Genomic DNA, 57671 nt, shown 5'->3' with positions numbered 1-57671 from the left:
CGCCCCTCGACGGCACACGTGCACGTCCCCTCTCCACCCTCACCCGTCAATCCCACGCGTACGGATCCCTCGTACGCCGCGCACGCACGCTTCACCCGCACACCCCGTCGGCCCGCAGGCGCACGTCTCACGCGCGCCTTCGCCGTCGGCGGCTCAGCCACACCCGAACGGCTCCATCCGAACGGCTCACAGCTCAGTGCAGGAGAAACAGATGCCACTGCTCGACTCCGGGGCGAACAGCTCCGCCGCCCCCTCCCCGGCCGCGTACTGGCGATCCCAGTTGGCCTCGCTCACCCAGACGCCCGGCTTCCTTCCCGACCTGCGTCCGCACCGCACCGAGGACTCCCCGGCGCGGCCGGAGCACGGCACCCACGCCGTGCGCCTCGGCACCACGCTCACGCAGCGGCTCGACCGGATCAGCCGCGACCAGCCCGAGATGCTCTCCGTCGTCCTCACCGCCGTCCTCGCCGCCCTGGTCGCGAGGTACACCGGTGAGCAGGACGTGACGGTGTCCCAGCCGACCCGGGGCGCCGATCCCGAGTTCGCGGGCGGCCCGCTGCCGCTGCGCATCACGGCCGGCGGCACCCTGAAGGAACTCCTGGGCCGGGTGGCGACCGCCGTCCGCGCGGCGGAGCACCACCAGAACCACGCGGTGGCCGACCTCGCCGCCGAACTGGGCCACGGCGACGCCTTCGCCGTCGCGGTGACCCTCGACGGGTACCACGACGCACCGGACACCTCCGGCGACGGCGTCCGCCTCACCGCCGCCCGCGACGGCGCGGAGCTGGTCGTGACCGTCTCCTACGACACCACCCGCCACACCATCGCCTCCGTCGAGCGGATCGGCGCGCACTACGCCCTGCTTCTGGAGAAGGCCGCGGACGCCCCGGACGCCGACCTCGCGGGCATCGACCTGTACACCGCCGACGACGAGGCGGTGATCGCGGCGAGCAACGAAACCGGACGCCCCTTCGACGCGGACGCCACCCTGCACGGGCTGTTCGCCGCACAGGCCGCACGGACCCCCGACGCGCCCGCCCTGCTCACCGACGAGCTGACCCTCTCGTACGCCGAACTCGACGCCCGCTCGCAGCAGTTGGCCCGCACCCTGCGTGAACGGGGCGTCGGCCGGGACACGATCGTGGCCCTGGTCGCCGAGCGCTCCCCGGAAATGATCACGGCGGTCCTGGCCGTGCTCAAGGCAGGCGGCGCCTACCTGCCCGTCGACCCGTCGTACCCCCAGGCCCGCATCGACTACCTGCTCTCCGACAGCTCCGCCCGCCTCGTCCTGCACCAGGCCCGCTTCGCCGACCTGCTCGGTGACACGCCCGGACTCGACCTGGACGACGAGGCGTCGTACGCGGCCGACTCCTCGGCCCCCGAACCGGACGCCGGGGCGGACTCCGGCCCCACGGACACCGCCTACGTCATCTACACCTCGGGCTCGACCGGCCGCCCCAAGGGCGTCCTGGTGGAGCACCGCAGCGCGGTCAACCGGCTCACCTGGATGCAGCGCGCCTACCCGATCGGCCCCGAGGACGTGATCCTCCAGAAGACGTCGATCTCCTTCGACGTATCGGTGTGGGAGCTGTTCTGGTGGTCGTTCACCGGAGCGGCGCTCGCCCTGCCCGCACCCGGCGCGGAGAAGGACCCGGCCGCCCTCGTCGCCGCCCTGGACCGGCACAAGGTCACCACCACGCACTTCGTGCCGTCGATGCTCACCATGTTCCTCGGGCACCTCGCCCGCTTCGGCGACGGCACGGCCCCCGGCGCACTGCGCCAGGTCTTCGCCAGCGGCGAGGCCCTGGGCACCGCGCAGGCCGCCAGGTTCGCCCAACTCCTGCCGCAGACATGCCTGATCAACCTGTACGGGCCGACCGAGGCGACCGTCGACGTCACCCACCAGCCCGTCGAGGGCCTCGACGCCGTGGCCCGCCTGCCCATCGGCCGGCCGATCGACAACATCCGGCTGTACGTCCTGGACGCGGCCGGACGCCAGACGCCCGTCGGCATGCCGGGCGAGCTCCACGTCGCGGGCGTGGGCGTGGCCCGGGGCTACCTGGGCCGCCCCGAACTGACCGAGGAGAAGTTCGTCTCCGGCGACGCGGTGCGCGAAGCGACCGGCGAGGAGCGCCTGTACCGCACCGGCGACCGGGCGCGCTGGCTGCCCGACGGCACCCTCGACTACCTGGGCCGGGTCGACCTCCAGGTCAAGGTGCGCGGCTTCCGGGTGGAGCCGGGCGAGATCGAGGAGCGGCTGCGCGCCCACGACGCCGTACAGGAGGCCGCGGTCGTCGCCGTGGACGACGGCTGGCAGACCTCGCTGCGCGGATTCGTCGTCCTGGACGGCGAGGCGACCGAGGCACAGCTCAAGGACCACGTACGGGCCGCGCTGCCCGAGTACACGGTGCCGGGCCGGGTGGTGTCCGTGGCCGAGCTGCCGCTCACCCCGAACGGCAAGCTGGACCGGGCCGCCCTGCGCCGCCCCGAGGCGCTGCGCAAGCAGGCCCCCGCGCACGTCGCCCCGCGCAACGAGCGCGAGGAGACCCTGGCGGAGATCTGGAAGGCCGTGCTGGGCCGCGAGAAGGTCGGCGTCCACGACAACTTCTTCGCCCTGGGCGGCAACTCCATCCACTTCGTGTCGGTGCTCGCCAAGTCCCGTGCGGCGGGCCTGGACTTCACCTTCCAGCAGCTCTTCAAGCACCAGACGATCGCGCTCCTCGCGGACTCGATCGCGGCGGAGCAGCAGACCGCGACCGTCGCCGAGGACGTCGCCTCGCGCGGCGCGTTCCAGCCGTTCGAGCTGATCGGCGACGCCGACCGGGCACTGCTTCCCGAGGACGCGGAGGACGCCTACCCGCTGTCGATGCTCCAGGCGGGACTGATCTTCCAGACGGAGATCACCGGCGGACTCGGCCAGTACCACGACGTGCTCAGCTACTCGATCACCGGCGGCTTCGACACGGAGGCGTTCACCGAGGCGGTGCGGCTGCTGACGCTGCGCCACCCGATCCTGCGGACCACCTACCACCTGACCGGCTACAGCGAGTTCCTGCAGATCGTGCACGACGAGGTGCCCACCCCGTTGACCGTCGCCGACCTGCGCCACCTCGACGCGGACGGCCAGGAGGCGTGGCACGAGGACTGGCTGACGCGCGAGAAGGCCCGCCGCTTCGTGTGGGAGGAGGGCGGCCTGGTCACCCTGCACGTGCAGGTGCTCAGCGACGAGCTGTACCGGTACACCGTCAGCCAGCACAACTCGGCGCTCGACGGCTGGTCGATCTCGCTGCTGCACACGCAGCTCTTCGAGCTGTACCACCAGGTGCGCGAGGGCCGCGACACCGCGCGCCCCGTGGTCGACAACCACCTGCGCAACTTCGTCGGACTGGAGACCGAGGCGCTGCGCTCGCCCGCCTCCCGGGAGTTCTGGCTGGACGTGCTGGAGGACGCGAGCCCGGCCGACGTGCCGCCGAAGCCCGGCGCGGTGGCCACCGACGACTTCAAGGTCGTCCTGCGCGACGTACCGCTCCCGGCCGGGCTGACCGAGCGCGTGCTGGCGACGGCCGACGCCCTGTCGGTGCCGTTCAAGGACGTGCTGCTGGCCGCACACATGAAGGTGCTGGGACTGGTCTGTGGCCAGGACCGGGTGATGACCGGCTACGAGCACAGCGGCCGCCCCGAGCTGCCGGGCGCGGAGACGACACTGGGCCTGCACCTCAACTCCGTGCCGTTCCAGATCGACCTGAGCGGCGGCAGCTGGGCGGACCTCATCCGCCGGGTCTACCGCGCCGAGCTGGACCTCCTGCCGCACCGCCGCTACCCGATGGCGAAGATGAAGCAGGACCTCGCCACCCAGCGCACCCTGTTCGAGACGACGTTCAACTTCACGCACTTCTACCTGCTGAAGGACCTCCAGGAACTGCCCGAGTTCTCGCTGCTGGACATGCGGGTCGACTCCGAGACGGAGTTCCCCTTCCGTACGGAGTTCTCCCGGCACTTCTTCGACGACGAGGTGCAGCTGTGCCTGCACTACCACACGCACCTCTACGACGAGGAGCAGATCGACCGCATCGGCGGCTACTTCGTGCGCGTACTGGAGCTGATGGCGAGCGAACCCGACGCCCCGCACCAGGCCCGGCAGTTGCTGGCCGACGAGGACCTGGCGCTGCTCGGCCGTACCAGGCAGGACGAGCCCGCGACGGTCGTGACGGGCACTGCGGGCGCGGCCTCCGAGGCCACCGTCTCCCGGATCCGTACGGCCTGGCAGGGCGTGCTCGGCCTCACCGCCCAGGACATCGGCGTGGACGACGACTTCTTCGCGCTCGGCGGCAACTCGCTGTCCGCACTGCGGGTCGTCCTGGAACTGGACGGCCTGGTCACCCTCTCCGACCTCACCCGCGTCTCCCGGCTCGCCGAACTCGCGGCGCTCGTCGAGGCACGCGGTCAGGAGGAGGCACCGGAGGAACTGCTGCACCTGCTCAGCTCGAAGGCCGAGGGTGCCAGGGCGGCCGTGGTGTGCGTGCCCTACCCCTGTGGGCACCCGGTGAACTTCAAGCCGCTCGCCGAGCAGATCGAGAAGCTGGACCCGTCGCTGGTCGTGTACGGCCTGGAGCCCCCCGGGCACGACCCGAGCAGCCCCGGCGAGTTCACCGACGTGCTGGAGACGGCGGCACGCACCGCCGACGAGATCGAGCACAAGGCCGACCTGCCGCTGATCCTGTGGGGACACTGCGGCGGCGCGGCCGTCACCGTGGAGCTGGCCCGCGTCCTGGAGGACCGGGGCTTCGACCTGCGGCACGTGTTCATCGGGTCCAAGCTGCTGCCGCCCGCCCAGGACATGCAGGAGTCGATCGACATGATCGAGACCTGGTCCGACGACCAGATCATCTCCTACATGGTCGAGGAGACCGGGTACGGCGAACTGGACGGCCTGGACCACCGCTACACCGCGTTCATGGGCCGCCTCTTCCGGCACGACGTGTGCGGCGGCTACCGGTACTTCATCAACGTGACCGAGGAAGAGCCCGACTGGCGGATACAGGCACCCGTCACGGCCGTCGTCGCCGACGACGACAAGGGCCTCACGCACGCCAAGGACGAGTTCCGCAGCTGGGAGCGCGTCGCCGCGCACGTGAACTTCCTCGAACTGGCCGGTGGCGGCCACTACTTCGTGCGCGGCAACCCCGCCGGCACCGGAGAACTGATCGTGCGGGCGTGGGCGTCCGCCGCCGAGTTGGAGGGCTGACATGCAGATCCCCGTCCTGTGCTTCCCGTTCGCCGGAGCCGGAGCCTCCGCGTTCCGCCGCTGCCAGGAGTACGGCAGCGACACCGTCCAGATCGTCCCCGTACAACTCCCGGGACGTGAGGAGCGGTTCGGCGAGCCCCTCTACACCGACGTCGTCACCGCCGTCGACGACCTGCTGCCCACCGTCCTCGACCAGGTGGCGGGCAGCCCCTCCGTCGCCCTGTTCGGACACAGCCTCGGCGCGGTCATGGCGTACGAGATGGCCCACCGGATCAGCGCGCTCGGCGGACCCGAGGTCCTGAAGCTGTTCGTCAGCGGCTCGCCGGGCCCCTGGACGCAGCGCGAGACGCGGGCCAGCGGACTGTCCGACGAGGCGTTCCTCCAGCAGGTCAAGGAGTTCGCGGGCTACACGCACCCCGCGCTGGAACACCCCGACCTGCGGGAGATGCTGCTGCCCCCGCTGCGCGCCGACGTCGAGATGCACGAGGCGTACCGCGCGCCGTCCGAGCTGCCCCTGAGCGTCCCGGTCGTCTCCATCCGGGGCGAGGTCGACGAACTGGTCGACCGCGCCCAGGCCCGGGAGTGGGACGCGGCGACCACCGGCGGCTGCCGCCAGGTGGAGCTGCCCGGCGGGCACATGTACCTCGTCGACTCGCCCGCCGAACTGGTCCGCCTCCTCGACCAGGAGCTGGCCGCCCGGGAGGTGGTCCGATGAGCACCCTGCTCAGCGCCGCCCCGTACGGTGCCGGTCCCTTCGCCGCCGCGCCCCTCGCGGGCAAGACGGCACTCGTCACGGGGGCTGCCCGTGGCGTCGGCCGGGCGTGCGCCCTCGCGTACGCCCGGGCCGGGGCCGACCTGGTGCTGACCGACATCGGTGAGGACCTGGACGGCGTTCCCTACCCGCTGGGCACGGCCGGGCAACTGGAGTACACCGCCCGGCTGTGCCGGGAGGAGGGCGACGGATCCGTCGCGACGGCCACGGCGGACGTCCGCGACCTGGACGCGGTACGCGCCGTGGTGGACGGCGCGCTCGACCGGTTCGGCCGCGTCGACGTGCTGCTCAACAACGCCGGGATCGCCGCGCCCTCCGGCAAGACTGTCCACGACATCACGCCCGACGAGTGGGACCTGATGCTCGACGTGGACGTCTCCGGCGCCTGGCGGATGATCCGTGCCGTGGGCGCGGCGATGACCGCCCAGCGCGCGGGCAGCATCATCAACGTGGCGTCCACGGCCGGCCTGGTCGGCTACCGGCACTTCGCCGGGTACGTCACCGCCAAGCACGCCCTGGTCGGCCTGACCAAGGCGGCGGCCCTGGACCTGGCGCCCTTCGGAGTGCGGGTGAACGCGCTGTGTCCCGGCTCGGTCCGCGACGACGACGCCGCCGAGGGCCGGATGCTCACGGAGATCGCCCGGTCCCTGGAGGTGCCGGTCGAGGAGCACGAGGAGACCTTCGTCGCCGCCCAGCCCATGAACCGGCTGATCGAGCCGGAGGACGTCGCGGGAGCCGCGGTGTGGCTCGCCTCGGACACTTCCCGCCAGGTGACGGGCTCCACCGTCACCGTCGACGGAGGGTTCACGAGCCGGTGAACGCCCGATCACACGAGGGGAAGACGATGACCGACACGGGAAGGCTGTGCCAGGCGCTCGCACTGCGGGTGCACACCGGCGCGGACCCCGAACGGCTGCGGCGCAACCTGGCCCTCTCCGCCGACGGCGCACGCCTGTGGGTGGAGGACGTGCCCGGCGGCGCCGACTCCGAGACGGCCGCACGCCGCCGCGAGCGGGAGCTGACGCGGATCGCCGACCCGCGCACGGGCCCCGGCCTGCGCACGGTGCTGCTGCGGTACGAGGACGGGGCGGCGGACCTGGTGGTGGTGGCACACCGCGCGGTCCTGGCCGACCCGTACGACCTGGTGCAGGCCCTGCTGGTGGAACCGGCACGGCTCGCCCCCGTACCGGAAGGGCTCGGTGAGCGGCTGGCTTCCGCGCTCACCGCCCTCGACCGCGCCGACGCCCCCGAGTGGGGGCTCGGCACCCCGGGCGCCACGACGTCCGGCCAACGCCGCTTCTCGCTGCCGGCGGTCGGCGGCGCGCCCGCGGCGCTCACGCTCAGGGCGGCGCTCGGCCTGGTCCTCGCACGCTGCACGGGCAGCGCGGACGTGGGCGTCGGGGTGGACGCGGAGACCACGCTGACCTTCACGGTCGACCCGTCGGCGACGGTGGCGCACTACCTGGAGCAGGTGGAGCACGCCGTGCCCGCGACCGGCCGGGTTCCGCTCGCGGGCCTGGTCACCACCCAGGCGCCCGAGGCGCTGACGGGGGAGGGGCTGAAGGCCGAACCGCTGGCGCACCTGCCGTTCCTGGGTCCGGTGCACGCCCTGTCGGTGCACGTGGCCGACGACGGCTCCACGGTGCTGGAGGGGACAATCCACCACCGGCACGCCGCGTTCGGCGACGACGCGGTCGCCTGGCTGACCGGAATGCTTATCACCGCACACCGGGCACTGACCGCCGCGGAGCCGGGGACCCCGGTCGGCGACCTCCCTCTGTTCGACGAGGAGCAGTCGCGCGCACTGGCCGTGCTGGGCGGCCTCGGGCGGGCGCCCGAGGTGCCGGACGAACGCATCGAGCAGGTGGTACGGGACCGGGCCGACCGGACACCGGACGCCCCGGCCGTCTCGTACGACGGCGAAGAGCTGACCTACCGTCAACTCGTGGACAGGGCCGACCAGTACGCGGCGGCGCTCGGCGACCTGGGAGTCGCCCCCGGCGACCGGGTCGGCGTGTGCCTGGAGCGGTCGCTGGACCTGGTGGTGGTGCTCCTCGCGGTCCTCACCGCCGGAGGCACCTACGTGCCGATGGACCCGGCGTATCCGGCCGAACGCCTCGCGTACACCAGCGAGGACGCCGAACTCACCCTCGTGGTCACCGCGTCGGAGGACTTCCCGCAGCGCGAGGGCGTACGGACGGTACGCCCCGACGCCCTCGCAGCAGGGGAGCACGCCCCCTTCACCCCGGCCGACCTGCCGTCCGACGCGGCGGCGTACGTCATCTACACCTCCGGCTCCACCGGGCGCCCCAAGGGCGTCGTCGTCCCGCACCGCAACGTGGGCGCCCTGCTCCGGGCGACGCGCGACGACTTCGGGCTGGGCGGCGACGACACCTGGACGCTCTTCCACTCCAGCGCCTTCGACTTCTCGGTGTGGGAGATCTGGGGCTGCCTGATGACCGGCGGACGCCTGGTCGTCGTCCCCTACTGGGCCTCGCGCGACCCGGCCGAGTTCGCGGCACTGCTCGCCGCCGAACGGGTCACCGTCCTCAGCCAGACCCCGAGCGCGTTCGCCCAACTGGTCGCCGTCGACCGGGAGAATCGGGTCTCGGACTCGGTGCGGCTGGTCGTCTTCGGCGGGGAGCCGCTGGACACGAGGCCGCTGCGGTTCTGGCTCGACCGGCACCCCGAATCCGCCTGCCGCCTGGTCAACATGTTCGGGATCACCGAGACGACCGTGCACGTCACCGCGCAGACCGTCACCCGCCGCGAGGCACTGGAGGGCTCGCGCTCGGTGGGCGCCGCGCTGCCCGGCTGGCATCTGTACGTCCTGGACCCCGAGGGCCGCGAGGTGCCCCCGGGGGTGGCGGGCGAGATCTACGTCGGCGGCCTCGGAGTCGCAGGACAGTACCTCAACCGCCCCGAACTCACCGCCCAGCGCTTCCTGTCCGACCCGCACGCGGCAGGACCGATGTACCGCAGCGGCGACCGCGGGCGGCTGCTGCCCGACGGGCGACTGGAGCACCTCGGACGTCTCGACAGCCAGGTCAAGCTGCGCGGCTTCCGCATCGAACTGGACGAGATCAGGGCCCGTCTGCTGGACGCGCCGGGGGTGGGGGCGGCCGCGGTCGTCCTGCGCCCGAGCGCCGACACCGGCGACACGGCGGGAGCCCGCCTGGACGGGTACGTCGTGTTCGGTGACGTGTCGGGCGGCGACACCGAGGAGGTGCGGCGGCACGCCGCCCGCTTCCTGCCCGAGCACATGCTGCCCGCCACCCTCACGGCGCTGCCCGCGCTCCCCCTGACGCCCAACGGCAAGGTGGACGCGGCACGCCTGCCGCAGCCGCTCACCCGCGCCGCCGACGTGGAAGACCTGCCCGTCGGCGACGACACCGAGTCACGGCTGCGCGCCGTGTGGGAGAAGGTGTTCGGCTTCCGGATCGCCGCGGACGACGACTTCTTCACCCTGGGCGGCAACTCACTGCTGAGCGTACGGCTGCTGGCCGCGATCAGGACGGCGGGCCTGCCCCCGTTCCCGCTGCCGCAGCTCTACCTGCACCGCACCGTGCGCGCGCTCGCCGCGCACATGGACACCTTGGGGGCCCGGTCATGACGCTGGTGCTGGTCGGCGCGGGCTCGCAGGCGTACCGCGAATACCTGTTGCGTTCCGTCGCCTCGGAGTACGGGATACACCTCCTGGCGGACCGGGCACCCCTGTGGGAGACGCCCTACGTCAGCGGGCACACCGTCCTCGACACCACGGACGTCGCCGCCATGGCCGAAGCGGTCCGCGGCCTGTCCTGCGAGGGGGTGATGACCTGGGACGACACCCGGGTGGTGCACACCGCCGAACTGGCCCGGCTGCTGGGTCTGCCGGGCAGCGACCCGCAGGCGATGCTGCGCTGCCGCGACAAACGGGCCACCCGCGAGGCGCTGCGCGAGGCCGGAGTGCCGCAGGCCCGCTCCGAACTGGTCACCTCGCTTCCCCAGGCGCGGGCGGCGGCGGCCCTGATCGGCTACCCGCTGGTCCTCAAACCCCGGGCGCTGAACGCCAGTACGGGCGTGGTGAAGGTGGAGACGCCCGACCGGCTCTCCGCAGGGTTCCGGCTGGCCCGGGGAGCGAAGGCGCCCGGCGCGGTGGAGGTGGCACCGGGCGACGTCCTGGTCGAGGAGTACCTGGACGGGCCGGAGATCAGCTTCGACGCCGCCTGGCACGAGGGCCGGATGCACCCGGCGTTCGTCGCCCGCAAGGAGTGCGGCTTCGCCCCGTACTTCGAGGAGACGGGACACGTCGTCGACGCGGGCGACCCGCTGCTCACCGACCCGGCCGTCCTGGACGTGGTGGCCGCCGCGCACGCGGCGGTCGGCTTCACCACGGGCTGGACGCACACCGAACTGCGCCTGACGGCGCAGGGACCCAAGGTCGTCGAGATCAACGCGAGGATCGGCGGGGACCGCATCCCCGACATCGGACGCCTCGCCCTGGGCATCGACGCGGCCCTGGTCGCGGCCCGGGTGGCGTGCGGCGCGGCACCGGACCTCACCCCGGACCGCCACCGGGTGGCCGGGGTGCGCTTCCACTACCCGCAGGCGGACTGCATCGCCCGCGAGGTCGTGATCGACACCCCGGCGCTGCCCGCCCCGGTGGACACGGCCCTGGCCATCGCCCTGCCGGGCCAGGAACTGCGCCTCCCGCCGAACGGCCACGTCTCCAGCCGGTACGCGCTGGTCACGTCGGTCGCCGCGACGGAGGCGGAGTGCCGGGCGGCGCTGGACAAGGCGTCGGGGGCGGTGCGGCTGGAGGTGCTGAAGGAACTCTGAGGCGACTTCGGGGCGCGCCCCACGACGCGTCCCTTCCCGACACGTCCCTCCCCATGAGTCCCTCAGACGCCGCGCCCGGCGGGGAAGCCCACCCGGCTTCCCTGCCGGGCGCGTGCGGCTCGGCCACCACTGCCCGGAGGCGGATCGAGGCGGGTAACCTGTCCCGGCAGCCGAGCGAAGCAGCCGAGGAGCACCCCTTGCCCGAGCAGACTCCGGGGTCCGGTACGGCCCGCCCCACCCTGGAGGCGGTCGCGGCCCGGGCCGGAGTCTCCCGGGCCACCGTCTCCCGCGTGGTCAACGGCGGCGCCGGGGTCCGGGAGCCCGTGGCGGAGAAGGTGCGCCGGGCGGTGGAGGAGCTGGGCTACGTTCCCAACCACGCGGCCCGCACCCTGGTCACCCGGCGCAGCGGCGCGATCGCCGTGATCATCGCCGAACCGGAGTTCAGGATCTTCTCCGACCCCTTCTTCGCCCAGCAGATCCGCGGCATCAGCCGTGAGCTGACGGCGCACGACTCCCAACTCGTCCTGCTGTGGGTGGAAGGTCCGGGAGACTACGAGCGCATCGCCCGCTACCTGGGAGGCGGGCACGTCGACGGAGCGCTCGCCCTGTCGCTGCACGACGACGGCGAACTCCCCGCGATCGTCGCCCGGACCAAGCTGCCGTCCGTGTTCGGCGGCCGACCGGTCACTGCCGGACCGGAGGGGCCTCCCGCCGCTCCCGCCGTGCCGTACGTCGACTGCGACAACCGGGGCGGAGCACGGGCAGCGGTACGGCACCTGGTCTCGCTCGGACGGAAGAACATCGCGCACATAGCGGGCCCGCGCGACCAGACGTCCGCGCTGGACCGCGCCGACGGCTACCGCGAGGCACTGCCGGACGCCGGGTCCGAGCTGATCGCCGAGGGGGCCTTCACCGAGGAGAGCGGCGCGCGGGCGATGGCCGACCTGCTGGATCGTCGGCCGGACCTGGACGCGGTGTTCGCCGCCAACGACCTGATGGCGGCCGGGGCGTTGGCGACACTGCGCGCGAGGGGGCTGCGGGTTCCGCGGGACGTCGCCGTGGTCGGGTTCGACGACATGGCCTCGGTGGTGGACAGGATCGATCCCCCGTTGACGACGGTCCGTCAGGACGTGGAGGAAATGGGCCGGTTGATGGTGCGGCTGCTGATGCGCATGCTGAGCGAGCGGGACTCGGGCGCCCCGGTTCCCGAGCCGGTGATCACCCCCACGGTGCTGGTGCGGCGCGCGTCGGCGTAGGTGCCGCCGGAGCCCGAGAGCCCCGACGGCACCCGCCTGCGAGCGGCGGCTTCCTTACCCGGCGGTACCGGTCAGGCGAACGGGATCGTCAGCACCGAATCCGCCGTCCCGGTCCTCAGCTTCGCCGGGGCGTTCCCGATCGCCGACCACACCTCCAGGCGTACCGTCCCGCCCTTCAGGTTCCCGAGCGTTCCGGTCGCCGACTTCGGGCCGCTGCCCTCGCCGTACGTCTCCCAGCCGGTCACCGGGTCGGTCGCGAAGTACCGGTAGGTCTCCGTCCGTTCGAAGGTGCCGTCACCCGTGAGGTCGTAGGTCGTGCGCAGCGTGCGGGTGCCGTCCGACCAGTACGGGGTGACGGTCCAGTCCGACCAGGAGTCGGCCTTCGTGTCGGGGGAGTCGAGGCCGGTGAGGCCGAGGGTGAGGTCGCGCTGGTGCGCGTACTCGTACTGACGGCCCTCGCCGACGACCGCCGGGGTGGTGGGGTACCCGATCTCCAGGCCGCCCGAGGTGGCCCGGTAGGTGAGCGGGTGCCCGTACATCGGGGTGGAGTGCGGATTGTCGCCGTACCGCTGGAAGGCCAGGGAGGACCACCAGTCGTTGGTGGGTACGGGCCTGCCCTTGGCCGCCGGGGTGACCTTGGGGGTGACGGGGCTACCGGTGTTGGTCGTGGGGCCCGAGGTTCCCGCAGGGCGGGAGTCGGAGTAGCTGCCGGAACCGACCGGAACGGTGGCTGCCGCCGCCGGGGAAACGGTCGGCCCGAGGCCGACGGCGGCCAGGGCGGCGACCAGCACCAGAGCGGCTGCCGGTCTGCTGCGGGGGAGGGGGCGTGAGCGGGGGTCTGGCATGGACGGCACCTCGAAGTCTCGACGGGACTTGACGGGAAGGGCCTGGCGAGAGCGCTCTCAGACGTCAAGAAACGTAGGACTCCGCAAACGAAAGTGTCAATGGGGCGCGCCTGTACAGGAGTTGACAACCCCATCAGCGCATCGCGCCTTCGAGCCTTGTCGGGATGTGGGCGGGTGCGTCGATCAGGCCGCTCGGCCCCACTGATGTGTGCCGGGCCGGCCCGCCCGGCGGCCGTTCACGGACGGTGTGGCGGCGTGGGCGAGGGTGGCGAACCGTGCGCGCCCCGAGTGCTTGCCGTCGTACATCGCGGCGTCGGCGGCCCTTTGCAGTGCGGACAGGTCGCGGGTGCCCATCGTGTCCGGGGTCGCGGCGCCGACGGAGGCCGTGACGTCGACCGTGCGCCCGTCGTCCAGGCGCACCGGCACGCACAGCATGCGCATCAACTGCTCCAGCCGCTGCTGCCGACGGGCGGCGGTCAGCGGAAGGACGACGGCGAACTCGTCGCCCCCGAGCCTGCCTGCCGAGGCGTGCGGGCCCGCCCACGCGGTGAGCCGGGCCCCGAAGGCGGCGAGGACGGTGTCCCCGGCCGCGTGTCCGAACCGGTCGTTGATGGTCTTGAAGTGGTCTGCGTCGACCAGGACCACCGCGGTGTCCTCTCCGTGACGGCGCAGGACCCGGTGGGCGCGGGTGGTGTAGGCGTCGCGGCGCAGCAACCCGGTGAGAGGGTCGCGTCGGCTGGAGGCGAGTCGCTTGTGCAGCACGACGGCGTGCACGGTCCATCCGGTCAACGGCACGGCTGCGGTGGTCAGCAGGAGAGCGCGCTGCCCAAGTGTGCTTGCCGTGCGGTGTGTTGAGACCATGGTGATTCTCCGTTCCGTTTCGTACGGGATGGCTGCCCGGATCGGCCGACGGTTCTCAGGCCGGGGGCGGCGAACTCGGAGCCCCGGGCTCTCGTGCCCGTACTCCTTCCGTCCGAGGGCCTCGGAAAGGCATGGCTGCCGCCTCGTGAGGACGGGAGGGTCCCGTGCGTCGGCGGGACACCGCAGGCGTTGACCTGGTCGTACCGGAGACGGCCCCAGAGGTCCAGCTCGGCGGGCCGGACGGTCACCGGACGGGCCGGGGTGAGCCGCGACTCACCCCGGCCCCTCGTCACCGGGGCCCGACGCCGCCGGTCACGACCTGGTCGCCGTCGGGTACGTCTTCGGCGGTGACCGACGCCAGGGGAACGCCGAGTTCGCGGGCCACCTCCCGGGCGAGCCCCTCGACGTCCGGGCCGGACGGAACCGGCACCTGCTCACCCTCGCCGTAGCTCTCGATCGCCTTCGTGAAGTAGCTCGGGTGCCAGGCTCCCACGGCCCCCCTGACCTGGACGGAGGCCACGGCCCTGGCGCCCACCGCGGCGTCCAGTGCGGGCAGGATCGCGTCGGAGCGCAACTCCCCCGGCACCTGGAAGAGGCTGGCGTGCGCACCGACCAGCCCGCCGTCACCGAGCCGCACGGTGATCGTGAGGCAGCTGGTGACACTGGGGTACGTCAGCACGCCTCCGGGAGCGACCTCCCGCACCTGGCCCTCCGTCACCGTCGCGCGGTCGGGTGCCGTGGAGCGGGCCGCCGGGTGCGCGCCGGCGGAGGCGGGCTCGTACGCCTGGGCGGTCGTGCCGAGCCCGAGGTTCAGCGCGAGCAGGGCGGCGGGGAGGACCACGACGCGGGCGGCGCGCCTGCGTACGGCGGCGTGGACGGCCCGGCGGGCGGGGTGGAGCGGTGGCTGTGGGGCGGGCATGCTTCTCTCCTGCGGGGGATGCGGTGGGGCATCCGAAAGCCTACGGACCCGCAGGTGCGCTGCTCACATCCGGTGGGAGCACTCGTCCGTCCCCCGGCCTGACCCGCTGGATGGCACGACGCCGCCGCCACTTCTTGATCATGTGTCCGCCCCCGCTACCCGTTCGGCTCCGCCGCGCAGGCGAGGTCCCGCGCCGGGTGCTGTCCGTTGGTCAGGAACGCCGTCACGGTGTTGTTCGCGCACGTGTTGCGGCCGAACGGGTAGACACCGTGCCCGCCCTGGTCGACGGTCACCATCGTGGCCCGGTCGCCGAACGCCCGCCGCAGCTTCATGGCGCCCGCCAGAGGGGTCCCCGGGTCGCGTTCGTTCTGCACCATCAGCACGTTCGACGGGCCTCGGTCGCCGATCCGGACCGGCGGTTCGACGCGGTGGTCCGGCCAGTAGGCGCAGGGCTTGATGTTTCCGGTGGTTCCGCCCAGCATCGGGTACGTGCGCCGGTCGATCGCGGCGTGGCGCTGGTAGTCCCGGACCCTGCCGGGCCAGCGAGAGTCACCGCAGGTCACGTAGAAGTGGCCGGCCAGGAAGTTCTCCGCGACCGGCGGCGGAGGCGGCAGCGGTTCGCCCGTGTCCAGCGCCTGCCACTCCTTGGCCAGCTGGGGCATGAGCCCGTCGACGTAGAGGCGATCGAAGGTCACCCCACGGAACAGCGTGCCGTCGATGCCGCCGACCGGTTGGGCGTCCAGCCGTTTCGCGAGGCGGAAGAACGTGGCGGTCACCTGCTTCGGTGTGGTGCCCAGACCGTACTCGGGGTGCGCGGCGGCGTAGGCGGCGAAGTCCGGGAACCGGTCCTCCATGCCGCGGCCGAGCAGGCGGAAGCTCGCCAGGTCGTAGCCGCCGGGGCCCATGTTGCTGTCGAGGACGATCCGGTCGCTGCGCGCGGGGAACATCGTGGTGTACACCGCGCCGAGGTAGCTGCCGTAGGAGGTGCCGAAGTAGGAGGCCCTCGGCTCGCCCAGCGCCGCCCGGATCCGGTCCATGTCGCGGGCGGTGTTCGCGGTGGTGGTGTGCGGCAGCATCCACGCGGTGCGCGACGTGGCGCACTGTTCGGCGACGGTGCGCGCGTACGGGGCTTCCTTGGTGACGTCGGCCGAGGTGTGCGCGTACGGCGGGAAGTTGCCGCGGGCCTGCTGCTGGGGTGTCAGGTCGCAGGTGACCGGCGTGCTGCGGCCGACGCCACGCGGGTCGAAGCCGATCACGTCGTAGGAATCGAGGACGTCCTGGGGCAGCCCGGCCCCGGCGAGGAGGGCGGGGTAGTCGAGCCCGGAGCCACCGGGCCCGCCCGGGTTGGTCAGCAGTACACCGCGACGCTTCGCGGGGTCCTTGCTCGCCAGGCGGGAGAGGGCGATCTCGATCTGCCTGCCGTCCGGATCGCGGTAGTCCAGCGGGACGTCGAGCGTCGCGCACTCAAGCCGGGGCGCGTCGGTGCTCTTCGATCCGGCCTTCTGCGGGCACGGCCCCCACTGCGGGGAGCCCGGCGCGGCCGTCACCGTGTCCGCGGTCGCCGACGCGGGCGCTCCCGGAAACGTGACCGCCGCGACCGCGGTGGCGGCGAGGGCGAGGGACAGGGCTGTGCGCATCTGGTGTCCTCCTGAGGGGTTCACGGGGTCGTGCGCCGGAACGGCCGGGCAACGGATACGAGTCTGTTCGCCCGGCGGAACGATCACATCGGCCGGACGGCTCGACCCGCCTTCGACCTCAGTCGAGTCGGTGCTACGACTCCGGGAGTGGTCCCGGGGCCGCACCGGCCGCGGGGGACTGGCGACAATGACCGGATGAACGAGGACGTCGTGCCACGGCTCGCGGGGTGGCAGCAGACATGGCGGCTGGTGGCGGCTGCGGCACTGGGCGTTCCCTTCTGGCTCTCCACCGCCGTGGTGCTGCCGCGAGGGTGCGCGACCGACTCGTGTTCCTGGTTGGTCACCGGTGATCCGCTGGTGGCTCTCGGCTGCCTGGCGGTTCTCCTGTGGCGGCGACGGTTCCCGCTGGCCGTCGCCCTGGTCGTCGCCGTCGCCTCGGGCGCGTCGACGCTCGCCGTCGGTGCCGCGCTGCTGGCTCTGTGCTCGATGTCGGCGCGCCGCCGTCCGGTGGAGATCGGAGTTGTCGCGTGCGTCTATGTGGCCGCGTCGCAACTCGCCCTCATGCTCTACCCGGTCACGAGCCCGTCCGGCCCGATGTGGCTCCAACTCGCACTCCCGGCACTGAGCGCGGGCATCGCGGTTGCCATGGGCGTGGCCGTCGGCGCACGGCGCGTCGAGGTGCTGTCCCTGCGGCAGCGGGCAGAGAGCGCGGAACGGGAACAGACCGCACGGGAAGCGCAGGCCCGGGCCCTGGAACGGAACCGTATCGCCCGGGAGATGCACGACGTGCTCGCGCACCGGATCTCCCTGGTCGCCCTGCAGGCCGGAGTGCTGGATCACCGCCGCACCCTCACCACTGAGGAGAACCGCACGTTGATCCGTGGCATCGCCGACGGTTCGCATCAGGCACTGGAAGAGCTACGAGACGTCCTCGGTGTCCTCCGCGCCGACCCGGACGGCCCGGAACCGCCACAGCCCTCCCTCGACCGGATCCCGGAGCTGGTGGCCGACGCCCGCACGTCCGGACTGGACGTCTCGCTCACCACCACGGTGACGGGAGAACCGTCCGACGTCGTGGGACGGACCTGCTACCGGGTCCTCCAGGAAGCACTGACCAACGCGGCCAAACACGCCCCGGGCGCCCCCGTGCACATCACGGTCGCGGGAACCGCCGGCGATGAACTGCACGTCAGCGTCCACAACTCCCCGGCCACCACGCCGACCGACCGACCGCCGACATCGGGATTCGGACTGCTCGGCCTCGCCGAACGCGTCGCCCTCACCGGCGGAGAACTCTCCCACCACTCCACACACGACGGCGGCTACCTCCTCACCGCCCACCTACCCTGGCCGGACCACGACCACGGAGAGAGGAGCTGAGTGAACAGCGAGCGGGACCCGGTGCGCATCGTCATCGTCGACGACGACCAACTGGTGCGCCTTGCACTACGGCTCGTCATCGACGGCGAACCAGACCTGACCGTCGTCGCGGAGGCAGCCGACGGAGACACCGCGATCACCGTGGTGGACGAACAGCGCCCCGACGTCGTGCTGATGGACATCCGGATGCCCGGCCGTGACGGTCTCAGTACGACCCGGGAACTCCTCACCCGGGCGGCGCCGCCCCGTGTGCTCATGCTGACCACCTTCGACTCCGACGACCTGGTGCTCGGCGCGCTGCGCGCCGGAGCCCTCGGGTTCGTCCTGAAGGACACCCCACCGGCGCGGATTCTCGACGCGGTGCGGACCGTCGCCGAAGGGAACCCCGTGCTGTCCCCGGCGGCCACGGCACGGGTGATCGCCGCAGCCACCGGGCCGCACTCTGCCGAGGCCCGCCGTTCGTCCCGCGAAGCCGCGCGGAAACAGCTGTCCGCGCTGACCGATCGAGAACTCGACACCGCCCGGGCCATCGCCGACGGTCTGGGCAACCAGGAGATCGCCGAACGGCTCCACATCCGTATCGCGACCGTCAAGGCGCACACGGGCAACCTGTTCGCCAAGCTGATGATGGAGAACCGGGTGCAGATCGCCCTCCTGGTCCGCGACGCGGAGGAGTGACCGGCCGCACGGCACGGAGAAGTCGGACTCGTTGAGCCCGTCGGCCAGGGTGACGGCCCGGGCGCGCACCCCTGGGACGCCGGGAAGCGCACCCCTGGGGCGCCGGGAAGTGCACCCCTGGGACGCCGGGCGCGCACCCCTGGGGCGCCGGGAAAAGGAGCCCGCGCGGTGCGCGCTGCCGCAGCGTCCAGGGTGTCCGCTATGGGATATTTTGCGCTGTTCATGACCCTGCAAGAGGGAAGGCACGTCATGGCGCTGAACAGCGGCAGCTACCCCGAGGACACCCCGGAGCCGGGCGACGGCTGGCTCCGCGTTCTCCTGTACGTGGCGTTTCTCCTGCTGCTGGGCGCGGTGCTCACCCGCTTCCTGCTCCGGCACACGGGCGGACACCTCGCCCCCTGGGTCATCGCCCTGAGTGCCGCCCTCGCCGTGCTCTACCTGCTCGAACCTGCCCTGGGCGTCCGGCCGTCGCCGCGCCGCTACCTCTGGCTCGGCACCGTCGTCGCCGTCTGGATCACCTTGGTGATGCTGGCGCCCAGCTTCGGCTGGTGTGCGGTCCCGCTCTTCTTCATCACCCTGCGTACCCTCCGGCCACCGGCCGCGATCGCCCTGATCATCCTGGTCAGCGTCGTCGCCGTGAGCGCCCACCTGCGGCTCTCCGGACGCCTCGACGTCGATGTGATCCTCGGGCCGCCGGCCGTCGCGGCCATCGCCATCGCCGTCTTCGTACAGCTGGACCGTCAGGCCAGGCGTCAGCGCGAACTGATCGACGACCTCATCCGCACCCGGCGCGAACTCGCCGCCACCGAACACCGCGAGGGCATCCTCGCCGAGCGCCAGCGGCTCTCGATGGAGATCCACGACAGCCTCGCGCAGGGCCTGTCCAGCCAGCAGATGCTCCTCCAGGCCGCCGACCGCGTCTGGAGCAGCGACCCGGCCGCCGCCCGTACCCACGTACGTACCGCCACCGCGGTCGCCGAGCGCAACCTCACCGAGGCGCGCCGCTTCGTCCACGACCTGGCCCCCGCCGACCTGGCCGACGGCGACGGCCTCGACCAGGCGCTGCGCACCCTCGCCGCCCGCGAGTCCTCCGAGCGGATCTCCGTGCGCTGCCACATCGACGGAGCCCCCGCGGGCCCGCTCCCCGAACGGGTCCAGTCCGCGCTGCTCCGCATCGCCCAGGGTGCCCTCGCCAACGTCCGCGAGCACTCCGGCGCCACCGCCGCGGCTCTCACCCTGAGCTATCTCGGCGATCAGGTCGTCCTCGACGTCGCTGACAACGGCCACGGCTTCGACCCCGACGCCCCGTCCGTAGGTGCCGCGACGGGAGCGCGCGGACACGGGCTCCCCGCCATCAGGACCCGCACCCGGCAGCTCGGCGGCACCCTCACCGTCGAGTCGGCCCCCGGCGAGGGCGCCGTCCTCTCGGTGGCGGTCCCGCTCCCTCCGGAACTGCCCTGAGCTTGGAGGTTCCGAGCCGAGGGGCGTTCGGTGGAGCTGCGGGGCGGGTGACGCTCAGCGCGTGAAGGCGGCGAGGGCCAGGCGCTGGGCTATCGCGGGGGCCCGGTCGTCGGCCGAGGAGGTGCCCACCGCGTACACGGCACGGCGGTTCAGGTCCGGGGCGGCGAAGACACCGGCCTTGTAGCCCATGTCGCTCCCCGTCTTGCCCCACAGGAGAGTGCCGTCGGGGAGCGGGAAGTACATCTGGACGGCGCTGTAGCAGGCAGTGCCCTTTGCGGGGCCCTGGTTGCAGTTGGAGGAGCCCGCGTAGGGCAGGGGCTTGCCGTCGGTGCCGCGCGGGACGGTGAAGAGTTCGGCCTGCTGGGCCGGGCGCAGGAGACGGCCGGTGAAGAGGCCGGTGATGAAGCGGTCGAGGTCGGCGGCGGTCGACGTCATGCTGGCGGGCAGGCCGCCCTGTCTGTTGACGTCGACGAGGTCGCCGGTACTGCGCGGCAGGTAGCCCGGGAGGTACGGGCGAGGCACGGACGTGGCGCGGCCCGGTACCGAGGTGGCCGTGTCGCGCATCCCGAGCGGCTTGAGGACGCGCCGTGTCACCTCGTCGTGGAAGGAGTGACCGGTGAGGGTTTCGATGAGTTTGCCCGCGACGCGGTAGCCGAAGGAGTTGTACTCCTGCACAGTGCCGGGCCCAAAGCGCGGACCGGGCCCCGGACGCCCCTCGGGGTGCAGCGTCTGCTGGATGCTCTGGTCAAAACTGACGGAGTCGAAGCGGCCGTCGATCGCCGCGTCCTGGGAGACCGGTGATGCGCCGTCGAGATCCTGGGGCAGCCCGCTGGTGTGGTTGAGCAACTGCCGTACGGTGACGGGCGTCTTGAACCTGTCCTCGGGCAGCAGCCCGGGCAGGTAGTGCTGGACGCTCTGATCCAGATCGACGCGGCCCTCGGCGGAGAGCTGCAGGAGTATCACCGCTTCCATCGGCTTGCCGATGCTGCCGATCCGGAAGTGCGCCCCGGAGTTCACCCGCTTCCCGGTGACGGCGTCACCGGACGTACCCCGCCACGTATCGCCGTCGCGGTGGACCCCGGCGACGATACCGGCCGCGCCGTCGTCCGAGCGCAGGGCTATCGCCTCGCGCAGGGCGGCACGGTCCAGGCCGGGGGAAGCACCTGTGGCCGCCTGGGCCGGAACACCCACGGCGCACAGTGCGACGACGGTCGTGAGAACGGCCAGAGAAACGGCCGACGGACGGCGCAAGGACATGGAGACTCCGCTCGGTAGGGCTGGGAACTGGTGTTCCTCGTGCCGTCAAGTCTTCCTCCCCGAACACCCCGCTCCATACGGGATGCCCCTGACCCGTCCCTGAGTCCCCCTGACGATCACCCTGACCACGACGATGTCTCCGTAAAGCCCGCGAAGCAGTGACATCCAGCTCAACTAGCTTGTACATCAAGCCATTTCGTGTACGCAGGGCAGAACTCCCCGGGTGCGCCGTCAGATGCTCCTGCTGATACCGGTGCCGCCCGATCGGCGGGCGCCGTTTCAGCAGACATCCGACGTACGGGGGGAAGCACGATGAGACGTGGACGTCGTCCGGCCGCAGTGGCCGTGATGGGGGCCGTCGCCGCGGCGGTACTGGGAGCGACGCCCGCCGGGGCGGTGGGCGTTCCGAGCGCCGTCGCCCAGATGCCGGGCTTCTTGGATCCGTCGGACATGCCGCCGGACCCCTTCTCCGACTGGTACGGGTCATCCGGTCCCTCTGACGGACCGTACTCACCGCTCTGCGCGGAAACGGTCTCCCTGCCCCAGGAGAACGTCTGGAACGCCACCTACAGCACCCCGGAGACGGCCGGAGGCTCGCAGGTGACCGTCGTACTGCCGACGGAGGCCGAGGCCGTCGCCTTCGGCGCGCAGGTCGAGGCCGCCGTCGCGGGCTGCGAGGCCCGCATGGAGCAGGACCAGCCGAACCGGCCCGTGTCCTTCTGGGACCACGGGCAGCTCAGTGTCGAAGAAGGCGCCCATGTCTACGGCATCGGGTTCCAGGGCGGTTGGGGCTACCAGAACCAGCTGGTCTCGGTCGGTCGCGACGGCAATACCGTGACGGTCGTCAGCTGGGAGAGCAACTGGGGCGATCCGCCGGTCGATGCCTTCAAGGCGACCACCGTCACGGCCGTGAACAAGCTCCACTGACCTCTGCCGGATCGTCACCGTACGGCCGGTCCACCCGCGCGATCACGCTCCTGTCGACACTCGTACGGGTCGCGACCGGCAGTGCGGCGACGCCGCCTCCGGGATTCCCCCGAGGGGCCGGCCCACCGCGTGCAGCCGCACCGGGAAGTCACAGGTGGGGCGTCATCAGCGCGTCAGGGATGTGCCGGGGTTCTTGCCCGGAGAGCTGACGGGCCGGTTTCATGAGGACATGAACAGCGCGTGGCTCCTTCTCGATCGGCCTCCCCATCAGGGGTACGGCCGGTCGCCCCGCTGTCCGTAGGTGAGAACACCGCGCCCGCACCAGGTCGGCGCGCTGTCGCTCCCTCGCACGCCCAGGGATGCCGTGAAGAGCTCCGGCATCCCTGTGGCGGGTGTTTTCTCCTGATATCGCCCTCTCGCCTCTTCTCGCAGTCCCCCCGTTCCTCGACAACCTCTGGATCCGTCATGACTGAGGCCACCTTCGCCTCCCGTACCGTTCTCGTCACCGGTGCCACCTCCGGCATCGGTCTGGAATCCGCCCGACAGCTCGCCGAACGCGGAGCCGTGGTGCTGCTGCACGGCCGTACGGCCGAAGAGGCACGTGCCGCCGTCGCCCATCTCCTCGCTACTTCGGCAGAGGTGCAGGGGGCTCAACTCCGCCCCGTGGCAGCCGACTTCACCCGACTTGACGAGGTTGCCGAGTTGGCGCGGCAGGTGGTCGCGGAGTACCCGCGTCTCGACGTCCTCGTCAACAACGCCGCGACGGCTGCCCCGGAGCGGCGCACCCTCACCGGTGACGGCAACGAGATCGCCCTCCAGGTCAACTTCCTCGCCCACTACCTGCTGACCTGTCACCTTGAACCGGTCCTCACCGCAGCCCCGGACGGCGGGCGGGTCGTCAACGTCTCTTCCTCCCTCCACCGCACCGCCGCCATCCAGTGGTCGGACCCCCACCGGACCCGCCGCTACTCCCGCCTCGCCGCGTACGCCCAGTCGCAGCTGGCGCTGACGGTGTTCGCCGCCGACCCGCGCGTCACCGCCGTCTCCGTCCACCCGGGCGTCTGCGCAACGGATTTGCTGCCGCTGTACGCCCACGACGGGGGAAGCGCGGCGGACGGCGCCGCCCACGTGGTGCGGCTCTGCGACCCCGCGACCGAGATCGTCAACGGGGCCTACTACGACCGTGCCGAGCGCATCCAGCCCGCCGTCATGGCCACGGAGGAGCGCACCGTCAAGCGGCTCAACAAGCTCGCGGACCGCCTGGTCGGCGCCACGGTACGGGAGGCACGGCAGGATGCTTGAGCTGGAGACGCACCAACTGCCCGTGCTCACCCCCTGGTTGCCCACCGCCATGCCCGGCCCCACCAGCATCGGCGAACACGCCCTCGCCACCGGAAAGGGACGGTGGTGGGCGGACCGGTCGACGGACCCGCAGGCTCTGGCGGTGTCCGTCGCGGGACACGTCCTGCTCCGGGGGAATCCCGGAGCCCTGACCCCGGACGACCTGGCACCGTTCTCCGGCGCGTACGTCGACGCGCCGGCCCGCTTCCTGCCGTTGCTCGGCACGGCCTTCCCCCGGCTGTGCCCGTGGGAGCGGATGGTGTGGACGCAGCAGACCGCGCCTGCCCCCGCCGTGCTCCCGCGCGGGGTAAGGGTGCGCAGGCTGGAGACGGCCGACACCGACGCGCTGGCCGCGCTCGGTGCACGTTCCGCGTGGATCCACGCCAGTTGGGGAGGCGCGCTGGGGCTGTGCGCCTCCGGACGGGGCTGGGCGGCGGTCGACCGGGACGGCACGGTGCTGACCGTGGCCTGCTCGTACTTCGGCGGAAAGCGGTACGAGGACGTCGCCGCCCTCACCACCCCGGACTACCGTCGCCACCGCCTGGCCCTGGCCTGTGTCACCGCGGTGTGTGCCGACATCAGAACGCGTGGGCGCACCCCCGCCTGGAACTGCTCGACCCTCAACAAGCCGAGCCGCCTGCTGGCCTGGAGCGCGGGATTCCGACTGGTTCACGAGTACGTCCACTACGCGACCGGGGCGTTCGCCCCCGCCGCGGTGCTCCAGTTCGGCCCCGGGCACTGACCCGGGTGTCCGCCGAGGATCAGCTCGTCTCCTGCCAGGTGCCGCGCAGTGCCGCGGTGGAGAACCCGGGCCCGAACGCGGCCATGATGCCGGCTGATCCGTCGGCGGGCGGTTCGTCGTGGGTGCGGCGCAGCACGTCGAGGACGGCGTTGCCGCCGAGGTTGCCGTTCTCGGCGAGCGAGGTGCGGGAGCGGCGGGTGTCTTCGTGGTCGAGGCCGAATCCGGTGGCGATGTCGGTGATGATGCGGGGGCTGCCGGGGTGGATGACCGCCCAGTCGAGGACGTCGCGGGGGCCGACCCAGTCGAGGAGGCGGGGCAGGACGTCGCCCGCCGCTTTCGTCGCGGCCTTCGTGGAGTCGAAGTGCAGGCCGGTGTGGTCGAGACGCCCGTAGTAACGGTCGGTGGACTCGGGGAGGGTGTACTCCCACGTGTCATCAATGCGCAGGCCGCGGCCGAGGGGGCTGCTGGTGACCAGGGCCGCGCCCGCGGAGTCGCCGAACAGGGCCCGGTAGATGATCGCCTCGATGGAGGTGTCGTGCGGGTTGGCGCACACGCTGGATATCACCTCGGTGACGACGACGAGGACGGTGCTGCCGGGGCGGGCGGCGACCATGTCGGCCGCACGGATGAGGGCCTGGGCTCCTCCGGCGCACGCGAGGGTCGTCATCGCGAGGTGCCGTACGTCGGGACGCAGCCCCAGGGCGTTGGTGAGGCGGACGTCCATGTTGGGGATACCCCAGCTGGTGGTGTGGCTGGTGATGATCGCGTCGATGTCGCCCGGCCCGAGGCCGTGGGCGTCAAGGACCTCGCGGGCCGCGTTCTCCGCCATGGTGAGGGCGTCGCCGAAGGCGATGGTGGTCCGCTCCGTGACGGTGGCCCCGGCGCTGAGACTGTGGTGGTCCAACGGGCGGGTGAGGTAGCGGGTGTCGACCCCGCAGTTCGCGACGACGCGCTCGAACGCCTTGAGGCGGGGGTGGTCGGCGTGCCGGGTGCGGAGGTCCTCAAGGAGGCTCTCGGTGGTGATCAGGTGGTCGGCCAGGACGACGGCGGGCCGGCTGACGAAGGCGCCGGACATGAGCATCTCCCACTGCTGGAAAGGGACGGATGGGCCGTGGGGGTGGCCACAACCTACGTGAGAGATGCCCAGTGTTCCCGAGCTGGGGGATGTTGTTCGCAGGTGAGCGCGTTCTGTGAGGTGTTGTCCGCCGGGTGGAGAGGGCAACCGTCCCGTGGACGGCGGGGCGGGCGCGCTCGGGCGGGTCAGGCACGGAGCATGGGAGCGCGTCCGCCGTGGTCGCCGCCCGGCTGGTAGATCAGGACGATCAGCCGGGCGCCGGGTGCGGACAGGGGCTGGGCGGCGCACATGGTGACCCAGCCGGGCCCCTGCTGGGGGTGGTTGAGGGGGCGGATGTCGCCGTCGGGGTGGATGTAGGCGACGCCCTCCTCGTAGAGGGGGCCGGTGTCGGGGTCGGCGATGACGTCGGCCTCGATGGCGCGCAGAACCGCGTCGTGGGGGCGGGCGGCGAGCGCGGTGCGGAGTTGGGGCAGGACGAAGGGGGCCCAGTCGGTGTCCCAGTTGCCGAGGGTCTTGCGCGCGTGGTGGTCCAGGAGCATCCACCGCAGGGTGTTCTCGGGGGGGCTTCCGCCCGGGAAGAGGGCGGCGAACGCGGTGTTGTGGACGACGAGTTGCCAGGAGCAGTCGGTGACGTAGGCCATGTGGGAGATGCCGTCGACGGCGTCCTGCCAGGCGCCGGGGACTTCCTTGCCGGAGCGGGAGTACAGGGGGGCGGGCGGGTCGGAGGCGCGGGCGTACCGGCACAGGGACACCCATTCCTGCTCGTCGAGGCGGTACAGCCGGGCGACGTCCGCGAGGAGGTCGAAGGGCGGGTTGGCGTAGGAGCCGGTCTCCAGGCGGTGGTAGACGCCGTCGGCCCGGTTGATGAGCTGGTCGACCTGGGACTGGGAGAGTCCGGGAGCGCGTCGGCCCTGTCGTCCGGCTATGCGGATGAAGCCCATCGTTTCGGGGTCGATGCGTTCTCTGCGGGCCTTCAGGAGCGCTTTGAGGGCCTTCTTGTTCGTCATGCGGTTCCCCCGCGGGTGAGTTAGGTGTGGGGTGCAGTCTATTTCTTCGCAGTGGAATTCTTCCGAGGATCTGTACGAAGAAATGGTCAAGGGGGTGCGGCATCATCGTGTGGGCGGGTGCTCCGGCCAGCAGTGATGTGAGGTGGGAGCGCTTCCATCCGCACCGGGCTTCTCGGATCCTGGTGGGAATGCCCGGCCGTTGGTTCATCCGGCGGGGAGGGGCAGGAGCGATGCCGTCGTTCTCCGCCATGGCGGAGAACGCAGTGCGGCGGAAATTCGCGGCAGCCCTTCTTCGCCGGAAACCAACAAGGAGACGAACCCTTCGGTGACCGGCGTCGGCCCGAGACCGGCAGAGCCGTGGGTGGCCCGGCACTGACGACGCCTCAGGCGGACTCCGCCGACCGGCCGTCGGCCTCGCGCTCGACGTCGCCGTCCGCCTTCGTACGTACACCTGCCGCTCCTGTCGGCAGGCCCTCAGCAGTGACGCGCGGGCGCGGTCGGAGTCGGCCATTCTGAGCGTCCCTCACGTCCTTCGCCCTTCGCCGAGCACTCCCGCCGCCCCTTCGTCGGCACAGGTCGCGGAGGTGAGGACGCCGGATGGCCGAGAACCGTCCCCTGGGGTTCCGGCCACGTTGCGTCGGTTGCAACGCTTATAGCGTTGGTTACTTCGCTGGGCTGCTGCCTAAGGTCTTATTGCACACGGTTCGCAGCGACGCCGAGCTCAGGGGGAAGCGATGTTGCGTGTCAAGCCCGTCCTGGAGCGGGCGCTCGGCAGGACGCCGTTGCTCCACCTCACCGTTGCTCATCGAGGCCGATTACGGTGGCTGGCGCTGAAGCTGGAGGGCCACGGTCCCAGCGGTTCGGTCAAGGACCGCAGCGCCGTCGGACTTCTGCGGGCGCTGCACGACGAGCAGCCGCTGACCCCGGGCACCGTGGTGGTCGAGTCGACCTCCGGGAACCTCGGCCTGGCACTGGCCCGGTTACTGCCCGCCGTCGACTGCGCCTTCCTCGCGGTCGTCGACCTCAAGACCCCGCCCACCACGCGCCGCATGCTGGAGGCCCACGGCGCCCGCGTCCTGGTGGTCGACGAGCCGGACGGCCAGGGCGGCTATCTGCTGAGCAGGTTGCGCACCGTGCGCGAACTGCTGGCCCAGAACCCCGGCCACCGCTGGCCCAACCAGTACGAGAACTGGGCCGCCCCCGAGGTGCACCGCACCACCACGGGCCCCGAGATCACCGAAGAGGCAGGTGCGGAGCTCGACACGGTCTACGTTCCCGTCTCCACCGGCGGCACTCTCGCCGGCATCGCCTCCCATCTGCGCGAGCACCGCCCCGACGTCGCCCCGGTGGCCGTCGACGTACGCGGTTCCCTGGCCGTCGCCGGCAGCGCGGGACGCCGGCTGATACCGGGCATCGGGGCCAGCCGCCCCTCCACCTTCCTGAAGGGCGCGGACAGTTACGACCGCCTCGTCCAGGTCGACGACGTCGAAGCGATCACCGTCTGCCGGATCATCGCCGAGGACCTGGGGCTCGCGCTCGGCGGGTCCAGCGGCTGCGCCGTCCGGGCGCTGGTCACCGATCTGGAGAGCGACCCCGCGCCCCGGGGACTCTCGGTCTGTCTGGCCGCCGACGGCGGCGGAAAGTACCGCGACACCCTCTACTCCGACGACTGGGCGAGCGAACAGGGCATCGCCGAAGAGATAGCCGCCTCGACGAAGCAACTGCGCCGCGAGGGCCTGTACTTCACCCGGCGGAAACCGCACCACCTGGAGCACCAGCGCCGATGAGTACGAGCAGCACGCCCGAACAGCCCGGACAGCCCGGACGGCCCGGACAGCCCGAACGGCCCGAACAGCCCGGACGCGGCCGCGACTACCGGCAGTTCCTGCCACTGGTGCAGGGCGCGACCCTGATCGAGTGGACCGGAACCGGCCTGTTCCTCGCCGTGTCGACCATCTACTTCGTCAAGGTCGCCCACCTCAGCACCTCGTCCGTCGGCATCGGACTGACCATCGGCGGCGCGGTCGCCATCGTCGCCGCCCTGCCCATCGCCCGGCTGGCCGGACGCTTCGGCCCCCAGCCCGTGCTGACCGGCGTCATGCTGCTGCGCGCCCTGGCCACCATCGGCTATCTGTGGGTGGACGGCTGGTGGAGCTTCCTCCTGGTCGTCGCCGTCATCGCCGTCACCGAGCAGTCCTCGCCCCCGCTGGTCCAGGCGTACGTCGGCGCGCGGGCGCCGCAGAGCCTGCGCGCGAAGGTGATGGCCGTCCAGCGCACCGTCGTCAATCTGGGCATCAGCCTGGGAGGGCTGATCGCCGGAGTCGCCCTGGGTTCGGGCTCGCCCGACGCGTTCCGGCCGCTGCTGATCGGCGGCGCGGTCGCCTATGTGATCGTGGCCGCGGTGTTCGCCACCGCACGTGACGAGAGCCCGGCCGGCCCGGTCGAGGCGACGGGCGTACGGGACCTGCTCAAGGACTGGCGGCTGCTGGGCTTCACCGCGTACAACGCACTGGTGTCGTTGTGGATGCCGGTGCTCAACGTGGCGTTCCCCCTGTGGCTGGTGACCGCCACCGAGGTGCCGGAGCGCTACGTCGGCATCCTGTACGCCGTCAACACCGTGCTCTGCATCGCCCTCCAGTACCCCCTCAACCGCTGCTACCGCACGACGCGCCGGGCCTGGCTGTCGTACGCGGCCGCAGCGGCACTGTTGAGCTGCGGGGCGCTGGCGTTCGCCGCCGCGCCGGGCTTCGGGACGCACGGCGCCCTGCTGGTGCTGGGCGGCGCGGTCGTCCTGCTGACCTTCGCCGAGCTGCTCCAGGTCGGCGCGTCCTGGACGCTCTCCTTCGATCTGGCCCCCGAGGGGGCACGCAGCGCCTACCTGGTGCTGTTCAACACCAGCCGCACCGTCGCCAACCGGGTCGCAGGACCGGTCCTGATGACGGGTGTGGTGCTCGCCCTCGGCAAGGCCGGCTGGATCGCGCTCGCCGGTGTGCTCCTGCTCGGCGCGCTCGTTCCCCTCGCTGTACTGCGAGGGGGGCGCGGTGCCGGGACGGCCGGGCCGACGGAGAGCGTAACCGTACGAAAGGCGCGTACCGGCGGCTGACCACCGGCCTGTCAGGCCATGCCCTGTTCGAGCATCACGACCCCCGCCAAGGAGGCCCCGCTCCCCATGGACTTCGAACGATACCCGGACAGCCCCTTTCTCCATCTGACGCGGGCGGACGTCGTCGAGGCCGCCCGAGGCGTGGACATCGTGCGGACGGTGGCCGAGGCGCTGATGCTGCACAGCGCGGGGCAGTCGGTCCTCCCCGAGGAGGCATACCTCGGCTGGACGACCCCGCGGGGCGACTCGGCCAGGCTGCTGGCCATGCCCGGCGCGCTGCTCCAGGACGGCAGACCGCCCGTCGTCGGCATGAAGACCATCAACGCCTCACTGGGAAACCCGGCACGGGGCATTCCGCGCTCCCAGGGCTTCACCCTGCTGCTCGACCCGGAGACGGCACGGCCCGTCGCCCTGATGGAGGCGGCCTACATCAGCGCGATGCGCACCGCGGCGGTGACCGCACTGGCCGTACGCCACCTGGCGGTGCCGTCCCCGCAGCGACTGGCGCTCGTCGGCTGCGGGGCCCTCGCCCAGGCGCACGCGGCGCTGTTGCTGCGCACCGTGCCGACGCTGCGCACCCTCGCGCTCTACGACGTGACGCCCGGCCGCGCCGAGGCCCTCGCCGCGTACGTCGCCTCGCTGCCCGAGGGCGCGAAGGTCGAGACCGTACGGGCCGGGAGCGCACGCGAGGCGGTACGGGACGCCGAACTCGTCGTGCCCGTCACCACGGTGACGCAGGGGTACATCGAGCCCGACTGGCTGCGGCCCGGCGCGCTGGTCTGCCACGTCTCGCTGGACGACCTCACCGAGGCGGCGGTCCTCGCCGCCGACACGGTGATCGTCGACGACTGGAGCCTGGTCCGCGACGACCCGCGCCGTCTGCTGGGCCGGATGCACCGGGCGGGCACGCTGCTCGGCCCCGACGGCGCCCCCCGGGACGGGGTGATCGCGCAGCCCGGCGCACGCCGGGTGGATGCCACTCTCGGCGACGTGCTCGCCGGCCGTCACCCGGGCCGCCGCCGCCAGGACGAGACCGTCATCAGCAATCCCTTCGGCATGTCGATCCTCGACGTCGCCGTCGCCGACCGCATCCACGCCCGCGCCGAGGCCGTCGGTCTCGGCGCCCGGCTCACGCTCTGAGGGGGATCCACCATGGCCATCGACCTCAACGTCCAGGAAATCAACCGCACCATGTGGTCGTACGGGGAGTACCGGCGCGTCGCCGATCTGCTGCGCCCCGGCGCGGTCGAGCTGATCGGACGGCTCGCCCCCGGGCCCGGCCTCCACCATCTCGACGTCGCCACCGGCAACGGCAACGTGGCGCTGCTGTCCGCGCGGCGCGGATCGACGGTGACCGGACTCGATCTGACGGACGAGTTCTTCCCCGACGCGCGCGAGCGCTTCGCCGAGGCGGGAGTGGAGGTGGAGCTGCACCGAGGCGACGCCCAGGAACTCCCCTTCGCCGACGGCTCGTTCGACCTGGTGACCTCCACCTACGGGGTGCAGTTCGCGCCCGACCACGCCGCCTCCTCCGCGGAGATGGCCCGGGTGCTGCGCCCCGGCGGCCGGATCGGCATGTGCAACTGGACGGCGCGCAGCTGGACGGCGCACTTCCAGGAGATCCTGTCGGCCTACTTCCCCTCGCCCAACGGCCATCAGGGGCAGCCGATGCTGTGGGGCTCGGCGGACTACCTCGCCGAGCTGTTCGGCCCCTCCTTCACCGTCACCGCCGAACGCGGGGAGCTGTTCTACCCCTTCCGGGCCGCCGAGGACCTGGTCGCCTTCTTCGAGAACTGCTTCGGTCCGTGCATCGCCGCGAAGAACACGATCTCGCCCCCCTCGCGCTGGAAGGAGCTGCGCGCCGAGATGGTCGAGATGACCGAGGGCTTCCACACCACGGACGAACGGGGATCCGGAGTTCCCGTCGAGTACCTGCTCGTCGTCGCGGTGAAGAAGGGGTCCCGGTGACCGGTCTGCCCACGCACTACCCCGACCTGCCACTGGCCGACGGAGCCCGGGAGCGGTCCGTCGCCGCCGCGCTGACCCGCAGCGAGCCGTACCCGTTGGGCGAGGGCGTCCACGCCCACGTCGAACGGCACGCGGCCGCCCGGCCCGACCGTACGGCGGTCGAGGACGGCGAACAGAACCTCAGCTACCGCGAGTTGGCCGACCGGATGCAGCGCGTCGCCGCCCAGCTGGCCGCGGCAGACGTCACGGGCGGAAAGATCGTCGCGGTCGGCGGCCGGCGCGGCGTCGACGTCGTCTGCGCCTTCCTCGCACTGGAACTGCTGGGCGCCGTCTATCTGCCCGTGGACGCGAGCTGGCCCGCGGCCCGCGTCGACGCGCTGCTGAGGGACAGCGGCGCGGTGCTGCTGCTCACCGTCGGCGGCCCCGCCGACAGCGTCGAACTGGTCAAGGGCGCTCAGGCGGCCGACGTGCGCACGGCCTCCCCGGCACCCGCGGACGCCCACCGCACCCGGCCCTCGCCGCCGCCCGCCGACGAAGTGCGCTACGTCCTGTACACCTCGGGATCGACCGGCCGCCCCAAGGCCGCGGTCGTCGAGCACCAGGGCATGCTCAACCACTTATGGGCCAAGATCGACGACCTCGGGCTGACCGAGGACGACCGGCTGGCGCAGACCGCGCCGCTGAGCTTCGACATCTCCGTCTGGCAGATGCTCGCACCGCTGCTCGTCGGCGGCCGCGTCCAGATCTTCGGCGACGACCGGGCCCAGGACGGCACGTTGCTGCTGGAGGCGGTACGCCGGAGCCGGACCACCGTCCTGGAGAGCGTGCCCACGCTGATCCGCTTCCTGCTGGACGCCCAGCAGAGCGCGGGGATCAACCCCGGAGCGTTGCGCTGGATGATCGCCACCGGCGAGGAGCTGCCGCCCGCGCTGGCCCGCCGGTGGCACGAGGCCCTTCCCGGCGTCGCGCTGCTCAACGCCTACGGACCCACCGAGTGTTCGGACGACGTCACCCACGCCGTCCTCGGCCCGCCAGGACCCGACGTACGCCATCTGCCGATCGGCGGCCCCATCGGCAACGCCGCGCTGTACGTCCTGCGCTCCGAGAACGGACGGTGGCACGCCTGCGACCACGGGGAGACGGGTGAGCTGTTCGTCGGCGGCCTCGTCGTGGGCCGGGGCTATCTGGGCGACCCGGAGCGGACCGCGCTGTCCTTCTTCGCCGACCCGTTCACGGACGGCGGCGGGCGGCTGTACCGCACCGGCGACGCGGTGCGGGTGCTGCCGGACGGCCAGCTGGAGTATCTGGGCCGGGTCGACCGGCAGGTGAAGCTCGGCGGCGTCCGCATGGAGCTCGCCGAGATCGAGGCGGAGCTCGGCGCCCACCCCGCCGTCGCCGCCTGCGCGGTCGCCGTACGCGCCGACGGCGACGAGGGCGCGCTGGTGGCCCGCGAGAGCGCCCACGCTCCGGCGGCGGGCCGGCAGCGGCTGGTCGCGTACGTCACGACCCCCGACGAGGAGGTGACGGAGGAGGCGCTGCGCGCCCACCTGACCGAGCGGCTGCCCGCGCCGATGGTGCCGCACACGTTCGTCGTGCTTCCGCGACTGCCGCTCACCCGCAACGGCAAGACCGACTACCAGGCCCTGCCCCCACCACCGCGCCGACGCCGCCCCGGCACGCGTCCCTTCAGCCCGCCGCGCACCGAGGCCGAGGCCGCGATCGCCGCGCTCGTCGCCGAACTGCTCGGCAGCGGGCGGGTCGGCCGCGACGACTCGTTCCTGGAGCTGGGCGGCGACTCGCTGCACGCCATGCGCCTCGTCGCACGGCTGCGGGACACGGGATCGGCGGTGAGCCTGCGCGATGTGCTGCGCGACGGCAGTCCGGCCGCGCTCGCCGCGCTCGGCAGCCGGATCCCGCCCGCCGACAGCGGCGCCGGGGCCGATCACGCCGGGGTCGAGCACGTGGGGGACGCTCCGCGCACCCGCCCGCTCACCCCGCAGCAGGCAGGCGTGTACTTCCACTGGCGGCTGGATCCGCACAGCCCCTCCTACAGCTATCAGGGCTCCCTGGAACTGGACGGCCCGCTGGACGTCCCCCGTCTGGCAGCCGCCTGGCGGCTGCTGCTGGCCGAGAATCCGCTGCTGCTCGCCCGGTTCGCCGAGCCGGACGAGGCACAGGGGGACGAACAGCGGGACGCGGTGGTGCACCACTTCCCGCACTGGGACGTGCCGCTGCCGTCGCTTCCACGGGAGGTCACGGCCGACGCGTACCGTCGGCTGGCGGCCGAGGAAGCCGCCCGCCCCTTCGATCTGCTGAACGCGCCGGGCCTGCGTGCCGGGCTGTTCCAGCTGCCGGACGGACAGCACCGGGTGCTGGTCACCCTGCATGAGCTCCTGCTCGACGGCTGGGGCGCCACCGTCCTCTTCCAACGGCTGGCCGAGCTGTACGAGCGGCGTCCGGCCGCCCCCGACCCCGAGCGCTCCACCCGCTACGACCGCTACCTCGACCACCTCGACCGGTTGCTGGCCGCCGAGGAGACCGCAGAGGCGGGCCGGTACTGGCAGCGACAGCTCGCGGGCGATCTGCCGGTGCTCCAGATCGCGCAGAAGCAGCGCCCGGCCACCCCCTCCTACCGGGGTGCGATCACCGAAGCGGTGCTGGACGACGCCCTGACGCAACGGCTGCGGGAGACCGCGTTGTCCGCGTCCGCGACCGCGTTCGTCCCGCTGCTGGCCGCGTACGCCCTGGCGCTCGGCTACTACGGCGACGCCGACGAGGTCGTCGTCGGAGCGCCGATGGCGGGCCGGGAGCGGCCGGAGACGGCCGATGTGCCGGCCTTCGTGCTCGCGATGCTGCCGCTGCGGCTGCGCATCGACCCGGCCGCGACGCTCACCGAGTTCACCGCCCAGGTGCGCGACACGGTGTACGACGCGTACGCCGCATCGGACCATCCCTTCGGCTGGACACTGCGTCGGCTTCCGGCCGCCTCCCGGAGCTCGGCGGCGACCCCCGTCTTCCAGACGATGCTCAACATGCTGCCGTACCCGGCCCGCGCGACCACCGCCGACGGCGTCGGCTTCCGCTTCGTCGAACTGGACACCGGCTACACGAAGTACGACTGCGCGCTGTACGTGCAGCCGCACGGCCCGGACCGGCTCCTGCTCCAGTACGCCTACCAGCAGGAGCTGCTCGACGAACCCGTCGCGCGCAACGTCCTGGAGTCCACGGTGATCGCGCTCAGGGCCCTCACCGACCCGCGGCGCGCCGCGCGCACTGCCATCCGATCCCTCGACCTGCTGCCAGGAGGCGGACGATCATGAGCACCCCGACCCTGCTGGAACGCTTCGCCGCGCAGGTGGCGGCCCGCCCCGAGGCCGTCGCCCTGCGCCACACCGGCACCACGCTCACCTACCGCGAACTCGACGAGTGGAGCGGACGGCTGGCCGCCCAGCTCGCCGCCAAGGGCACGCGCCCCGGCTCGCTGGTCGCGCTCGCCGCCCAGCGCGGTCCCGCCGCGGTCGCCGGGGTGCTCGCCGTGCTGAAGACCGGCGCGGCCTATCTCGGGCTCGATCCGGCGATACCCGTACGGCGTCAGCGTCGCATGGTGGAGGAGACGGGACCGCAGGTGGTGCTGGCCGAGCCGGGGCTCGACCAGTTCCCCACCCTGGACGCGCCCCGCGTACGGCTGGCCCCGGTCGTGGACGGGCCGGTGCACGAAGCGCCCGAACGGGAGCCGGACGAGGACGCGCTGTTCCACGTCGTCTACACCTCAGGCACCACCGGGAACCCCAAGGGCGTACGGATCAGTCACCGTTCGGTCCGGGGCCGTCTGGAGTGGATGTGGGAGGACCACCCGTTCCCCGAGAACGCGGTGCTGGCGGTGCAGAAGTCGCCCGCGCTCGTCGCCTCTCCCTGGGAACTGCTCGGCGGCCTGCTCCAGGGCGTCCCGTCGGTCGTGCTCAGCACCGAGGAGCTCCTCGATCCGGTGCTGTTCGCCGCCGTCGTCGCCGAGGAGCGGATCACCCATCTCTTCCTCACCCCGCAGCTGATCGCCGGGCTCCTCGAAGAGAGCTCGAAGCTCTCCGCTTCCCACCGGCCGGTGCTGGTGACCAGCGGCGCCGACACCCTGCCCGTGCGGACCGTCCGCCGCTTCCGGGAGATCTGGCCCGACGCCACGCTCCTCAATCTGTACGGCATGACCGAGACCGCCTCCAACGTCGCCGCGTACGACACGGCCGCCCTGCCCGATGACGCCGAACGCGTGCCGGTCGGCAGTGCGGTGGCGGGCGCGTCGATCTCGGTCCGCGACCGGCACGGCCGTCGGCTGCCACCCGGTGTGACGGGTGAGGTGTGGGTCTGCGGGCCGCCGCTCGCCCTCGGCTATCTCGGCGGCGACGGCGAGGACCGCTTCACCGTCGACGACCAGGGAGTGCGCCACTACCGGACAGGAGACCGGGGCCGTCACCTCCCGGACGGGGCACTGGAGATCACCGGCCGCGCCGACAACCAGATCAAGGTGCGCGGCTACCGCGTGGAGCTGGAGGAGATCGAGTCCACCCTCCGCAAGGCGCCCGACGTCACCGACGCCGGGACGTACGCGGACCTCGACGACGGCGAGCCGAGGATCGTCGCCTGCGTCACGTCCGGCGAAGAGGTGAGCGCGGCGGCCCTGCGCGGCTATCTGCGCGACCGGCTGCCCGACTACATGCTGCCGACACGGATCCAGCAGGTACCGAGGCTTCCGCTGGGCCCCAACGGCAAGCTGCACCGCGCAGGACTGCGCACGCTCGTGGCGGACATCGGACAGGAGCGGACGGTCGGCTTCACGCCGTCCGACGCCACCGAGGCCGCCGTCGCGGCCCTCTGGGAGGAACTGCTGGGCGCTCCTCCCGCCGACGTGGACCAGAACTTCTTCGACGCCGGAGGCCACTCGCTGCTCGCCGTCCGGCTCGCCAACCGGCTGGCGAAGACCGCGGGCCGGCGCATCCCCCTGCGCCGGATCCTCGGCGCGCCCACCGTCGGAGCGATCGCCGCACTCTGCCGCGAGGCCCAGCAGGAGGAGCGGGGATGAGCACCTCCTGGCTGAGAATCCGCGACGAAGTGCAGAACGACGAAGTGCAGAACGACGAAGTGCAGAACGGCGGCCCGGCCGACACGCTCGCCGTCTGCTTCGCGCCCACCGGCGCGCACGGTTCGACCTTCGCGAGCTGGCACGGGCGGCTGCCCCACGGCACGGCTCTGGTGCTGGTCACGCCGCCCGGCCGGGGCACCCGGGTGGACGAGGAGCCCGTCGTCGACATGGCCGGGTACGCGGACGCGGTGGCCGCCGAGGTGCGGGAGCTCACGGCGGGCAGGCGACTGGTGCTGATCGGTGTGAGTCTCGGTGCGCTGCTGGCGTTCGAGGTCTGCCGTCGGCTGCTGGAGGCCGGGGTGCCGGTGGCGCGGCTGTGCACGGTGGCCGGGCAGTCCCCGGGCGACTTCGCGGGCTCGGGAGACGAGGTGACGCTCGAAGCCGCCCGCGCCTTCGCGACCGGGACCGGGCTGACGGACCCCGAACTGCTGGCCGACCCCGAGTTCGAGGAGGTGCTGCTGCCGCCCGTCCAGGCCGACCTGACGCTGGCCGCCGGATACGCAGGCCGCGAGAGCGCCGCCGCGCACGTGTCGCTGCGCGCGGTGTGGGCCGTCGGGGATCCGTATGTGCCGGAGGCGGCCGTGCGGCGGTGGGCCGAGTGGACCACCGCGGACTGCACGGTGCTGTCCGTGGAGGGTGGCCACTACGCCCACCAGGAGAACCCGGAAGCGGTCCTCGCCGCCTGCCTGGACGGCCTCTCCGGCGCTGCCGGTCCGTCCAGACGCACCGTGCTCGGCGGTGGTGCGTCGGTCGTCTCGGCCACCGTGCTCGGACTCGGGACGACGATGGCCGCCGCGCCCAAGTCCGCTGCCGCACAGCGGACGGTGGCCTCGGCCGAGGGCGGCGGCACCCGAGGCCGCGCCTTCGACGGCGATCCCACCGACCCGGTGGAGCTCGCCGTCGCGATGATCCGGCAGAACACGAGCAACCCCGGGGACGGCGCGATCACACTGCCGTACGCACGGATGCTGGAGGGGATCTTCCGCACGGCCAAGGTCGCCACGGAGATCGTGCCCACCCCCAAGGAGGGCAACGTCCACTTCTTCGCCCGCGTCCCCGCCGCCGCAGGCTCCGCGCGCAAGAAGCCCCTGCTCCTGCTCGGCCACTCGGACGTGGTCCCCGCGACCGGGGACGCGTGGACGCGGGAGCCGTTCGCCGGGGAGGTGGTGGAGGGCAGGCTGTACGGCCGGGGCGCCCTCGACATGAAGGGGGTCAACGCCGCCTTCGTCGCCGCCCTGTTGCGCCATGTGCGGCAGGGCACGCGATTCGACCGGGACATCGTCTTCTGGTCCGACTGCGACGAGGAGCAGGGGCCGCACGGTGTCCGTTGGTTCCTCACCGAGCACCCGGGCACGGTGGAGGCCGGAGCGGTCCTCACCGAGGGCGGCTGGGTGCTCAACCAGCGCGACGGCAGAACGCCCATGATCGCCGCGCTCACCTGCAACGACAAGCGCTCCTTGCTCCTGCGGCTGGAAGCTGCCTCGTACGCCACCCACACCTCCAAGCCGTTCGGCGGACAGGCCGTGATCCGCCTCGGCGAGGTGCTGGAACAACTCGGCGGCTGGCGGGCCGGAATCCGCCCGAACACGCTGTCCCGGACGTACTTCGCCGAGCTCGCCCGGGCGACCTCGGACCCGGCCCTGGCCGCCGCCGTACGGGAGATGCTCGACGCCCGCACCGAGGCGCGGCGGAACCGGGCGGGCGATGCGGTCGTTCGGCTCAGCGACACGCCCGAGCTGCACAACGCGATGCTCCGCACCACCTTGGCGTTCACCTCGGCCAAGGCCGGCTACTACCCGAGCATCGTGCCCGGCACGGCGACGGCGGAGTTCCGGGCGGCGTTCCTGCCCGGGGGCGACGACCCCGGGCGGATCGTCGCCGAACTGCGCTCCCTGATCGGCAACCGGGCCACGCTGACGGTGGTCGGCAACCCCGGCGAGAGCGAGCAGCAGGCCGTCGACCGGCTGCGCGGCTATCTGGCGGTTGCGGACTCCCGCCACGACACGGACGTCTTCCGCGCCTGGCAGGAGGCCGTGCGGCGGACTCATCCCGGGGTGCGGGCCACGGCCTGCCAGTTCGAGGCGGTGACCAGCGCGGTGCCGTTCCGCGAGCGGAACGTGCCGGTCTACGGCATGTACCCGTTCACCGTGAACCGGGACATGCTCAAGCGGATGCACGGCACGGACGAGCACATCGGCGTCGAGGCCCTGCGGCAGGGCACGGAGACGGTCTATCAGCTCCTGGCGGGACTGCGCGCCGGAGCCTGAGTCGTCCGCTCGGGGCCCGGTGCGGAAGCGTCGTGCGCGACGCCCCCGCCCCGGGCCCCGGCTGGGGGCCTGGCGGCTCTCAGACCTCGGCCGCCTTCTTGAGTCCCTTCAGCCACTTCTCCAGCACCCTGTGCAGTTTGGCGTCGGAGAAGAACAGGACGAGCAGCGGTCCGCCCATGGACTCTTCCGTACGCACCAGGGTCGCGCCGTCGTCGGTGGCTTCCAGTACGTGCCGGTGGACGGCTTTGGCACCCGCCGCGAGTCCGGTCCAGACGAGCTCCTTGCCGGGGTCGATCACGGCGAAGCGGGACCTGATCCGGTTCCTGCCGTTCACCCAGGTGAACCGGGCGTCCACCTCGGCGCCGCCCGAGGAGGACTCCACGGTGACCCCGTGGATGGCGGGGTCGATGCTCGGCCAGTTCGCGGGCTCGCTCAGCAGCGTCCACACCCGTTCCAGAGGGGCTTCGATGCGTATCTCGTACGCTCCCGAGAGCGGTGCCCGCTCGTCCAGGCGGCCCTTCTTCGCGTACTCCTCGTGCAGGACTTCCATCGATGGGCCTCGGTAGAGCAACCGTTTCAGCATGTCGAGCCTTTCCGGAGTGCGCGAGTGTGGCGGGGGAGTGGCCCCCGAGCCCGGACGCGGGTGCCGAGCCGGTGGTGTCCCTACTTCGCCGGCGCGGTGGCGAACTCCAGGAGGTCGGCGTTGAGTTGATCCATGTGGGTCAGGTGCAGACCGTGCGGGCCGTTCTCGTAGACCTTGAGCACGCTGCCGGGGATCAGCTTCGCCGTGCCCCGCCCGCACAGGTCGACCGGGTTGAAGGCGTCGGCGCCACCGTGGACGACCAGGGTGGGGACGGTGATGCCGGTCAGTTCCTCGCGGAAGTCCGTCTCGGACATCGTGCGGCTCAGCTCCAGCATGGCCCGGACGGACACCGGGCGGGTGTCCCACACCGACCAGTCCACGAGCGCCTTCGAGACGGTGACCCCAGGAGTCCCCTCACCGAAGAACGGTCCCGCGATCGCGTCGACCCAGCCGGGTATGTCCTTGCCGATCTGGGCGCGCATGTCGTCGAAGACGCTGCCGGGAACGCCCTCGGGGTAGTCCGCGCTCTGTCGCAGCAGCGGGGTCAGGGTGGACACCAGGACGGCCTTGCCGACGCGCGCCGAACCGTGCCGGGTGAGGTAGCGGGCGACCTCGCCGGTGCCGGTCGAGTGACCGACCAGGGTGACGTCCGTCAGGTCCAAGTGGTCCATCAGGGACGCCAGATCATCAGCCAGCGTGTCGAAGTCGTAGCCCTCCCACGGCTGTTCGGAGCGGCCGTGCCCGCGCCGGTCGTAGGCGATGCAGCGCAGGCCCTGCTCCGCCAGGTGGGCCATCTGGTAGTTCCACATCTCACTGCTGAGCGACCAGCTGTGCGTGAACACCACGGGCGTGCCGGTCCTGGGGCCCCAGTCCTTGTAGTACAGGCGAGTGCCGTCCTCAGTGGTGAAATGCGCCATGGCGGAAGCTCCTTCGATCTCCGTGCGGGGCGTCCGGTGAGCGGCGGCCCCTGCGGTGATCAGACTGTCACCCCCCGGTAGGGCGTGGCCATTACCTGTGGCGTAAGCACGGAGCAGCGCGCGGCTGAACTGAACCTGATATAGGGGAAGTTGATCGTGCGCGTCCTCCGCGTCCGGTCCGCCTGCGGCAGTACCTCAGTCGCGGGATGTGCCGCGGTGCGGTGGTGGAGTTCCGAAGGCAGACCGGTTGCAGGACGGCGACGGGACTGACGACACGTCCCCGCCCGGCACCACCCGGAACTTCCTGCGTGCCCCCGGGGAACCCCGGGGCCCGTCCACCGGGAAGGCTGCGCTTCCAGCGGGGCAATACCTACGACCGCGAAGTGAGAGTTTGTCTCATGGTGCGGGGAGTGTTTTTTCGAAATGGGCAGAGCGGGATTATTCCTACGTACGCGGCCCGCTACGGCGTGCTACTGTCGATTTCAGTTGCAGTTTTGGTTCCCAGAACCTCAAGCGTTTTTGTCGGTGATTTCAGCCGCTGGACGCGCTTTTGTATTCCCGGTTAATTTTCCGGCGGGGCATCATCGCGGCGACCCGGCTTCCGCGCTGCGCGGATCGCTGGCGTACTGCCCCAAAGGAGACATGACATGGCGTCTGGCACTGTGAAGTGGTTCAACGGGCCCAAGGGCTTCGGATTCATCGAGCAGGACGGTGGCGGCGCGGATGTGTTCGCCCACTTCTCGAACATCGCCGCCGACGGTTTCCGTGAGCTGAGCGAAGGCCAGAAGGTCACCTTCGAGATCGCGCAGGGCCAGAAGGGCCCGACGGCCGAGAACATCGTTCCCGCCTGACACCGCCGCACACTTCCTGGCCGGGGCCCGCACCCACCGGGGTGCGGGCCCCGGCCGCAGGTGCCGCCCCCGGACGTGTTGCCTGCCGGACGCGACCTCCCTGCGGCCCCGGCTCCAGAGATCTACGCTTCTTCACAAGCGGCATACGCAGCCTTCTGGATCTGCCGCCGCTGACGTCGGTTGACGCTATTCCTGCGCCGAACTCCGAATTCACCGCAGGCGATAAACGCTGTTTGCTCCCCGTTCGGCCCGTTCTTGTGATTCCCCGCGCTGCTTTACCGCTGCGGGAATTCCTTGATACGTGTCGTATCAAGGAAGGTTCTGAATGAATCGCACACGTACGAACGACCGGTCCTCCCGCAGCCGTAGTGACGGCCCCTCCTTCGGCTCCCGTTCGGGCGGCGGCGGTCACTTCGGCCAGAGCGCCCCGAGCAGGTCCGGGAGCCCGAGCAGGTCCGGGGGTCCGAGCAGGTCAGGGAACCCCAGCCGATCCGGGGGCCAGGGCAGCTGGGGCGGCCGCGGTCGGCGATCCGCAGCGGTGCAGGGCGAGTTCACCCTGCCCGAGACGCTCACCCCCGCGCTTCCCGCCGTCGAGGCGTTCGCCGACCTCGACCTGCCCGACCGGCTGCTGGCCGCGCTGACCGCACAGGGAGTCAGCGTCCCGTTCCCGATCCAGGGGGCGACACTGCCCAACACGCTCGCGGGCCGTGACGTGCTCGGCCGCGGACGTACCGGCTCCGGAAAGACCCTCGCCTTCGGCCTGGCCCTGCTGGCCCGCACCGCCGGACAGCGCGCCGAACCCCGCCAGCCGCTGGCGCTGATCCTCGTGCCGACGCGCGAGCTGGCACAGCAGGTGACCGACGCGCTCACCCCCTACGCCCGCGCGGTGCACCTGCGTCTCACCACCGTCGTCGGCGGAATGCCGATCGGCCGGCAGGCGAATGCCCTGCGGAGCGGCACCGAGGTCGTCGTCGCGACGCCGGGCCGCCTCACGGACCTCATCGACCGTGGTGACTGCCGACTGAACCAGGTCGCGATCACCGTCCTCGACGAAGCCGACCAGATGACGGACATGGGCTTCATGCCCCAGGTCACCGCACTTCTGGACCACGTCCGTCCCGAAGGCCAGCGGATGCTGTTCTCCGCCACCCTCGACCGCAACGTCGACCTCCTGGTCCGCCGCTACCTCACCGACCCGGTCGTCCACTCCGTCGACCCGTCCGTGGGCGCGGTCACCACGATGGAGCACCACGTACTGCACGTCCACGGCGCCGACAAGCACCGGACGGTCACCGAGATCGCGGCGCGCGAGGGCCGGGTGATCATGTTCCTGGACACCAAACACGCCGTCGACCGGCTGACGCAGGACCTGCTGAACTGCGGCGTGCGGGCGGCAGCCCTGCACGGCGGGAAGTCGCAGCCGCAGCGCACCCGCACCCTGACCCAGTTCAAGACCGGGCACGTCACCGTGCTCGTCGCGACGAACGTCGCGGCACGCGGCATCCACGTCGACAACCTCGACCTCGTCGTCAACGTCGACCCGCCGACCGACCACAAGGACTACCTCCACCGAGGCGGCCGCACCGCACGGGCCGGCGAGTCCGGCAGCGTGGTCACCCTGGTCACCCCCCAGCAGCGCCGTGACATGACACGGCTCATGTCGCACGCCGGGATCGTGCCCCAGACCACCCAGATCCGCCCCGGCGAAAACGCCCTGAGCCAGATCACCGGCGCCCGGAACCCCTCCGGCATCCCCGTGACGATCACCGCGCCCGTCACCGAGCGGCGCACCCGCGGTGCCGCCCCGCGCGGTCGGCGCAGCCCCGCCTCAGCCGCCCGCCGTACGACCGCGCGCCGGTCCTCCTTCGACGCGGCTGACGCGGCGGCCTAGAACCTTCGTGCTCAGAAAACTGACCCACTTCTGCAGGAGATACCTTTTGACACTGGTCCAGATGCAGCCCCGGCCGCGCTCAGCGAGCGCTCTCCCCACCCGCGGCACGGTGGAGGACAGCACCGAACCGGCCGGACTGCAGGTCGGTGACGACATGACCGTCGAAGTGGCTCTGGCCGTCATGGCCGGCGCCCGCACCGGGCACCTGTTCGTGTGCGACAACGACAACCTGCGCACCGGCCTGGTCACCCGCGCCCAGCTCATCGCCGCCCGGAACAGCTCCGCCTACACGGACCGCGTCCAGTTGCGCGATCTCCGCAACCGCCACGGATCATGCGTCCCACCGGAGCCCACGGTCCCCGGCACCGCGCACGTCGTGCCCCGCCGCGAGGCTGGTGCCCCGCCCGCCGCCGACGAGAGCGGCGGCGTTCCGGGCACTCTCGCCCTGACCCACTGAACCGCCTTCCGCAGCAGAACCCTCCCCCTTCGGCTCTTCCCTTGTGAGGCATCATGCGTTTCGTCATCGCCCGCTTCCCCTTCGACCTCACCAGGAGCGGCGTCCTGGAATCCATGAAGGGCATCAAGCCGGAGCAGATCAACGGTGAGTCCGTGATCATCGGCCGCCGCACCTACCCCGTCAAGCAGGTGGGTCAGGTCCTCACCCGCCAGGACCGCCGGGACTTCAGCTCCGGCGAGGTGCTGCGGGCCATGACCCAACTCGGCTTCACCTGCCGCAGCCTCACTCCGGCCGCCGCACCCCAGCGCACCCTCAGCCCGTTGCAGCAGGCATCCGCGATGCTCGGCACCCCCGCGGTCGCCTGACCGGCAGACAGGCGCGAGCCGCCCGCAGACACGGCTGAGGGGCCGACCCGCCACCGTTCGTGTGTCGCCGTCGCCGACGTCAGCCGTTGCCCGGTCCCTCGGTGTGGTGCGTGCCGTCAACGGTGCCCACCGGCCGTCAGGGACCGGGCTTTCGTCTGTGCCCCCTCCCGCACTGTCGGGTGGTCGCCGACCCCGTTCACCGAGGGTGCCGTGAGCGGGCGGGCTGCGGTCGCCCGGCGGGCCGCCGGGCCCATGGCGCAGGAAGCGCCCAGAAAGAGCGAGCCGAGCAGCAGCCAGCCCGTGGTTCCCATGCCCGTCAGCAGGGTGGTGAGTGCCAGGGGGCCGAGGGTACGGGCGACGGTCACGCCGGTGCCGAAGAAGCCCTGGTACTCACCGATCCGGTCGGCCGGGGCCAGGCCGAAGCCGAGGTGCCAGGAGCCTGCCGACTGGAGCATCTCCCCGGCCACCAGCAGTACCGAGCCTGCGAGCAGGGCGGTGACGGCTGCCCAGGTCGGCGCTCCTGCGGAAACGCATGGTCCTGCTCTCGTGACGAAGGGTCAGGGACGTCGGAGCGGTGTGCTCCGGCGTGGTCGGCGGAGGGTCAGCCGCAGACGGTGAGCACGATCTTTCCGGCGGTACGGCCCCTCTCGCCGATCTCGTGGGCCGTGGCCGCCTGGTCGAGCGGCAGGACCGTGTCGACGCGCACCCGCAGCCGGTGGGAGGCGGCGAGGGAGGCGATCTCCCGCATCCCCGCCCGGTCGGCTTCGGTGATCATGAAGGTGGAGCGCAGTCCGAGCGCTCGGGCCCGGTCCGCCAGGTGCGCCTCGGCGGGGGAGGCGAGCGAGACGACGATGCCGCCCGGGCGCAGGGTCTGGAGGGAGCGCGGCCCGTAGTCGCCACCGATGGTGTCGATCACCACGTCGACGTTGCGGGCGGCGGCGGTGAAGTCGGTGCGGGTGTAGTCGATGACCTCGTCGGCGCCCAGTCCTCGTACGAACGCGTGGTTGGCCGTGCGCGCGGTGCCGATGACGTGTGCGCCGCGCTCTTTGGCGATCTGTACGGCCAGGTGCCCGACGCCACCGGCCGCGGCATGGATCAGCACCCTTTGCCCGGGGCGCAGACCGGCCGTGTCGACCAGGGCCTGCCATGCGGTGAGCGCGGCCAGGGGGAGGGCTGCGGCCTCCACGTGGGAGAGCGTCGGCGGCTTGGCGGCCAGGTGCCGGGCGGGCGAGACCACGTACTCGGCGTACGTACCGGCGGGAGCCGGCTGGCGGGGCATGCCGAACACCTCGTCGCCCGGCGCGAACAGGGTGACACCCGGCCCGATGGCTTCGACCACACCGGACACGTCCCAGCCCAGGCGGATCGGTACGTCGCCCGCCAGTCCTCCGGTGGCCCGGTGCCACCAGTCGGTCGGGTTCACTCCCGCGGCACATACCCGGACGAGTACTTCGGCGGGGCCGGGCACCGGGCGCGGCACCTCGACGATTCTGAGGACGTCAGGTCCGCCGAGGGAGTCCTGCCCGATGGCGCGCATAGTGAGGTTCCTTCTGTGTCCGGCACGCCGACCGTGGGGGTACGGCTGTGCGAGTGGAAAGAGCGGAGGTCTCGCGTCCGGAGGGGCGGGCCCGGTCGGGGGGACGGGGCGGGAGCCTCGGGCGAGGGGTGCAAGTGCCGTGTGCGGCAGGCCCGTTCAGACTCCTACGGGTCCGACGTGCCAACAAGCTGGCATAGTGCAACGGTCGTTAAGGTGGATTTAACGTCCGGAGGAACGAGTGCTGGAACGGCTTGAGCTGGAAGCGTTTCTGACGCTGGCCGAGGAGCTGCACTTCGGCCGCACGGCCGAGCGCCTGCACGTGAGCACGGCCCGGATCAGCCAGACGATAAAGAGGCTGGAACGGCGCATCGGCACACCGCTGTTCGAACGCAGCAGCCGTCATGTCTGCCTCACCGAGGCCGGCCGACTGCTGCACGCGGACGTGCGCCCGGCCTACGACCAGATCGAGGCAGGCGTGGAGAAGGCGATCAACGCCGCGCGCGGCGTTGATCGCCTTCTCCGGGTCGGGTTCCTCGGCGCCGCCGCTGGACAGCTCCTGGCACAGGCCGCTCGGCATTTCGACCAGGGGAACCCCGGCCGCCGGGCCCGGCTCAGGGAGATGCAGATCGTCGACGGCCTCCGGCGGTTGCGGGCGGGCGATGTCGACCTTCTGGTCGTGAGCCTGCCGCACCACGAACCCGACATGGTCACCGGGCCGGTCCTCTTCTCCGAACCCCGGGTGCTGGGGGTGTCGTCCGGCCACCCGCTCGCCCGCCGGGACAGCGTTTCGCTGGAAGACCTGGCTGCGGTCAGGATGCTGCAGGTGGCTGAAGCCTTTCCCGACTACTGGCGCGCGGACCGCACACCCCGTCTGACGCCGGCGGGCCGCCCCATCGCCCCGGGCCCCCAGTTCGAAACGCTCCAGGAGGCCCTGGCGATGATCGACGCCGACGAAGGCGCCTTCGTCATGGGCGACCAGGTGTCACGGTTCTACGCGCGCCCCGGGGTCACCTATCTGCCGCTGACCGATGCGGGGCCCCTGGAATGGGCGCCCACCTGGCTCGTCACCAACACCGCGCCCGAGATCCACGCCTTCAACCGGACCGCCCAGGACGTCGCTGCCCGGTTCGCCCGCTCAGACGTCGCGGCGTCGGACGAGCACCACGGCGAGGGCCAGCGTGACCGGTGGCCAGAGCGCGTAGACGAGCCAGGAGCCGGGAACGGTCGGCATGAAGGCCAGGGAGTCCGGTGAGGGCCCCCAGTTCTGGACCAGACGATTCCAGGCGGCCATCAGCGTGCTGTGGTTGACGGTGGCGGACCACCGGGTGCTCGTCGAGAAGAGCGTGGGCAGGATCAGCAGGACGAAAGTGCTGGCGATCATGGTGGCGGCACCGTGGCGGAGCAGGAAGCCGAGGCCGAGGCCGACGAGCGCGCAGAGGGGTGCCAGGAGGGCGGAGGCCGCCAGTGCCCTCGGCACTCCGGGGTGCGTGAGCGGCACTCCTGCGTGCTCGGCGTCGAGGATGGCCTGGGAGGTCAGGAAGGAGCCGAGGGAGATGACCGTTCCCGCGGCGGCCCACAGCCCGGCGGTGGTCACTGCCTTGGCCAGGACCAGGGTGCCGCGCGCGGGGACGGCCACCGTGGTGGTGCGGATCATGCCGTTGCCGTACTCGCTCACCGCGCCCAGGGCGCCCATCGCGCCGGCGACGACCATGAGCATCATGTAGCCGGTCGCCGGGAAGGCGGTGAAGGGCTGGAAGGCGGGGGGCTGCTGACCGCTGTGGCCGTCGGCGAGGTTGTTGTTCGCCGTCGCCGCCACGGCGGCGGAACCGATGACGAACAGGCCGATCAGAGCGATGGTCCACCAAGTGGAACGCAGCGACCGCGTTTTGATCCACTCGGAGCGGATCAGATCGGCGAAGCGGGGCGGCTGCCCGGTACGGCCGGAGGAGAGGTACGCCGTGCTGGGGCTGAGCGTGGTCATGAGGTGTGTCCTGCCGTGTATTCGACGCTGTCGGCGGTGAGTTCCATGAACGCGGCCTCCAACGAGGCCGTACGGGTGCTCAGTTCGGTCAGCACGATCCGGTGGTCGAGGGCGAGTGCGCCGACGCGCTCCACGGACAGCCCGGTCACCGTGAGCTTCTCGGTGCCTGCGGAGCCTTCCGGTACGACGGCCGCGCCCGCGGCGGTCAGGAGCGCGGTCAGCTCGGCGGCCTGGGGGGTGCCCACCACCACCGCGCCCCGGGTGCCGCGGGCGGCGAAGTCCCGTACCGTTTCGGCGGCGATGAGCCGGCCCCGGCCGATGACGACCAGGTCGTCCGCGGTGTTCTCCATCTCCGACATCAGGTGGCTGGAGAGGAAGACCGTGCGGCCCTCGGCGGCCAGGCGGCGAAAGAGGCGGCGCATCCACAGCACGCCCTCCGGGTCCATGCCGTTGACCGGTTCGTCGAACATGAGCACCGGTGGGTCGCCGAGCAGGGCGTTGGCCACGCCGAGACGCTGCTTCATGCCCAGGGAGAACCCGCCGACGCGGCGGCCGGCGGCGTCGGCGAGCCCTACCTCCTCCAGTACCTCGTCCGCCCGGCGCAGCGGGATTCCGTTGCCGGCGGCGAGGGCGCTGAGGTGGGCCCTGGCGCTGCGCCCCGGGTGCACCTGGTGGGCGTCCAGGAGGGCGCCCACGTGGTGCAGCCCCCGTGCGTGGCTGCGGAAGGGGACACCCGTGACGGTGGCCGTGCCGCCAGAGGGTGTGTCCAGGCCGAGGATCATGTGCAGGGTGGTGGTCTTGCCCGCTCCGTTGGGGCCGAGGAATCCGGTGACCCGGCCCGGCCGCACGGTGAAGGTCAGCTGGTCGACGGCTGTCTTGCTGCCGTAGCGCTTGGTGAGTTCGTTGACTTCGATCACGCGGACAACACTCCGGGAGCAGCCGTGTCCGGGCATCGGACCGGGGACGGCAGTCCGGTGGCCCGCCCCTCCCCCGGATGTAAGCCCGGGGGAGGGTGACGGCCCGTCGCGGGGTGGCTAACCTCGCGGAGTGAACACCAGATCGAACGCCTCCTCGTGCCCCTGCGGATCGGACCGTTTCCGTACGTCGGAGCAGGCGCGCACCCGATGAGAACGAGAGCCGCAGCAGCGGTCGGTGGCTTCCTGTACGTCCTGGTGCACGGGCTGTTGGTGGGAGCCGCCACGCAGACCTCCGGCACCGTGCGCGCGGTGGGATCCCTGCTGGCCCTGGGCCTGCTCGCCGAAGTGGTACGACGCCTGCCCGTGGCAGCACTGGTACTGGTGCTGCTCGGGGTCACCTTCATGATCGCGGGCGACCCGAGTGCCGCCGGGGCGCGGTCGTCGGTCGCCTACCAGGGACAGTTCCTCGCCTACCTGGCCGCCGACTTCGTCCTCGCCCGCATCGTGGCCACCCGCCCGCGACGGACCGCGATCGCCGCCGCGACCGTCACCGGCGCCGTGCCCCTGTTGATGACCGGTGCCTTCTCCCGAGGCAACAGCATGACCGTCAACGTACTGATCACGCTGCTGGCCCTTCTCGCCTCGTGCGCCACCGGTCTGCTGGCCCGCGAGCGGCGTGAGCACGCGGTGGCCCTGCGCGAGCAGGAGGTGACCGAGGCCGTCACCGCGGAACGGCTGCGGATAGCACGGGAGTTGCACGACATGGTCGCGCACAGCATCGGCATCATCGCCATCCAGGCAGGCGCGGGCAACAGGGTGATCCACACACAGCCCGCGAAGGCACAGCAAGCACTGCAGGCCATCGAGGACACCAGCAGAGAAGCACTCTCCGGTCTCAGGCGCACCTTGGTCTCACTCCGCCGGGCAGATCCGGGAACGGCGGCCCCGCCCGCGTCACCACTGCCCCCGGCACCCGGGCTCGCCGACGTGGAGCGGCTCGCGGCGGGCACCGCCGCCGCCGGGGTCCGCGTCGAGGTGCACCGCACCGGTGACGCGCGTCCGCTGCCGCCCGACATCGACCTGTCCGCGTACCGCATCGTGCAGGAGGCGCTCACCAACGTGGTCCGGCACGCCGGCACCGGGCACTGCCACGTCACCATCGGACACGAGGACGGCGAACTGTCCGTCGAAGTCGTCGACGACGGGAGGGGACCGGGGGACGAACCGGGCTCCCGTCCCGGCGGCCCGCGTCCCGGCCACGGATTCGGCCTCGTCGGCATGCGGGAGAGGGTCGCCCTGCTCAACGGCCGCTTCAGTGCCGGCCCGGGACACCATGGCGGCTTCCGGGTTTCGGCCCGCCTGCCCCTGCCGGAAACCACCTCCGTCGTGCTGGAGAGCCGATGACCGTACGCGTAGTACTCGCCGACGACCAGCCACTGGTGCGCTCCGGCCTGAGCATGATCATGAGCGAGTACCCGGAACTGGAGGTCGTCGGCGAGGCCGCGACCGGCACCGAAGCGGTCCAGCGCGTCGCGGAACTCGCTCCGGACGTCGTGGTGATGGACATCCGCATGCCCGGCATGGACGGTATCGAGGCGACCCGCCTGATCACCGGTGCCACGACACGGACCCGGGTCCTGGTCCTGACCACGTTCGACGAGGACGACCACGTCTACGCCGCGCTGCGCGCGGGTGCCAGCGGCTTCGTGGTCAAGGACATGGCCCTGGACGACATCGTCGCGGCCATCCGCGTGGTGGCTGCCGGGGACTCACTGCTCGCCCCGGGGGTGACACGACGTCTGATCGCGGACTTGGTCGAACACCGCGAAGGCACTCCTCGGCGCCCCCTGCGACCGGTCGAGGGCATCACCGAGCGCGAGCAGGAGGTCCTCACCCTGATCGGGCAGGGCCGGTCGAACACCGAGATCGCGGAAGACCTGTTCATCACGGTGGCCACCGCCAAGTCCCACGTGTCGCGGCTGTTCACCAAGCTCGGCGCCCGGGACCGGGTCCAGCTCGTGATCACGGCGTACGAGTGGGGACTCGTGGCTCCGCCGCACTGAACACGTCACGCGGGCCTGACGTCTTCCTCGGCGTCTCCCGGCGAGACGAGTCCCGTCTCGTAGGCGAGGACGACGGCCTGGGCGCGGTCGCGCAGGCTCAACTTGGAGAATATCCGGGCGACATGGGTCTTCACCGTCGCCTCGCTGAGCGTCAGCCGGCCGGCGAGTTCGGTGTTGGACAGGCCCCGGCCCATCCACGTCAGCACCTCCCGCTCGCGCGGTGTCAGTACCGCCAGGTCTCGGTGGACCGCCGGGACCGCGGGCCGGAGGCCGGTGGCCGGGGCCGGTGCCGGGGGATCGGCGGCGAAGCGTTCCACGAGGCGGCGGGTGATCGCGGGGGCGAGGAGGGCGTCACCGGTGTCGACGAGGCGTACGGCGGCGGCCAGGTGTGCGGGGGTGACGTCCTTGAGGAGGAAGCCGCTGGCTCCGGCGGCGAGGGCGGCGTAGACGTACGTGTCGAGGTCGAAGGTGGTCAGCATGATCACCCGGCAGTCCGGGGCCTGGGCGAGGATGTGACGGGTGGCCTCCAGGCCGTCCATGCGGGGCATGCGGATGTCCATCAGGACGACGTCGGGGCGCAGTTCGCGCGCCACGGTGACGGCCTCGACGCCGTCGCAGGCTTCGCCCACCACGTCGATGCCCCGGGCGGTGAGGATCATGCGGAAGCCGGTGCGCAGCAGTTCCTGGTCGTCGGCGATCACCACGCGAGGGGCGGGTGCGTCGGGGGAGGTCACGGGCGGTCCAGGGGGATGCGGGCGCGGACCCGGTAGCCGCCGCCGATGCGGCGGCGTGCGTCGAGGTCTCCGCCGTAGACGGACACTCGCTCGCGCAGGCCCAGCAGCCCGCGCCCCGTGCCGTCTGCCTTGTCCCGCTTGTCCCGGCCCTGTTCCGTCGGGGCGGGCGCGGTGCCCGACAGGACGCTCGGCCCGCTGTTGAGCACTTCGACGCGCAGGTGGTTGTCCGCGTACCGCACCGTCACTTCGGCTTTCGCCCCGTCTCCGTGTTTGAGCGCATTGGTCAGACCCTCCTGGATGATCCGGTAGGCGGTGACGTCGACCCCGGTCGGCAGGGGGCGAGGTTCGCCCGAGACCCGCATCTCGACGGGCAGACCGGCGAAGGCGATCTTGTCGACGAGCGGGCCGAGCCGGCTGAGGCTCGGTTGCGGCGACAGGTCCACGTCGTACGGTTCGTCCTCGCCGTTCTGCGCGGGGGCGAGCAGGCCGAGCAGGTGCCGCAGCTCGGTCATCGTGTTCCGGCCTGCGGTCTCCACGGCGCTCATCGCGGCGGCGGCTTCCTCGGGCAGGGTGGTCAGTACTTCGCGGGCGGCACCGGCCTGCACCACCATGACGCTGACGTTGTGGCTGACGATGTCGTGCAACTCCGAGGCGATCCTTGCCCGTTCGGCATCGACCGCGGCCCGAGTCGCGCTCTCCCGCTCACGCTCCAGCAGCCAGCCGCGCTCCTCGATGGCCTCGCGGTGGCGGCGTCGCGCCCGCGCCGCTGCCACCGCCAGCCATCCGGCGGCACCAACTGCCACAGCCAGCGCGATGATCAGCGAAGTCGTCCACGATTCCCCCATGGGGGCATCTTCCCAGGGGTGCGGTGCAACAGCGCACCGGCCTCCTGCGCGCGGCCTCGTACATCCCCAGGATGACCTGGGGATACGGATACATCCGGGGGGCGACTCACCGCGATCACCGCCGGGCCTAGGTTTCGGGGCATGACAAACGATCACGACGGTGTCCGGCAGACAGTGGTACGGCTGGACGTCGTGCACAAGGAGTACGGCGACGCGAAGGCCCTGGACGGGCTCTCGCTGGAGATCAAGGCGGGCGACGCGGTCGCGGTGATGGGCCCTTCCGGCTGCGGCAAGTCCACGCTGCTCAACATGGTGGCCGGTCTGGACCGGCCGACCTCGGGCACGGTCGAGGTGCAGGGCCACGACCTGGGCAAGCTGAACGAAACGGGCCTCGCTCTGTTCCGGCGCCGCCACGTCGGCATGATCTTCCAGTTCTTCAACCTCATCGACGACCTGCCCGTCCTGGACAACGTGGCACTGGCCGCGCAGCTGACCGGCACCCCGGCCAAGCAGGCACGCCGCCGGGCCCTGGAGCTGCTGGACGAACTCGGTGTCGCCGAGCGCCGCAACAACTACCCGGCGACACTCAGTGGCGGCGAACGTCAACGCGTCGCTGTCGCACGGGCGTTGATGAACCGTCCCGCTCTCCTCCTCGCCGACGAGCCGACCGGCGCTCTCGACAGCCGGTCGGGCGAGCAGGTGATGGACCTGCTGATCGACCTCAACCAGATCGGCCAGACCCTGCTGATCGTCACCCACGACCCGCACCTGGCCACCCGCTGCGCCAGTCGGCTCGTCGAAGTCGCCGACGGCCGGGTCGCCCGCGAGCGCACCCTGGAGGTGTCGGCATGAGGGCCGTATGGAGAGCCTCCCGGGCAGCCGTGAAGCGGCGTCGGGTCCAGACCTTCGTGATCGGACTGGTGGTGCTCTGCTCCACCACCACCGTCCTGCTCGCACTGACCCTGCTGAGCGCCGCCTCCAGCCCCTTCGACACGGCGTACGCCGAGCAGCGCGGCGCCCATACTGCCGCTTCCTTCGACACCACGAAGGTCACCCCGCAACAACTGGCCCGTACCGCGCGGCAGTCGGGGGTGGAGGCCGCCGCGGGACCATTCGGACAGACCGTCGTCGGCATACCCAAGAACTGGCTGTGGATGCCGGGTGGCACCCTCACGGTGGTGGGCCGGGCCGACCCGGCGGGTCCCGTGGACCGGATCGACCTCCTGGAGGGCCACTGGGCCACCAAGCCCGGTGAGATCGTCGTCAACTGGTCCGCGCAGGGCTCTCCCGGCACCGAATACCTCGGTACGAAGCTGAAGACACCGGGCGGAGCGACGCTGACCGTCGTCGGGTTCGCCACCAGCATGAGCAAGTCGGCGAGCGCCTGGGTCTCACCCGCGCAGATGACCGCCCTGCACCCCACCTCCGCCCAGATGCTCTACCGCTTCACAGAATCCGACACCGAAGCCCAGCTGCGTACTTCGCTGGAACGGGCCACCGAGGGAGTGCCCAAGGAAGCTCTCACCGGCGCACAGACCTACCTCACCCTCAAGCAGGCGTTCTCGGCGCTGGCCGACTCCTACCTCCCCTTCATGACCCTCTTCGGCGTCCTCGGCCTGCTGGTCTCGGTCCTGATCGTCGGCAACGTGGTCAGCGGGGCGGTCGTCTCCGGATACCGGCACATCGGCGTCCTCAAGGCGCTGGGCTTCACCCCCAACCAAGTCGTCGCCGTCTACCTGACCATGCTCTCCGTACCGGCCCTGGCTGGCAGCGTGCTGGGCGCCCTGGCCGGTACCGCACTGGCCGAACCGATCATGAAGGTCGCCTTCACCGGCATCGACGTCGGCCGGGCCTCGGTCGGCGGGAGCAGCCCCTGGCTGTCCGTGGCCTGCCTGCTGGGCATGCCCGCCCTCGTTCTGGTCACCGCCCTGATCCCCGCCCTGCGGGCCCACCGGCTGCCCGCCGCCCAGGCCATCAGCGCGGGAGGCGCCCCCCGCACCGGGCGCGGACTGCGCGTCCAGCGGCTCCTTGGCGCCACCCGCCTGCCCCGCCCGGTCAGCCTGGGCATGGGCCAGCCCTTCGCCCGCCCCGCCCGCACCCTGCTGACCCTGGCCGCCATCGTCCTCGGCGTCACCACCGTCACCCTGTCCACCGGTCTGACCAGCACCCTGGTGGCCTACGGCAACGTCGGCAAGGAGGACGGCGGCGCCCGCATCCAGGTCACCACCGGCGACGCCACCACGGCACCCCGCCTCAGCGACACACAGATCGAAGAGAAGCTGCGCGCCCTGCCGGGTGTGCAGGGGGTCCGGGCCCGCGCCTTCTCCCAGGCGAACCTGACCGGCCAGAACCAGCACGTCTACGCCGACTTCTACCGTGGTGACACCTCCCTCTACGAGCACACCATCGTCAAGGGCCGGGCCCCGAAGGCGGCCGGTGAGATCGTGGCCGGACCGGCCTTCCTCACCCAACGCGGCCTGAAGATCGGCGACCGCACCACCCTCGAACTGAACGGAAGGAAGATCACCGCGACCGTCGTGGGCCAGGTCATCGAGGGCAACGCCCGTGCCCTGGAAGCCACATGGGACACCTTGACCCGACTCGCACCCGACGCCCACGCCACCGAGTACACGGTCCGCCTCGCCCCCGACGCCGATGCCCACGCCTACGCCGAGGCCGCCGGGAAGCTCGACCCGGCCGTGCACGCCTCCGTACTGGACCCCGGCAACGCCGGTACCACCACCGTCATCACCTTCTCCACCGTCTTCACCGTGCTGCTCACCCTCGTCGCCTCCCTCGGCGTCTTCAACACCGTCCTGCTCAACACCCGGGAACGGCGCAGGGACCTGGGCATGCTCAAGTCCATCGGCATGACCCCCCGCCAGGTCATCCTGATGACGGTCACCTCGGTCGCCGGACTCGGCGCGGTCGGCGCACTGCTCGGCATCCCGCTCGGCGTCGCGGCCCACCGTCTCGTCGTGGACCACGTCGGGGTGGTCGACTTCCCCGAGTACATGAAGGACGTCTGGCACGCGCCCCAACTGGCGGCGATGTTCCTGGCCGGAGTGACGATCGCCGTACTCGGCGCTCTCCTCCCCGCCCGTACGGCGGCCCGCACCACCATCGCCACAGTTCTGCACACGGAATAGCCGCCACGGCACTGCGGCTGGGGCCCCACGGAGAGCGACACCCCTCATGTCTCCCTGCGAAGGTGCCCACGGACGAACCCTTCGCCCCCGTCTTCTTGCAGGTGAGGGCCCATCGACTGACGTCGGGTCAGATGCGGGGTGCATAAAGATGCCGAGAGGCGAAGTCATATGCTGAGCCGGGCGAGGCAGGCGCAGCTCGTGCTCCGTCCCCGCCCTCTGCAACAGGAGCCCCCTCCATGCGGGGTTCCCGACGGACAACGGGAGGTTGACCGGTGATCGCTCTGACCGCAGTCGGAGGAGTGGCCCTCGTCGAACTGGGCATGGCGTTGACTCCCGGACCGAACATGATTCACCTCGCCTCCCGGGCGATCACCCAGGGCCGCAGGGCGGGACTGGTCAGCCTCAGCGGGACCGCCGTGGGATTCGTGTGCTACCTCCTGGCCGCGGCTGCGGGCTTGTCCGCGATATTCGCCGCCGTGCCGGTGACCTTCACGGTGGTCAAGCTCGCCGGGGCCGCCTATCTGGCGTACCTCGCCTGGGACATGCTCCGGCCCGGCGGGCGCTCGCCCTTCGCCCCGACCCAGGACCTGCCTCCGGTCTCCGACGCCCGCCTGTTCTCGATGGGGCTGCTGACCAACCTGCTGAACCCCAAGATCGCCCTGATGTACGCCGCGTTGCTGCCCCAGTTCCTGGACCCGCAGGCCGGTCCGGCCTGGGGACAGTTGCTTCAGCTCGGGGCGGTGCAGATCGTCGTGGGAATCTCGGTGAACGCCCTGATCATGCTGGGCGCGGCCCGTATGTCGGCGTTCCTGGCCACCCGGCCCCGCATCCTGACCGCCCAACGCTTCACGGCAGGCGGTCTGCTCGGTGCTTTCGCCCTGCAGACCGCACTGTCCCGCAACGTCGCGTCCACCTGAGTCAGACCCCCGCGCTCGGCGAAACGCCGGGCGCGAAGCGCGACTTGGCGTCGCCGACGAAGGAGCCGGTGCCGACCGGTGCCGTGCGCACGCGGTCGTCCCGGCCCAGGCGGGTCCAGGCCCTGGGCGGCGTCGCGGTGCGCGACCCGAGGTGCGGCGCCGAGATCCCCGCGCACCTGGTGGGACGCCCCGCTGGTGTGCGCCTGGCGGGCGGCTGCCCGATGGCTACTCGATGACGAGCTCGACGGGGATGTTGCCGCGGGTGGCCTTGGAGTAGGGGCAGTACGCGTGGGTCTTCTCCAGGAGCGTGCGGCCCGTCTCACCCTCCAGGTGCTCGGGCAGCTCGACCCGCATGACCACGGCGAGCCCGAAGCCGCCGTCGGTGTCCTTGCCGATGCTGACCTCGGCGGTCACCGACACGTCCGCGACGTCGAGCTTCTCCTGACGGGCGATGGAACCCATCGCGCTGGCGAAACAGGCGGCGTATCCGGCGGCGAAGAGCTGCTCGGGGTTGGTGCCACGGCCATTGCCGCCGAGGGCGACGGGGAAGCCGAGCGGCAGGTCGATCTGGCCGTCGGAGCTGACGGCACGGCCCTCGCGGCCGTTGGCGGTGGCGACAGCGGTGTACAGCGCGTCCATGGGGTCCATCTCTCTTCGGTCGTCGGTCGGGGGAAGCTCCCCGCCGCCACTAGAGCACGAAAGTAAGTTGTGCACAACTCAATGCTGCACAACCTGGTTGTGCACAAGTTAATCGTGCGCGGTACTCTGCCTCCATGGCGAAGGAACGGACGAGGGAACGGACGAACGCGATGCCTGCACGGGACGAGAGGGCCGACCGGACCGACGGACTCGACGGCGACGTGCGGGCCGAGGACTTCCTGCGCCTCGACCACCAGATCTGCTTCTCGCTGCACGCGGCCACCCGCGCCCTGAACGGCGTCTACCGCACGGTGCTCAAGGACCTCGACCTCACCTACCCGCAGTACCTGGTGATGCTGGTGCTCTGGGAGGACCGTGAACTCCCGGTCAAGAAGATCGGCGAACGCCTGCGGCTGGACTCGGGCACCCTCTCCCCCCTGCTCAAGCGCCTGGAGGCGGCGGGCCACGTGGAGCGCCGCCGCAGTCCCGACGACGAGCGCTCCGTCACCGTCAGGCCCACCGCCCAGGGCGTCGCCCTTCGCGCGCGGGCCCTGGCCGTACCCCGCGCCATCGCCTCGTCCACCGGTCTCACCCTGGACGAGGTCAGAGAGCTGCGCGCCCGGCTGAACGCCCTGACGGCAGCCCTGGACGGCACCGACCCCACCACGTCCGCCGCGAGCTGCGCGGTGGACGCGAAAGAAGAGGCGTAACCCCATGACACCCACCGAACACCGCAAGGCCGTGGCCGCCGAGAGCGCCGCCCTCGTCGCGCTCACCCGGCACGCGGACCTGGCGGCGCCGGTGCCCGGCTGCCCCGGCTGGACCCTGCTCGACCTGGTCAGGCACACCGGAAGCGTGCAGCGCTGGTTCGCCGCCCTGCTCCGCCGCGGCGCCCAGACCCCGCCCGCGAGCCGCGAGGTGGAACTGCGGCTGCCGGAGCACGCCGACGGCTACCCCGACTGGCTGGCCCGGAGCGCGGAGGAGGCCGCCGCGGCCTTCGCCACCGTCGACCCGGACGCCCCGATGTGGGCGTGGGGCGCCGACGGGCACGCCAGGTTCTGGATCCGCCGGATGCTCTTCGAGACCCTGGTGCACCGGACCGACGCCGAACTCGCCCTCGGGAAGCGGCCCG

Annotated in this window: 45 protein-coding genes and 2 pseudogenes (1 of these 47 cut by a window edge); 31 read left to right on the top strand and 16 right to left on the bottom strand. The window is 71.7% G+C overall.

Translation table 11 applies throughout. The annotated features are described in order from the left end of the window. Positions 1-211 precede the first annotated feature (211 nt). The 6 genes from OG897_RS32975 (at position 212) to OG897_RS32950 (ending at position 12094) form a co-directional block, all read left to right on the top strand. Positions 212-5245: a non-ribosomal peptide synthetase gene (locus OG897_RS32975; RefSeq protein ID WP_266662730.1), complete on the top strand. Its 5034-nt coding sequence runs from the start codon at positions 212-214 to the stop codon at positions 5243-5245. Position 5246: 1 nt separating this feature from the next. After that, on the top strand, positions 5247-5960 hold the full coding sequence (locus tag OG897_RS32970) for a thioesterase II family protein (protein WP_266662728.1): 714 nt from the start codon (positions 5247-5249) through the stop codon (positions 5958-5960). Next, positions 5957-6835, top strand: a complete 879-nt coding sequence (locus OG897_RS32965; protein WP_266662726.1) for an SDR family oxidoreductase — start codon at positions 5957-5959, stop codon at positions 6833-6835. Before OG897_RS32970 ends, OG897_RS32965 begins: the two co-directional genes overlap by 4 nt. 26 nt (positions 6836-6861) lie before the next feature. Next, positions 6862-9630: an amino acid adenylation domain-containing protein gene (locus tag OG897_RS32960; RefSeq protein ID WP_266662724.1), complete on the top strand. Its 2769-nt coding sequence runs from the start codon at positions 6862-6864 to the stop codon at positions 9628-9630. Beyond that, positions 9627-10838, top strand: coding sequence for an acetyl-CoA carboxylase biotin carboxylase subunit family protein (locus OG897_RS32955; RefSeq protein ID WP_266662722.1), 1212 nt, complete (start codon positions 9627-9629; stop codon positions 10836-10838). The genes OG897_RS32960 and OG897_RS32955 overlap by 4 nt, the downstream gene beginning before the upstream one ends. Before the next feature lie 197 nt (positions 10839-11035). Then, entirely contained in the window at positions 11036-12094 is a 1059-nt protein-coding gene (locus OG897_RS32950; protein ID WP_266663678.1) for a LacI family DNA-binding transcriptional regulator, read from the top strand. 311 nt (positions 12095-12405) lie between these two features. Here OG897_RS32950 and OG897_RS32945 read toward each other — a convergent pair. The 4 genes and pseudogenes from OG897_RS32945 to OG897_RS32930 all read right to left on the bottom strand — a co-directional run. Next, positions 12406-12939 (bottom strand): annotated as a pseudogene (locus OG897_RS32945) (glycoside hydrolase); the annotation flags it as partial. 183 nt (positions 12940-13122) lie between these two features. Beyond that, positions 13123-13800: a GGDEF domain-containing protein gene (locus tag OG897_RS32940; RefSeq protein WP_266662720.1), complete on the bottom strand. Its 678-nt coding sequence runs from the start codon at positions 13798-13800 to the stop codon at positions 13123-13125. 289 nt (positions 13801-14089) lie between these two features. Then, entirely contained in the window at positions 14090-14719 is a 630-nt protein-coding gene (locus OG897_RS32935; RefSeq protein ID WP_266662718.1) for a hypothetical protein, read from the bottom strand. A gap of 155 nt (positions 14720-14874) precedes the next feature. Beyond that, positions 14875-16356, bottom strand: coding sequence for an alpha/beta hydrolase (locus tag OG897_RS32930; protein WP_266662716.1), 1482 nt, complete (start codon positions 16354-16356; stop codon positions 14875-14877). 195 nt (positions 16357-16551) lie between these two features. On the opposite strand from OG897_RS32930, the gene OG897_RS32925 reads away from it, so the two are divergent. From OG897_RS32925 to OG897_RS32915, 3 genes are all read left to right on the top strand, one after another. Further along, entirely contained in the window at positions 16552-17736 is a 1185-nt protein-coding gene (locus OG897_RS32925) for a sensor histidine kinase (protein ID WP_266662714.1), read from the top strand. Next, positions 17737-18414 carry a response regulator transcription factor gene (locus tag OG897_RS32920; RefSeq protein ID WP_266662712.1) on the top strand — a complete coding sequence of 226 codons (678 nt, stop codon included), beginning with the start codon at positions 17737-17739 and terminating at the stop codon, positions 18412-18414. 249 nt (positions 18415-18663) lie between these two features. Next, the gene (locus tag OG897_RS32915; protein WP_266662711.1) at positions 18664-19875 is read left to right on the top strand and encodes a sensor histidine kinase; all 1212 of its coding nucleotides are present in this window, start codon (positions 18664-18666) and stop codon (positions 19873-19875) included. Between the two features lie 54 nt (positions 19876-19929). Here the strand turns inward: OG897_RS32915 and OG897_RS32910 are convergent, their stop codons facing one another. Further along, positions 19930-21132 carry a serine hydrolase gene (locus tag OG897_RS32910; RefSeq protein WP_266662709.1) on the bottom strand — a complete coding sequence of 401 codons (1203 nt, stop codon included), beginning with the start codon at positions 21130-21132 and terminating at the stop codon, positions 19930-19932. Between the two features lie 312 nt (positions 21133-21444). Between OG897_RS32910 and OG897_RS32905 the strand changes: the two genes are divergently transcribed. From OG897_RS32905 to OG897_RS32895, 3 genes are all read left to right on the top strand, one after another. Then, a complete protein-coding gene (locus OG897_RS32905; protein WP_266662707.1) occupies positions 21445-22059 on the top strand; it encodes a hypothetical protein in 615 nt (204 codons plus the stop codon). 465 nt (positions 22060-22524) lie between these two features. After that, entirely contained in the window at positions 22525-23361 is an 837-nt protein-coding gene (locus tag OG897_RS32900) for an SDR family NAD(P)-dependent oxidoreductase (protein WP_266662705.1), read from the top strand. Further along, positions 23354-24142, top strand: coding sequence for a GNAT family N-acetyltransferase (locus OG897_RS32895; protein ID WP_266662703.1), 789 nt, complete (start codon positions 23354-23356; stop codon positions 24140-24142). The genes OG897_RS32900 and OG897_RS32895 overlap by 8 nt, the downstream gene beginning before the upstream one ends. A gap of 19 nt (positions 24143-24161) precedes the next feature. Here OG897_RS32895 and OG897_RS32890 read toward each other — a convergent pair whose 3' ends face one another. Together OG897_RS32890 and OG897_RS32885 are read right to left on the bottom strand one after the other, a co-directional pair. Further along, on the bottom strand, positions 24162-25217 hold the full coding sequence (locus OG897_RS32890) for a PhlD (RefSeq protein ID WP_266662702.1): 1056 nt from the start codon (positions 25215-25217) through the stop codon (positions 24162-24164). Positions 25218-25402: 185 nt separating this feature from the next. Beyond that, on the bottom strand, positions 25403-26224 hold the full coding sequence (locus tag OG897_RS32885) for a helix-turn-helix domain-containing protein (protein ID WP_266662700.1): 822 nt from the start codon (positions 26222-26224) through the stop codon (positions 25403-25405). Positions 26225-26958: 734 nt separating this feature from the next. Here OG897_RS32885 and OG897_RS32880 point away from each other — a divergent pair. From OG897_RS32880 to OG897_RS32850, 7 genes are all read left to right on the top strand, one after another. Next, positions 26959-28011 carry a pyridoxal-phosphate dependent enzyme gene (locus OG897_RS32880; protein ID WP_266662698.1) on the top strand — a complete coding sequence of 351 codons (1053 nt, stop codon included), beginning with the start codon at positions 26959-26961 and terminating at the stop codon, positions 28009-28011. Then, the gene (locus OG897_RS32875; protein ID WP_266662696.1) at positions 28008-29327 is read left to right on the top strand and encodes an MFS transporter; all 1320 of its coding nucleotides are present in this window, start codon (positions 28008-28010) and stop codon (positions 29325-29327) included. The genes OG897_RS32880 and OG897_RS32875 overlap by 4 nt, the downstream gene beginning before the upstream one ends. A gap of 66 nt (positions 29328-29393) precedes the next feature. Continuing rightward, on the top strand, positions 29394-30467 hold the full coding sequence (locus tag OG897_RS32870) for an ornithine cyclodeaminase family protein (RefSeq protein ID WP_266662694.1): 1074 nt from the start codon (positions 29394-29396) through the stop codon (positions 30465-30467). A gap of 12 nt (positions 30468-30479) precedes the next feature. Beyond that, a complete protein-coding gene (locus OG897_RS32865; protein WP_266662692.1) occupies positions 30480-31295 on the top strand; it encodes a class I SAM-dependent methyltransferase in 816 nt (271 codons plus the stop codon). Beyond that, positions 31292-34615: an amino acid adenylation domain-containing protein gene (locus OG897_RS32860; RefSeq protein WP_266662690.1), complete on the top strand. Its 3324-nt coding sequence runs from the start codon at positions 31292-31294 to the stop codon at positions 34613-34615. The genes OG897_RS32865 and OG897_RS32860 overlap by 4 nt, the downstream gene beginning before the upstream one ends. Next, entirely contained in the window at positions 34612-36366 is a 1755-nt protein-coding gene (locus OG897_RS32855; RefSeq protein WP_266662688.1) for a non-ribosomal peptide synthetase, read from the top strand. The genes OG897_RS32860 and OG897_RS32855 overlap by 4 nt, the downstream gene beginning before the upstream one ends. Next, positions 36363-38693, top strand: a complete 2331-nt coding sequence (locus OG897_RS32850; RefSeq protein ID WP_266662686.1) for a M20/M25/M40 family metallo-hydrolase — start codon at positions 36363-36365, stop codon at positions 38691-38693. The genes OG897_RS32855 and OG897_RS32850 overlap by 4 nt, the downstream gene beginning before the upstream one ends. A gap of 79 nt (positions 38694-38772) precedes the next feature. Here the strand turns inward: OG897_RS32850 and OG897_RS32845 are convergent, their stop codons facing one another. Both OG897_RS32845 and OG897_RS32840 read right to left on the bottom strand, forming a co-directional pair. Next, positions 38773-39276, bottom strand: a complete 504-nt coding sequence (locus tag OG897_RS32845) for an SRPBCC family protein (RefSeq protein WP_266662684.1) — start codon at positions 39274-39276, stop codon at positions 38773-38775. 80 nt (positions 39277-39356) lie between these two features. After that, positions 39357-40193, bottom strand: coding sequence for an alpha/beta fold hydrolase (locus OG897_RS32840; protein ID WP_266662682.1), 837 nt, complete (start codon positions 40191-40193; stop codon positions 39357-39359). A gap of 647 nt (positions 40194-40840) precedes the next feature. On the opposite strand from OG897_RS32840, the gene OG897_RS32835 reads away from it, so the two are divergent. The 4 genes from OG897_RS32835 (at position 40841) to OG897_RS32820 (ending at position 43757) form a co-directional block, all read left to right on the top strand. Then, positions 40841-41044 carry a cold-shock protein gene (locus OG897_RS32835; protein ID WP_266662680.1) on the top strand — a complete coding sequence of 68 codons (204 nt, stop codon included), beginning with the start codon at positions 40841-40843 and terminating at the stop codon, positions 41042-41044. A gap of 325 nt (positions 41045-41369) precedes the next feature. Then, positions 41370-42935 carry a DEAD/DEAH box helicase gene (locus tag OG897_RS32830; RefSeq protein ID WP_266662678.1) on the top strand — a complete coding sequence of 522 codons (1566 nt, stop codon included), beginning with the start codon at positions 41370-41372 and terminating at the stop codon, positions 42933-42935. 46 nt (positions 42936-42981) lie between these two features. Next, on the top strand, positions 42982-43392 hold the full coding sequence (locus OG897_RS32825) for a hypothetical protein (protein ID WP_266662676.1): 411 nt from the start codon (positions 42982-42984) through the stop codon (positions 43390-43392). A gap of 53 nt (positions 43393-43445) precedes the next feature. Then, complete coding sequence (locus tag OG897_RS32820) at positions 43446-43757, top strand: SCO5918 family protein (RefSeq protein ID WP_266662674.1); 312 nt, start codon at positions 43446-43448, stop codon at positions 43755-43757. A 116-nt stretch (positions 43758-43873) separates the two neighbouring features. On the opposite strand, the pseudogene OG897_RS32815 reads toward OG897_RS32820, so the two are convergent. Then, positions 43874-44248: pseudogene (locus OG897_RS32815) on the bottom strand (hypothetical protein); the annotation flags it as partial. A 110-nt stretch (positions 44249-44358) separates the two neighbouring features. Next, positions 44359-45294: an NADP-dependent oxidoreductase gene (locus tag OG897_RS32810; RefSeq protein ID WP_266662672.1), complete on the bottom strand. Its 936-nt coding sequence runs from the start codon at positions 45292-45294 to the stop codon at positions 44359-44361. A gap of 238 nt (positions 45295-45532) precedes the next feature. Between OG897_RS32810 and OG897_RS32805 the strand changes: the two genes are divergently transcribed. Next, on the top strand, positions 45533-46546 hold the full coding sequence (locus OG897_RS32805; RefSeq protein WP_266662670.1) for a LysR family transcriptional regulator: 1014 nt from the start codon (positions 45533-45535) through the stop codon (positions 46544-46546). On the opposite strand, the gene OG897_RS32800 is transcribed toward OG897_RS32805, so the two are convergent. After that, a complete protein-coding gene (locus tag OG897_RS32800; RefSeq protein WP_266662668.1) occupies positions 46430-47275 on the bottom strand; it encodes an ABC transporter permease in 846 nt (281 codons plus the stop codon). The genes OG897_RS32805 and OG897_RS32800 overlap by 117 nt on opposite strands. After that, a complete protein-coding gene (locus OG897_RS32795) occupies positions 47272-48192 on the bottom strand; it encodes an ABC transporter ATP-binding protein (RefSeq protein ID WP_323188135.1) in 921 nt (306 codons plus the stop codon). The genes OG897_RS32800 and OG897_RS32795 overlap by 4 nt, the downstream gene beginning before the upstream one ends. Before the next feature lie 207 nt (positions 48193-48399). Here OG897_RS32795 and OG897_RS32790 point away from each other — a divergent pair, with 207 nt between their 5' ends. Together OG897_RS32790 and OG897_RS32785 are read left to right on the top strand one after the other, a co-directional pair. Further along, entirely contained in the window at positions 48400-49596 is a 1197-nt protein-coding gene (locus tag OG897_RS32790) for a sensor histidine kinase (protein WP_266662664.1), read from the top strand. Further along, complete coding sequence (locus OG897_RS32785) at positions 49593-50255, top strand: response regulator transcription factor (protein ID WP_266662662.1); 663 nt, start codon at positions 49593-49595, stop codon at positions 50253-50255. Before OG897_RS32790 ends, OG897_RS32785 begins: the two co-directional genes overlap by 4 nt. Positions 50256-50260: 5 nt before the next feature. Here the strand turns inward: OG897_RS32785 and OG897_RS32780 are convergent, their stop codons facing one another. After that, the gene (locus tag OG897_RS32780) at positions 50261-50989 is read right to left on the bottom strand and encodes a response regulator transcription factor (RefSeq protein WP_266662660.1); all 729 of its coding nucleotides are present in this window, start codon (positions 50987-50989) and stop codon (positions 50261-50263) included. Next, a complete protein-coding gene (locus tag OG897_RS32775; RefSeq protein ID WP_266662658.1) occupies positions 50986-51834 on the bottom strand; it encodes a sensor histidine kinase in 849 nt (282 codons plus the stop codon). Before OG897_RS32775 ends, OG897_RS32780 begins: the two co-directional genes overlap by 4 nt. A 141-nt stretch (positions 51835-51975) precedes the next feature. Between OG897_RS32775 and OG897_RS32770 the strand changes: the two genes are divergently transcribed. The 3 genes from OG897_RS32770 to OG897_RS32760 all read left to right on the top strand — a co-directional run bounded on the left by OG897_RS32770 (position 51976) and on the right by OG897_RS32760 (position 55900). Then, on the top strand, positions 51976-52686 hold the full coding sequence (locus OG897_RS32770; protein WP_266662656.1) for an ABC transporter ATP-binding protein: 711 nt from the start codon (positions 51976-51978) through the stop codon (positions 52684-52686). After that, a complete protein-coding gene (locus OG897_RS32765) occupies positions 52683-54983 on the top strand; it encodes an FtsX-like permease family protein (RefSeq protein WP_266662654.1) in 2301 nt (766 codons plus the stop codon). The genes OG897_RS32770 and OG897_RS32765 overlap by 4 nt, the downstream gene beginning before the upstream one ends. 272 nt (positions 54984-55255) lie before the next feature. Beyond that, a complete protein-coding gene (locus OG897_RS32760) occupies positions 55256-55900 on the top strand; it encodes a LysE family translocator (RefSeq protein WP_266662653.1) in 645 nt (214 codons plus the stop codon). Positions 55901-56125: 225 nt separating this feature from the next. Here the strand turns inward: OG897_RS32760 and OG897_RS32755 are convergent, their stop codons facing one another. Beyond that, a complete protein-coding gene (locus OG897_RS32755; RefSeq protein ID WP_266662651.1) occupies positions 56126-56539 on the bottom strand; it encodes an organic hydroperoxide resistance protein in 414 nt (137 codons plus the stop codon). Positions 56540-56709: 170 nt separating this feature from the next. Between OG897_RS32755 and OG897_RS32750 the strand changes: the two genes are divergently transcribed. After that, a complete protein-coding gene (locus tag OG897_RS32750) occupies positions 56710-57249 on the top strand; it encodes a MarR family winged helix-turn-helix transcriptional regulator (RefSeq protein WP_266663677.1) in 540 nt (179 codons plus the stop codon). Between the two features lie 4 nt (positions 57250-57253). Then, on the top strand, positions 57254-57671 hold the 5' portion of the coding sequence (locus tag OG897_RS32745; protein WP_266662649.1) for a maleylpyruvate isomerase family mycothiol-dependent enzyme. The gene runs 353 nt beyond the window's last position; only the first 418 of its 771 coding nucleotides appear in the window; its start codon is at positions 57254-57256; its stop codon lies off the right edge, out of view.

It is taken from the genome of Streptomyces sp. NBC_00237 (genome assembly GCF_026342435.1).
Lineage (GTDB): Bacteria > Actinomycetota > Actinomycetes > Streptomycetales > Streptomycetaceae > Streptomyces.
Note: the sequence above shows the minus strand (reverse complement) of the source record. Positions and strands in the feature narration are given on the sequence as shown.

Coding starts and splice junctions, on each gene's coding strand:
- OG897_RS32905 (WP_266662707.1), top strand. CDS start 21,445: ATGAGACGTGGACGTCGTCCGGCCGCAGTGGCCGTGATGGGGGCCGTC.
- OG897_RS32810 (WP_266662672.1), bottom strand. CDS start 45,294: ATGCGCGCCATCGGGCAGGACTCCCTCGGCGGACCTGACGTCCTCAGA.
- OG897_RS32850 (WP_266662686.1), top strand. CDS start 36,363: ATGAGCACCTCCTGGCTGAGAATCCGCGACGAAGTGCAGAACGACGAA.
- OG897_RS32750 (WP_266663677.1), top strand. CDS start 56,710: ATGCCTGCACGGGACGAGAGGGCCGACCGGACCGACGGACTCGACGGC.
- OG897_RS32790 (WP_266662664.1), top strand. CDS start 48,400: ATGAGAACGAGAGCCGCAGCAGCGGTCGGTGGCTTCCTGTACGTCCTG.
- OG897_RS32930 (WP_266662716.1), bottom strand. CDS start 16,356: ATGCGCACAGCCCTGTCCCTCGCCCTCGCCGCCACCGCGGTCGCGGCG.
- OG897_RS32935 (WP_266662718.1), bottom strand. CDS start 14,719: ATGCCCGCCCCACAGCCACCGCTCCACCCCGCCCGCCGGGCCGTCCAC.
- OG897_RS32830 (WP_266662678.1), top strand. CDS start 41,370: ATGAATCGCACACGTACGAACGACCGGTCCTCCCGCAGCCGTAGTGAC.
- OG897_RS32800 (WP_266662668.1), bottom strand. CDS start 47,275: ATGACCACGCTCAGCCCCAGCACGGCGTACCTCTCCTCCGGCCGTACC.
- OG897_RS32845 (WP_266662684.1), bottom strand. CDS start 39,276: ATGCTGAAACGGTTGCTCTACCGAGGCCCATCGATGGAAGTCCTGCAC.
- OG897_RS32900 (WP_266662705.1), top strand. CDS start 22,525: ATGACTGAGGCCACCTTCGCCTCCCGTACCGTTCTCGTCACCGGTGCC.
- OG897_RS32855 (WP_266662688.1), top strand. CDS start 34,612: ATGAGCACCCCGACCCTGCTGGAACGCTTCGCCGCGCAGGTGGCGGCC.
- OG897_RS32955 (WP_266662722.1), top strand. CDS start 9,627: ATGACGCTGGTGCTGGTCGGCGCGGGCTCGCAGGCGTACCGCGAATAC.
- OG897_RS32890 (WP_266662702.1), bottom strand. CDS start 25,217: ATGTCCGGCGCCTTCGTCAGCCGGCCCGCCGTCGTCCTGGCCGACCAC.
- OG897_RS32960 (WP_266662724.1), top strand. CDS start 6,862: ATGACCGACACGGGAAGGCTGTGCCAGGCGCTCGCACTGCGGGTGCAC.
- OG897_RS32765 (WP_266662654.1), top strand. CDS start 52,683: ATGAGGGCCGTATGGAGAGCCTCCCGGGCAGCCGTGAAGCGGCGTCGG.
- OG897_RS32975 (WP_266662730.1), top strand. CDS start 212: ATGCCACTGCTCGACTCCGGGGCGAACAGCTCCGCCGCCCCCTCCCCG.
- OG897_RS32880 (WP_266662698.1), top strand. CDS start 26,959: ATGTTGCGTGTCAAGCCCGTCCTGGAGCGGGCGCTCGGCAGGACGCCG.
- OG897_RS32875 (WP_266662696.1), top strand. CDS start 28,008: ATGAGTACGAGCAGCACGCCCGAACAGCCCGGACAGCCCGGACGGCCC.
- OG897_RS32970 (WP_266662728.1), top strand. CDS start 5,247: ATGCAGATCCCCGTCCTGTGCTTCCCGTTCGCCGGAGCCGGAGCCTCC.
- OG897_RS32770 (WP_266662656.1), top strand. CDS start 51,976: ATGACAAACGATCACGACGGTGTCCGGCAGACAGTGGTACGGCTGGAC.
- OG897_RS32775 (WP_266662658.1), bottom strand. CDS start 51,834: ATGGGGGAATCGTGGACGACTTCGCTGATCATCGCGCTGGCTGTGGCA.
- OG897_RS32840 (WP_266662682.1), bottom strand. CDS start 40,193: ATGGCGCATTTCACCACTGAGGACGGCACTCGCCTGTACTACAAGGAC.
- OG897_RS32895 (WP_266662703.1), top strand. CDS start 23,354: ATGCTTGAGCTGGAGACGCACCAACTGCCCGTGCTCACCCCCTGGTTG.
- OG897_RS32925 (WP_266662714.1), top strand. CDS start 16,552: ATGAACGAGGACGTCGTGCCACGGCTCGCGGGGTGGCAGCAGACATGG.
- OG897_RS32965 (WP_266662726.1), top strand. CDS start 5,957: ATGAGCACCCTGCTCAGCGCCGCCCCGTACGGTGCCGGTCCCTTCGCC.
- OG897_RS32865 (WP_266662692.1), top strand. CDS start 30,480: ATGGCCATCGACCTCAACGTCCAGGAAATCAACCGCACCATGTGGTCG.
- OG897_RS32940 (WP_266662720.1), bottom strand. CDS start 13,800: ATGGTCTCAACACACCGCACGGCAAGCACACTTGGGCAGCGCGCTCTC.
- OG897_RS32835 (WP_266662680.1), top strand. CDS start 40,841: ATGGCGTCTGGCACTGTGAAGTGGTTCAACGGGCCCAAGGGCTTCGGA.
- OG897_RS32885 (WP_266662700.1), bottom strand. CDS start 26,224: ATGACGAACAAGAAGGCCCTCAAAGCGCTCCTGAAGGCCCGCAGAGAA.
- OG897_RS32755 (WP_266662651.1), bottom strand. CDS start 56,539: ATGGACGCGCTGTACACCGCTGTCGCCACCGCCAACGGCCGCGAGGGC.
- OG897_RS32785 (WP_266662662.1), top strand. CDS start 49,593: ATGACCGTACGCGTAGTACTCGCCGACGACCAGCCACTGGTGCGCTCC.
- OG897_RS32910 (WP_266662709.1), bottom strand. CDS start 21,132: ATGTCCTTGCGCCGTCCGTCGGCCGTTTCTCTGGCCGTTCTCACGACC.
- OG897_RS32870 (WP_266662694.1), top strand. CDS start 29,394: ATGGACTTCGAACGATACCCGGACAGCCCCTTTCTCCATCTGACGCGG.
- OG897_RS32915 (WP_266662711.1), top strand. CDS start 18,664: ATGGCGCTGAACAGCGGCAGCTACCCCGAGGACACCCCGGAGCCGGGC.
- OG897_RS32820 (WP_266662674.1), top strand. CDS start 43,446: ATGCGTTTCGTCATCGCCCGCTTCCCCTTCGACCTCACCAGGAGCGGC.